Origin of the sequence: Clostridium sp. HBUAS56017, assembly GCF_007115085.1 — a bacterium.
Lineage (GTDB): Bacteria > Bacillota > Clostridia > Clostridiales > Clostridiaceae > Clostridium > Clostridium cibarium.
The window spans coordinates 103,004-152,126 of sequence record NZ_SULK01000010.1; the positions used below are offsets into that span (position 1 = coordinate 103,004).

Below are 49,123 nucleotides of genomic sequence, written 5' to 3' on the forward strand. Positions count from 1 at the left end.
ATGCCGAAAGACTTAGAATAAAGGAATGCGATAGATTAAAGGCTGTTAAGTTAGAATTAAATAAGTTAGGTGCAAAGATTTGTGAAAAAGAGGATGGGTTAGTTATAGATGGTATAGATGAACTTAGTGGTGGCATAGAGGTATGGAGCCATAAGGATCATAGAATAGCAATGACACTAGCAATTGCATCAACTATATGTAAAGATCCAATAATTATAAAGGATTATGAATGCGTATCTAAATCGTATCCACATTTTTTTGATGATTTTAAGATGTTAGGAGGATGTTTTGATGAGTGGAATGTGGGGAAATAATTTAAAGATATCCATATTTGGAGAGTCTCATGGAAATGCTATTGGAGTTACTATAGATGGACTTCCTTCAGGAATAGATTTAGATTTATGCAAAATTGATAAAGAAATGAAGAGGAGAGCGCCAGGTAGAAATAATTTATCCACAGCTAGGAAAGAAAGTGATGTTCCAGAGATTTTAAGTGGATATTTTGAGGGTAAAACAACAGGCACTCCGCTATGCGCTGTTATTAGAAATGTTGATACTCGTTCAAAAGATTATGGAAAACTTAAAGATTTAATGAGACCAGGGCATGCAGATTATACTGGAGCTATAAGATATGGTGGATTTAATGATTATAGAGGTGGAGGACATTTTTCGGGAAGGATAACAGCTCCATTAGTATTTGCTGGTGCAGTATGTAAGCAAGTATTAGCATTAAAGGGAATAGAAATAGGTGCACATATAAATAGTATAAAAAATATAAAAGATAAAAGTTTTAATTACACAAGTATATCCAAGGAAGATTTTCAAAGTTTTAGTACAGAAGAATTGCCATTAGTTGATAGATCTAAAGAAGAGGAAATTAGAAAAACTATATTAGATGCAAAGAAAAAAGGTGATTCTGTAGGAGGAACAATAGAATGTGCTGTAGTTGGTATAGAGCCAGGTATAGGAAATCCATTCTTTGATTCTGTAGAATCTATATTATCACATCTTCTATTTTCAGTACCGGCAGTAAAGGGTGTTGAGTTTGGTTTAGGTTTCGGAATAACTGAAGTTTATGGATCTGAGAGTAATGATGACTTTTACTATGAAGGAGATAGCGTAAGAACTAGAAGCAATAATAATGGGGGAATATTGGGGGGAATAACAAGTGGTATGCCAATAATATTTAAGGTAGCCATAAAACCAACGCCATCAATATCAAAACAGCAAGATACAGTAAATATTAAAGAGGAAAAAGATGGTACATTAATTATTGAAGGAAGACATGATCCATGCATAGTCCAAAGAGCAATTCCAGTTGTAGAAGCCGTAACAGCTATCGGAATACTTGATTTAATAAAGGAGAGATATGGATGGCAGATTTAGAAGACTATAGGAAAGAAATAGATAATATTGATAAAGAATTAGCTATTTTATTTGAAAAAAGAATGAATATGGTTCTTAAGGTTGCAGAGTACAAAAAAGAAAATAATATTGAAATATTTCATAGGAATAGAGAAGATATGGTACTAGAAAAGGCTATAAAAAATCTACAAAACAAAAATTATTCAGATGAAATAGTTAAGTTTTTCAATGTTATTATGGAAATTGGAAAAGGGCTACAAAGAAGGATGATAGAAGATGTTAAAAAGTTATCAGAAATAGCAGTAAAAAAATCTGAGATAGATAAGAATAAGAAGATTGGATTTCCTGGTGTGAATGGCTCTTTTACAGAGGAAGCTGCTATAAAGTTTTTTGGCGACAATAGCAATAGAATTTCTTATGAAGGGTTTGATGATGTATTTAAGGCAATAGAGCTAGGCCAAGTTGAATATGGTATAGTTCCAATTGAAAATTCATCAACAGGGGCTATTTCTGAGAATTATGATCTTTTAAGAAACTACGGTTTTTATATTGTAGGAGAAGAGTGCATAAGGATAGATCAAAATTTAGTTGGTATTAAAGGAACTAAAGTTGAAGAAATAACCGAAATATATTCACATCCTCAAGGAATTGAACAAAGTAGTGATTTTTTAAAGAAACATCAACATTGGAAAATGATTCCGTTTCATAATACGGCAACAAGTGCAAAACTTATAAAAGATCTTTCAGATACGACAAAAGCTGCAATTGCAAGTAAAAGAGCAGCAAAGATTTATGGACTAGAAATAATAAAGGAGTGTATAAATAATCAAAAGGATAATTACACAAGATTTATTATTATATCTAAAAAACTAAATATAGTTCAAAATTCAAATAAAGTAAGTGTAATGTTTTCACTTGAAAATGAAGCTGGAACATTATATAGATTACTTAGACATTTTGCAGAAAATAATATAAATATGATTAAGATTGAATCAAGACCTATGAAGGATAGTTCATGGAAATACTTTTTATATGTAGATTTTGAAGGGGATATAGAGAGCGAAGAAGTAATTAGTGCTTTAAAACTCATAGAAAGAAACTCTGCATATTTTAAATTATTAGGGGCTTATGAGAAAAGAATAAATTAAGGGGGAGAATCATGGAGTTTTATGGTTTGGTTGGGGCAAGATTATCCCATAGTCTTTCTCCAGAAATAAATAATAGAATATATGAGCTGTTAAATGTAGAAGGAGCTTATAAACTTTTTGAGATTTCTAATGAAGATATAGGAAAACTTGGTGAAGCTATTAAGTTATTAAAGATAAAAGGGGTTAATGTAACTATACCATATAAAGAAGTAGTAATGGATCAACTTGATGAAATATCTAAAGAAGCTCAGGCAATTGGAGCTATAAATACTATATTGTTTAAGAATGGAAAGTTATATGGATATAATACTGATTATTTTGGATTTGGTAGTATGCTTTCAATAAATAATATAGAAGTAAAGGGTAAAAGTTGTGTGATTTTAGGCACTGGTGGAGCTTCAAAAGCTGTAGCTACATATCTTATGGATGAAGAAGCTAAGAATATTTATTTAGTAAGTAGGGATAAAAATAAAGATATTAAGATAAATCCTAAGATGAAATTGATAGATTATGCTGAATTAAAGGATATTCATGGAGATATTATAATAAATACTACGCCTGTAGGAATGTATCCTAATGTAGGGGTATCACCGGTAACTAAGGATATATTGAAAAAATATGATACTTTAGTAGATATAGTATACAATCCTGAAACAACTGAATTTATGAGACTTGGACAAGAACTTGGAAAGAAAACTTGTGGTGGTTTATATATGCTAGTTGGGCAAGCTGTTAAAGCTGAGGAATTGTGGCTTGATAGAAATATTGACATGAAAGTATTAAATAAAATTTATGAGGAAATAGAAAATAAGTTTAAATAGGGGGAATAACTTATATGATGTCAATAAAAGATAAGGTGATTTTAATTGGTATGCCAGGCTGTGGTAAAAGTACTTTAGGGAAATATCTTTCAGAGAAACTTAATTATAATTTTTATGATATGGATGAACATATCCAAAAAATTTCCAATAAGACTATAGCACAGTTATTTAAAGAAGGAGAAGATGTCTTTAGAAAGTGGGAGACAGAATCCTGCCTAGAGTTAGCTAAAACAAAAAAAGCGGTTATAGCTTCAGGTGGTGGGGTTGTAAAAACTGGTAAAAACATAGACATATTAAAAAAAGATTGTATAATTTTATTTATTGATAGACCTGTAGAAGAAATAGTTCAAGATGTTAATGTTAGCACTAGACCATTATTAAAGGATGGTACATTTAAACTATATGAATTATACGATGAGAGATATAAACTTTATAATGGAGCAGCTGATATTATAGTAAAAAATGTTGGATCTATAAATGATGTTGTTAATAGGTGTAAAGAAGAACTTATGGATAGATTAATGATTTAGGAGTAAAACTCTAGAAGAGTTTTTACTATATATTATTTTAGGACAGTAGGATAGAAGAAAAAAATTTATTAGTACAGGAGGATATGTAATGATTATTATTATGAAACCAAAAACTGAGGAAGAACAAATTAAAAAGGTAATTAGTATAGTTGAAGGAAAGGGATTGAAAATAAACCTTTCAAAGGGTATGACCAATTTTATAATTGGTTGTATTGGAGATACATCTGTATTAGATCCTAGCAAACTTTCAAGAATAGATGGAGTTGATAAGGTGTTAAAGGTGCAAGAACCTTTCAAAAAGGCTAATAAGTTATTTAAGCAAGAACCAACAATAGTTGATGTAAATGGGGTTAAAATTGGTGGTAAAAATTTAGGAATCATGGCTGGACCTTGCTCAGTTGAATCAGAAGAACAGATTATAGAAGTAGCAAAGAGTGTTAAAGCATCAGGTGGTAATTTCTTAAGAGGTGGAGCATTTAAACCTAGAACCTCGCCATATAGTTTCCAAGGGTTAGAACTTGAAGGATTAAAATTATTAAAATTAGCTAAAAAGGAAACAGGGCTTCAAATAGTAACTGAACTTATGTCAACAGATTATATAGATGATTTTGTAGAAAATGTTGATGTGATCCAGATAGGTGCAAGAAATATGCAAAACTTTGATCTATTAAAACAAATAGGTAAGACAGACAAACCAATTCTTCTAAAACGTGGATTATCTGCAACTATTGAAGAATGGTTGATGTCAGCTGAATATATAATGGCAGGTGGAAATGAAAATGTTATTCTTTGTGAAAGAGGAATAAGAACCTTTGAACCTTATACAAGAAATACATTGGATTTAAGCGCAATTCCAGTTGTTAAGAGATTATCCCATTTACCAATAATAATAGATCCAAGTCACGCTGGAGGATACTGGTACTTGGTAGAACCAATGGCAAAAGCTGCGATAGTGGCTGGAGCTGATGGGCTTATGATAGAAGTTCATAATGACCCGGAAAATGCATTAAGTGATGGACAACAATCAATAAAACCAGAAAACTTTAGAAGTTTGATGGAAAAGATTAAAGTTCTTGCAAAGCTTGAATCTAAAGAAATTTAGGGGGAACGGCATGAATATTGTAATTGTAGGACTTGGAGTAATTGGTGGCTCGTTTGCTATGGCACTTAATAAAGTTGGCTACAAAGATGTTTATGGGGTTGATGTTGATGAAAAAACTTTGAAAAAGGCTGAAACTCTTGGGATAATTAGAGCTGGATGTACTTCAGGAGAAAAATTTTTCGAAAAAGCAGATTTGATAATTTTATCTATTTATCCAAAGCTTGTAGCAAGGTTTGTTGAGAAAAATAGAGACAATTTTAAAAAAGGCTCTATAATAACTGATGCAACTGGGATAAAAGGAATGTTTATTAAAGATATAATGAATATTTTGCCAGAGGAGGTTGACTTTGTTTTTGGACATCCTATGGCTGGTAGAGAAAAAAAAGGTATCGATTTTGCTACAGATAAAGTATTTCAAAATGCAAATTATATAATAACTCCTATTGAAAGAAATAAAGAGAAAAACATTAAAGTTGTAGAGAATTTAGCCAGGGAAATAGGGTTTAAAAGAGTACGTAGAATAACGCCAGAATTTCATGACGAAATGATAGGGTTTACCTCACAACTGCCACATGCTATGGCTGTTGCTCTTATTAATAGTGATGAAGAAAACAGAGATACTGGTAGTTTTATTGGGGATAGTTATAGAGATTTAACTCGTATAGCTAATATAAATGAAGAACTTTGGAGTGAACTTTTCCTGGGAAATAAGAACAATTTGTTGAAAGCAATAAATAATTTTGAGTTAGAGTTAGATTTGATAAAGAAAGCCATATACGATGATGATAAAGAGAAACTTATGGAGTTTTTTAGAAAATCAACTATACGAAGAGAACAATTATAAATCTCCATTAAAAACTTAAAAAGTGGCATTGCCACTTTTTTGTTTTAACACAAATGTTAAATAAAATAATTTTTGTATGTGGCATTTTTAGAATTTGCAGCTTTATATAAAGTTGATTTTGTTTTAATATTTATTTAAATTATGTATTTAATTGCAAAAAATAACTATTTTTTAAGATAACTTAAAAAAACAGGAATTTGGGAAGTATAGATCATTGAAATATATAATTCATCTTAAGGTATAAAATGGTTAAGGATAAATATAGAACCTATATTGACTAATTTATTTATAATAATATATAATTTAACATGAATGTTAGATAGGGGGATAAATATGTCAAAAAATAAGAAAAGTATAAAAATATTTTTAAGTTTTATGCTATCAATTTTAATGGTAGTAACAACTATACTAGGGAGTTCTATTGTGGCGAATGCAGCTCCAGTTAGTGGACAAGCTATTGTAAATGAAGCAATAAATCATTTAGGAAAACCATATGTATATGGAGAAACAGGGCCTGATAGGTTTGACTGTTCAGGGCTTGCATTATATGTATATAAAAAAGTAGCTAATATTGATATTGGCCGAGATACATATGCACAGGTCAAGCAAGGTAGAGAGGTATCGCAAAGTGAACTACAACCTGGAGATTTAGTGTTTCCACATGCTGGACATGTAGGCATTTACGTTGGTAATGGACAAATGATACATGCACCTGAAACAGGAGATGTAGTAAAAATATCGCCAATTTGGAAGTTCTGGAGAGCTAGGAGAATAATAGAAACTCCTATTAGATCTAGTCTTGAAAATTTATTATTCAATGCAAATCTATATCACGATAAGTATAAAGATTTAAGAGATACTTTTGGGCATGATGTTAATCAATTTAGTAATCATTTTTATAGTAATGGAATAAAAGAAGGACGTGGAGCATCAGAAGTATTTGATGTAAGATACTATTTGAGTCATAACAAAGATCTTATAAATGCGTTTGGAGCTAATAATTATCAAGCTGCATATAACCATTTCATAACTTCTGGTTATAAGGAATCAAGAGATCTTTCACCAGTATTTAATATGGAAACATATATAAAAAATAATCCAGATGTAGCTAATACATATGGAGCAGATCATGAAGGAATAATGAAACATTTCTTAACTAATGGAATGAAAGAAGGAAGAAATGCAAGTGCAAACTTCAATTTGGAGATGTATAAATTCAATTATGAGGATTTGAGAAATGCATTTGGTAATGATAATCAAGCATATTATGACCATTATTTAACAGGTGGTATTAATGAAGGTCGTATTGCTAATGACATAGTATTTAAAACGAATACTGCAAATTTAATATTCGATGCAAAATTCTATGCAGATAAGTATCCAGATTTGAAAAAGACTTTTGGATATAATAAAGTACAATTAGCTAAGCATTTTATAAGTGATGGAATAAAGGAAGGTCGTTCTGCATCAGAAGTATTTGATGTAAGATACTATTTGAGCAAGAGCCCTGATCTTATAGCTGCTTTTGGAAAAGATAATTACCAAGCTGCATATGATCATTTCTTAAGTGATGGTTATAAGGAAAATAGAAAACTTTCACCTGTATTTGATATGGCATATTATATTAAGAATAATCCAGATGTAGCAAATGTTTACGGAAATGATCATAATGGAGTTATAAATCACTTCTTAGTATCTGGAATGAAAGAAGGCAGAATTGGAAGTGAAGATTTCAATATAAAGGTATATAAGAAAAATTATAAGGATTTGGAAAAGGCATTTGGAGGAGATAACAAAGCATATTTTGATCATTATCTTCAATGTGGGATAGCAGAAGGAAGAATAGCAAAATAAATAAAAAAGGTGGATTAGCCACCTTTTTTTATTTGTTTTCTTCTATCAATTCATAGATTGTCTTAGAAGTTGTATCTTCCATATTATATCCAAGCAATTTAACAATTCTTTCAAGCTTTTCTTCAGAATCTGTTTCTATTTCAATGTATGGAAATGGGCAAAAGGTAGTATCGTTTATATCTATTTCTACTAAGCCATCTTCTAACTCATAGCTTTCTCTATATTTTTTTATAGATTGCTTAAGTACTAAGCCAAGAGATGTATAAATACCTTCAGCAGCAATTTTATTGTCTACTATAACTTCATTTTCTTCCATTTCCTTAAAACGACCTTGAGATAAGAGCTTTTTTGTGGTCATAAAATATATTTCTCTTTTATTTAGTAGGTCATCTATAGTTCTTATTCTAGCGTAGCCTTTATTATTTAACAGGCGCCCATCTTCAAAATCATAGATATCATTAGTTTGATTTTCTTCTTTAACTTTTTTTGCACCACTTTCTAGAAGTATGTGTCTAATATGTGCAACATCAATTTTAATTATTCTTGTTTCTAGTTCATTCATATTATTTTATCTCCTAAAGTTTAAAATATGATTAGTTTATTATACCACAAATAGATATATAAAATTATTTTACCCTTTTATTTGATAAATACAATTAGTATAATGGAGTTATATAAAGTTTTGTTATATTAAGTAAAAAACAATAGGAGGAAATAATTATGGCTAAACATTTACACATAATGGCAGAGGAAGGATCTATAGCAGAAACAGTACTTTTACCAGGAGATCCTATGAGAGCAAAATATATAGCGGAGAATTATTTAGAAGATGCTAAATGTTATAATACAGTAAGAGGAATGTACGGATATACAGGAACATACAAAGGAAAGAGAATATCAGTACAGGGGACAGGTATGGGACTTCCATCTCATTCAATTTATGTTAATGAATTAATAAGATTTTACGGGGCAAAGAGATTAATTAGAATAGGGTCAGCAGGTTCGTTAAATGATAATGTTAATGTTAGAGATATTGTATTAGCACAAAGTGCTTCAACAAATTCAGGAATTAATAAGAGAAGATTTAATGGTATGGATTATGCACCTACTGCAAATTTCGAATTACTATTAAAAGCTTACAATAAAGGAATAGAAAAAGGAGCTAATGTCAAAGTAGGAAATGTGTTATCTTCAGATTTATTTTATGATGATACAAATGGATCTATTAAGTTATGGGCAGATTATGGATGTCTAGCTGTGGAAATGGAAACTGCTGAATTATATACTGTGGCAGCTAAATATGGAGTCGAAGCTTTATCAATACTTACAATATCAGATCATGTGTTTAAGGGCGAAGAAACTACTCCAGAAGAGAGAGAAACTACTTTTACTCAAATGATGGAAATAGCATTAGAGTTAGGTTAAGGTATAGATTACTATGGGGGAAAAGTTATCGGTAAAAGAAATAATTAGGAAAGTTATATTTTCTATTTCGCTAATTGTTTTTATAGTGTGTGCTTATAAGTTGTACAATATATGGAGTGGATATCATAATAACTCTAAGGCATATGATGAGATCAGGGAATATTCTCCAGAAAAGATTGATGAAAATGGTGGAGAGAAGTTTAAATTCAAGGCAGAAGATTATCAAAAGTTGTATGAAATGAATAATGATTTTAAAGGATGGATTTATATACCTGGTACAAATATCAGTTATCCTTTAACTCAAACTAATAATAATGATTACTATCTGAATCATAACTTCAAGAAAGAAGAGAATAGTGGTGGTTCAATATTTATTTCATCAAATAATACTCAGCCTTTTATTGATAAGAATACGATAATTCATGGACATCATATGAAAGATGGAAGCATGTTTGCAGATTTGATGAAGTTCAAAGAAGAATCATTTTCAAAAGATACCTCTATTTATATAAATACAAAAGATAAATTGCTACAGTATGAAGTTTTTTCAGTATTTTTTGAGAAAGCTAATAATGAGTCATATCAAGATAGGTTTTCGTCTTATGATGAATATGTAGCTTATACTAATAAATTAAAAGAAAAATCAATGTTTGATTTAGGAAGAGTTAAATTTACACAGGAAGACAAAATAATAACTTTATCAACTTGTGATTATGATGTTGATGATGGGAGATTACTTGTATGTGCAAAGTTAGTTTCCAGCTCAGATTATTAAAATCAGCCTTAGGGCTGATTTTTTATTTTAGTAAAAGATGATTATGATTTAACGCTAGTTTATTTTTTAGTCAGTTTAATGATAAAATAAGTTATGTAATAAAATATGAGGTGAAGAAAAGTGGATTATATTAGTGATATAAATATAAGTGAAGCAGTTATACATATATTAGACTCTAATGGAGAAGAACCTATATTAAATGAATATAATTTACAATTAGATGAAGATACATATAAGTTTCTATTTAAGCATATGGAAAAATGCTTAAAAGATGAAGAATTAAAATATGCTGTATTTAATTCTGAAAGAAATATAGCAAAGGAGATAGTTCAAGATTATTTGAATGGGATAGATAATGATTTGATAAAATTATCTAAGGAATTAGCTAGACAATTATTTTTAATTATGAAGGGCAACGTAAATATACCTTCTTGTGATTTAATTGTAGCATCAATTATAACTGATCAAGGGCCTATGATAGCTATTCTTAAGATGGATTATGTAAGAAATTTTACTCATCAAGTAGATTTCGTTGGAGATAAAATAGGAATAGGGATAGTGCCTCAGTCAGCTGGACTTCCAGGAAGCAGCCAAAAGATACAAAAAGCAGCTTTCATTAGGCCAATAAAAGAAGAAGATACATATAATTTGATGGTATTAGATAAACAAAAAAAGAGTAAAGATGAAGAAGATTATGGAGCTAATTACTTTGTAAGTAGTTTCTTAGGTTGTTCTATAATAACCAATGAACGGGATATGACTAAAACTTTTTTAAAGGCAACGGAAAATTGGACTAGAAAGAATTATGCTAATGATGCGGTTAAAGCAGAATTAATTAGAACAGCTGTGAAGAGTAAACTTAAGGAGGAAGACACAGTTAATATAGATGAACTTTCAACTGAATTGTTTGGAGATAAATTATTTGAGGGAGAACTTCAAGTTAAAGAAGATTTCTCAATTTTTGTTAAAGGACAAGGGCTAAATGAAAATGTGAATGTGGATAAAACATGGGTAGAGAAAAAGTTAAAAAGAGTAAGATTAAAGATTGATAGGGAAATAGATTTGTATATAAATCAGGAAACATATCATGATAATAGTAAGTTTGAAATTCAGCGCAATGGTGATGGAAGTATTAATATGATAATCAAGCATGTTATAAATTATATAGAAAAATAGATTATGTTTAACAAAGGAAGAATTAATAATAGAAATAGGTGAAGTTTTTGAGAGAGATTGATGAATTAGTTATTAAGGCTCAGGAAGATGAACGAATACATGAAAGATTAATTACTGATAATGAATTTTTTATAATTAAAATGGCTTCAAAGGTTACAAGTAAGTATATAACTAAAAATGATGATGAATGGTCTATTGCGTTAAATGCTTTTAACGAAGCGATAAGAAATTATAAAATTGAAAAAGGTAGTTTTTATAGTTTAGCTGAATTAGTTATTAAGAGGCGAATAATTGATTATATAAGAAAAGAATCTAGATCTAAGAATGAAATTTCAGTAGATTCATATGTTTTTCAAGGTAACTCACAATTTGATGAAGAGGATGAAAAGATTAATTATGAAATTGTAAAAAAACTTTCAGAAACTTCAATTGAAAGTTCTGCCAAACTGGAAATTGAAGAAGTCACAGAAAAATTAAATTTATATGGATTTTCTTTTCATGACTTAATTAAAGTTTCGCCAAAATCAGAAAAAACTAAGTATGCTTGTGCCAAAGCAGTAGCATATATAATAAAAAATGAAATTGTATATAATGAACTTATTGAATGTGGAAAACTTCCTATAAAAAATATTGAAAAAAATATAAAAGTACCCCGAAAAGTTCTGGAGAGGCATCGAAAGTATATAATAGCAGCAGTTGTGATAATGTCCGGAGATTATCCACACCTTGCTAGTTATATGCGTTTTATCAGAAAGGAGTTAACATAAATGAAATGTATAGTTGTGGAAATTAAGAATAAAAATGCAGTTGTACTTTCTGATAATGGTAGCATAATCAAAGTGAAAAATGATAATTACCAAATCGGGGAGGAAATTCAAATGAAGAGAAGCATTGTGAAAAAGTCAAAGATAAAAATAGTTGCAGTTGCAGCAGGATTAATTGTTTTCTTAACTGGAGCGAGCGGAGCTTATGCATATAATAAACCATATGCTTACGTAAGTCTTGATGTAAATCCATCAATAGAATACACAGTTAATTCCTTAGACAGGGTTATTGATGTCAATGCTGTTAATGATGATGGACAAGAAATAATTAATAATATTGATGTTGAGAATAAAACTATTGATGAAGCTATAAAAAATACTGTTTCTGAAATTGCGGAGCAAGGATATATTACAGAAGAAGCTGGAGGAATTGTAATTTCTACATCTAGCGAAGATGAGAAAAATGCATCTGATGCTGAGAAGTTAGCAGATGAATTAAAAACAGATGCTGAAAAAACCCTTGAAGAGAATAATTTAAATGCTGAAGTAGAAGCTCTTAGTGTTGGAAGAGAAAGAGTTTTAGAAGCTAGAGAATTAGGTGTTACACCTGGAAAATTAAATTTAGTTGAAAAACTACAAAAGAGTGCAGCAAATCCAGACGATATATCAATTGAAGAATGGCTTAATAAACCGGTAAAAGATATAATGAAAGCAACTAAAGCCAATAAGGAAGAGCAAAGGGTTAAGACTGAAGGAAATGCTACTAATACAGAAGATCAAGAGCAACAAGGAGAAAGTGAAGCTACTCAAAGTGAATTAACGAACTCAACAAATTCAATGAATTCAGTTAAAGAAAAAAATGAAAATAAAGAGGTTAAAGAAAAAGTTAATAAAAATAAAGAAACAAGCACTACTCCAGCAAAAGAAAATGTAAATAAGGCAGAGGAAAAGAAGTCAGAAAACAAGTCTCAAGGTTCTCAAGGAAATACAGATAAAGGAAATAATAAGGAGAATAAGAAAGATAAGTAAGTAAATTAAAGAAACACAGCATACATATTATAATGAATGCTGTGTTTTTATTGTAAAAAATAATTTGTTTAGTTAACAGAAATTAAGCTTTGTTAACTGAACCGAAAAGTTCCATCTTTTCTTTTACAGTAGCCTTTATAGCTTCAAATCCTGGAGCAAGAAGTTTTCTAGGGTCAAATCCCTTACCTTCTAAGTCCTTACCAGCTTCAACATACTTTCTTGTAGCTGCAGCAAATGATAATTGACATTCAGTGTTAACGTTGATTTTAGCAACTCCAAGAGAGATAGCTTTCTTAATCATATCTTCTGGAATTCCAGTACCACCGTGAAGTACTAATGGCATTTCTCCAACAGTATTCTTAATGTTTTCTAAAGCATCAAATGCTAAACCAGCCCAGTTTGAAGGATATTGTCCGTGGATATTACCGATACCAGCAGCTAACATTGTAACTCCTAAATCAGCGATTTGCTTACATTCATTTGCATCAGCAATTTCACCAGCACCAACAACTCCATCTTCTTCTCCACCTATTGAACCAACTTCACATTCAACTGAGATTCCCTTAGCTGAAGCGTCAGCAATAAGCTTCTTACTTTTTTCGATATTTTCTTCTATTGAATAGTGAGATCCATCAAACATTACTGATGAGAATCCAGCTTCAATACAAGCATAAGCTCCATCAAAGCTACCGTGATCTAAGTGTAATGCTACAGGAACTGTTATTTTTAAATCTTGAAGTAATCCGTTAACCATACCTACGATTGCATGGTAACCACCCATATACTTTCCAGCACCTTCTGAAACTCCAAGGATAACTGGTGAATTGTTTTCTTGTGCAGTTAATAGAACGGCTTTAGTCCATTCTAAGTTATTAATGTTAAATTGACCTACAGCATATTTCCCATCTCTAGCCTTGTTTAACATTTCTTTAGCTGAAACTAACATAACTAAACCTCCAATTATTGTGAATATATTTGGGAAAAATATATAATGTATTTCTCCCACCACTCTTTATTATAACTTCAAATTGTTAAAAAAGAAACAACTTCTCAGAATTTTAGTAATTGTTTTTCATTAGTTTTAGCAAAACAGCTTTTTGAGCATGTAGTCTGTTTTCAGATTCATCGAAGATTTCATTTGAGTGTTCATCAATTATGTCACCAGTTATTTCTTCTCCACGATGAGCTGGCAGACAATGGAGTACAAGTGCATTGGATTTTGCTAGTTCCATTAATTTTTTATTTATTTGGAAGCCTACAAAAGCTTCTTTTCGTATTTTGGCCTCATCTTCCTGCCCCATACTAGCCCAAACATCAGTTATTACGACATCAGCATCTATAACAGCTTCCTCAGGGGAAGTTGTTATAATAAATTTAGTACCTTCTAATTCTGATAATTCTTTACCACGAGCTATATATTCTTCTTTAGGCATATAGCCTTTAGGACAAGCGATTGAAATATTCATTCCAATTTTTAAAGTGCCTATTATAAGGGAGTGAGCCATATTGTTACCATCTCCAATATAAGCAACTTTCAAACCTTCTAGTATATTTTTATATTCTCTAATAGTCATTAAGTCAGCAAGTACTTGACATGGATGCTCTAAGTCTGTTAACCCATTAATTATAGGAATAGAAGAATATTTGGCTAAGGTTTCTACTTCTTCTTGGGAGTATGTTCTTATCATTATCCCTTGAATGAACCTTGATAATACTCTAGCTGTATCTTCTATAGGTTCACCTCTACCAATTTGTAGATCTCTACTGCTTAAAAATAGTGCATTGCCACCAAGCTGATACATTCCAACTTCGAAGGATACTCTAGTCCTTGTTGAACTTTTTTCAAAAATCATTCCAAGACTTTTCCCTTTTAAGTGCTCATGTGGGATGTTATGTTTGTGCTCATACTTTAATTGGTCTGCAGTATTTAGAATATCTAAAATATCATCTTTTGATAAGTCATCCATTTTTAATAAATCTTTTTTCATAAAAAAGCCCCCTCTTGTTGTTAATTTTTAGTCAATGTATAAATTTTACTTTAGTAACTCAACTAAAATATTTGCCCCTTTTAAAATCTCTTCTTCGTTTATAATTATAGGTGGAAGAAGTCTAATGACATTTGTTCCAGCTGTTAAAACCAAAAGCCCTTTTTCTATCGCTTTTTGTTGAATTTCAGAAGAGTTTCCTTTTAGCTCTATACCTATCATTAAGCCTATACCTCTAACTTCAACTATCTTGTTTAAATTTGCAGCTGTTAATTTATCTTTTAATAATTTACTGTTTTTAGTAACTGAATTATAAGTCTTATCATTACATATTTCATCTAATACAACTAATGCTCCAGCACATACTGCAGGATTACCTCCAAAAGTTGTTCCGTGATCACCTGGATTAAACACATTAGATAAATTTTCATTACAAAGCACTGCTCCAATAGGAAGTCCAGCCCCAAGTCCTTTTGCAAGTGTTATAATGTCTGCTTTAACGTCGAAGTTATTAAATCCAAAAAGTTTGCCAGTTCTAGCAATTCCACTTTGAACTTCATCAAAGATTACAACTATATCTTTACTATTACAAATAGAAACAACTTCTGTAACAAAGTCTTTATGAAGGGGATGAATTCCCCCCTCTCCTTGAACAGCTTCCATAATTATTGCACATACATCATCTGTTAATTTAGAATTAAAGTCATTAATATTGTTTGCTTCAACGTAATCAAATCCCTCTGGGAAAGGGAAGAAGTAATTATGAAATTTTTCTTGACCATTTGCAGTTAAAGTTGCTAGAGTTCTTCCATGAAAAGATTGTTTTAATGATAAAATTTTATTTCTATTTTTTCCGTATTTATCAAAACTATATTTTCTAGCAAGTTTAAGTGCTCCTTCATTGGCTTCGGCACCAGAGTTGGCGAAGAAAACCTTATCCATTTTTGCAAGTGAAGTTAATTTATTACTAAGTTCAACGGTAACTGGATTTAAAAATATATTAGAACAGTGTTGTAAAGTATTAATTTGATCATTTACAGCCTTTGTCCATTTAGGATGTGAATATCCTAAGGAATTAACCCCAATTCCACTTGTAAAATCTAAATATTTATTTCCTTTTGTATCATATAAATAAACCCCATCTCCTTTAGAAAGAATAGGAGAGAGGGGAGCATATGTGCTCATAAGTGAATTTTTCATTTAATCATCTCCTAATAAATCATGGTTCCAATACCTTCATGAGAGAATAATTCCAAGAGTATAGAATGAGGGATTCTGCCGTCAATAATATGTGCTCTTTCAACACCCATGCGAACAGCTTCCACGCAACAATCTATTTTAGGAATCATACCACCCTTAATTATTCCTTCAAAAGATAACTTTGGTACTTGATGAAGTCTTAATACAGATATTAGAGAAGCAGGATCACTAGGATCTCTTAATACCCCGGGAACATCTGTTAATAAAACTAATTTTTCAGCTTTTAAAGCAGCTGCAATTTTGGCTGCGCAAAGGTCAGCATTTATGTTATAAAGTGAATTATCATTTTCACCTAAAGCAACACTTCCTACAACAGGAATGTAGTCTGAAGACAATGCCATATTCAATATATCAGGATTAACAGAAGTTATTTCGCCAACATATCCTAAATCAACAGTTCCTTCTAATTTTTTTGCTTTAAGAAGTGAGCCATCCATACCGCAAATACCAATAGCTTTTCCACCGGCTTTTTCAATTAAAGAAACGAGATCTTTATTAACCTTTCCTCCAAGGACCATTTGAACTACTTCAATAGCTTTTTCATCTGTATATCTTAGCCCGTTTACAAACTTGCTTTTTTCTCCAAGACGTTCAAGAAAACTTGTTATATCTGGACCACCACCATGAACTACAATTGGCTTAAATCCAACACATTTCATTAATACAATATCATTTATTACAGTTTCTCTTAGTTCCTCACTTACCATGGCGTTACCGCCATATTTAACAACTATTATCTTTCCATTATATTGTTGTATATATGGTAAAGATTGAACTAATATATCAGCACGATCACTATGGTTCATCTTATTATTCCTCCTAAATTAACTTCTATAATCACCATTGATTTTTACGTAGTCATAACTTAAGTCACAACCCCAAGTGGAGACTTCGTAATCACCTATAGAAAGTTCAACTTTAATTAAAATCTCTTTTTCTTTAAGGATTTTAAGAGCTTCATCTTCATCAAAATTTACAGATGAACCATTTTTACATACTATAATTGAACCAGCCAAACTTTCAAAATAAACATTTACTTTATCTGGGTCAAAATCTACTCCTGAATATCCTAATGCACAGAGGATTCGTCCCCAATTAGCATCACAACCAAACATAGCTGTTTTAACTAAACTAGAATTAATTACACTTTTTGATAGTAGAAGAGCATCTTCTTCACTATTTGCACCAATTATTTTGCACTCTAATAATTTAGTTGCACCTTCTCCATCTTGAGCCATTTTTTTTGCTAAATTTATGCTTATATATTTTAATGCTTCTAAAAAAGCATAGTAGTTTTCGTTTTTTTCTGTAATTTCATCATTTTCTGCTAGACCATTAGCTAATATGAATAAACTATCATTAGTACTTTGATCTCCATCTACACTTATTCTGTTAAAACTAACATCGGCAGAATCTTTTAGAGCTTCCTTTAAAAGAGTAGGAGAGATGTTTATATCAGTAGTAATGAAAGCAAGCATTGTACACATATTAGGTTCTATCATTCCAGAACCCTTTGCCATAGAACCGAGTGTTATAACTTTATTCCCAATTTCTATATTTATAGCAAGTTCCTTTTTTACTGTATCAGTAGTCATAATTGCTTCAGAAGCATCTTTATAACCTTCTTTAGAAAGAGATTCTGTTAATTTGCCAACATTTTGTTCAATAGCTTTTATATTAAGAGGTACCCCAATAACCCCAGTTGAAGCTACTAATACATCTTCTGTATTAATATTTAATTCTTTAGCTTCAGAAGATGCCATACGTTTAGCCTTTCCAAGGGCATCATCACCATTGCAGGTATTTGCATTTCCACTGTTTATTATTACTGCTTGAGCAAACCCGTTAGATAGATGTTCTTTTGAAACATATATAGGAGCCCCCTTTACTTTATTGCTCGTAAATACTCCAGCAGCTGAAGCAGGTTTTTCTGAATAGATTAAGGCTAAATCCTTACTTTCTTCATTTTTCTTCAAACCACAATGAATGCCTGAAGCTAGAAATCCTTTTGGAGCAGTAACTCCACCTTCAATTACATTTATATTCAAATTAATTGCCCCCTTTTTATTAAAAGGATGGTGAAATAAAGTTTAATCCTTCTTTTTCATCAAGTCCTAATAGAATGTTCATATTTTGCACTGCTTGCCCTGCAGCACCTTTAACCATATTGTCTATTGCGCTAACCACTATTATTTGATCTTTTCTATGATTTAAGTGAAGTGATATGTGGCAGTAGTTAGAGTACCTAACATTTTTAGTACAGGCTACTTCGCCTAAAGGTAGTACGCTAACAAATGGTTCATCTCTGTAAGCTTCAATATATAGATCATGAATTTTCTCTAAATAAACTTGGTTTTTAGGTGTACAGTAAATAGTTGAAATTATTCCTCTACTTATTGGAAGTAAATGAGGAGTAAAGGTTACTGTAACATTATCACTTGCCATAAAACCAAGGGTTTCTTCAATTTCAGGGGTATGTCTATGACCTCCAACTTTATAAGGTGCAAAGTTTTCGTTTAATTCTGCAAAGTGGCTAGAAAGCGTTAACCCTCTACCAGCGCCAGTAGCACCTGATTTAGAGTCACAAATTATTCCCTTAGTTTCAATTAAAGAATTCTTAAGTAGAGGCATTAATCCAAGTTCTATAGAAGTTGGATAGCAGCCAGGATTAGCTATAAGCTTAGCTTTCTTAATTTTTGTTCTATTAAATTCAGGCAATCCATAAACACTTTCTTTATGGATTGCAGGATGAGAAAAATCTTTTTCATACCAAAGTTTGTAATTTTCTTCCTTTGATAATCTAAAGTCAGCACCCATATCAATACAAATTTTTCCGTGCTCTATACATTTTGATGCTATATCTTCACTTAATCCATGTGGAAGAGCAGTGAAAATTATTTCGGATTTTTCTAGTACATCCTCAATAGTTTCACATTTTAAATTAGTTTTATCTATGAATGTTTTATATATTGATGATATTTCTTCTCCTTCAAAAGATACTGAACTTATTGCTGATACAGTTACATCCTTATGATTTAAAAGTATTCTGAGTAATTCAGCTCCAACATAGCCAGTAGCCCCAATAATACCGACTTTTATCATTTTATAGGCCCCCTTTAGTTTCTTCTATAAATTTTTTTAAAGCATCTAGTTGTATATTTACAGATTGAGAAGATGGACCACCAATAACCTTTCTTTCCTCAACACATGTAAATAAGTCTATTGCTTTATATACATCCTCTTCAAAAATAGGAGAGAATTCTTTGAGCTTTTCTATAGAAAGATCTTCGATAGCTTTATTTTCTTTTATGCAGTGAAGTACTATTTCTCCAACTATTCCATGTGCAGTTCTAAAAGCTTCACCCTTTTTAACTAGGTAATCTGCAAGATCTGTAGCGTTAGTAAATCCACCAGCAGCCCCTTTTCTCATATTGTCTTTATTAACTTTCATTGTTTTTAACATTCCGGTAAAAGTTTTAAGAGAAAGTGTAATAGTATCTAATGCATCAAAAAGACATTCTTTATCTTCTTGCATATCTTTGTTGTAAGCTAGAGGTATGCCTTTCATCACAGTAAGAAGAGTCATTAAATCTCCATATACTCTACCAGTTTTACCTCTTATAAGTTCAGCTACATCAGGATTTTTTTTCTGAGGCATTATAGAACTTCCAGTACTATAGGCATCATCAAGTTCTATAAAACTAAATTCATTAGTACACCAAAGAATAATTTCTTCAGAAAATCTTGATAGGTGCATCATAATCATAGAAAGAGCTGAAAGTGTTTCTATTACATAATCTCTATCAGAAACTGAATCCAAACTATTTAAAGTGATTTTTGAAAATCCAAGGTCTTTTGCTACGGCAATTCTATCGATTGGATAAGTTGATGTTGCTAATGCACCTGAACCTAAAGGCATTTCATCAGTTCTCTTGTAGCAATCTTGTAAACGACCAATATCTCTTTTAAGCATTTCACCATATGCAAGCAGATGATGAGCTAGAGTTATAGGTTGAGCTTTTTGCATATGAGTATATCCTGGCATTATAGTAGATATATTTTCCTTAGATTTATTAAATATAACTTCTTGAAGTGAAAGAATATCAGATATAATATCTTTCTGAGCTTTCTTTAAATACATTCTTAAATCTAAAGTTACTTGATCATTTCTGCTTCTACCTGTATGAAGTTTTTTTCCACAAGGTCCTATATAATATGTTAGTGTTCCTTCTACAAAACTGTGAATGTCTTCTGAAGATGAATCTATTTCAATAACCCCATTTTCCATGCGAGTTAAGATTTCATTTAATCCACTTTCAATTTTATCGCTAGATGCTTTTGGAATTATACCTTGTTTCCCTAGCATCTTTACATGAGCTAAACTTCCTTCTATGTCTTCTTTATACATTCTTGAATCAACTCTGATAGAAGAGTTGAAATCATTAACTAAATCACTTGTTCCTTTTTTGAATCGTCCGCCCCAAAGTTTCATTTATTTTTCCTCACTTTTTATTTTTGCATTCATTTTGGCATGAACGACTATTGGAAGACCAAAAAGATTAACAAATCCAGCAGAATCCTTTTGATCATATACAGCGTCTTCACCAAATGTTGCATATTCTTCGCTATATAATGAATAAGGAGATGTCATGCCTGCATTAACTACATTTCCTTTATATAATTTAAGTTTTACTTCTCCAGTTACTGTTTCTTGAGTTTTTAGTACAAAAGAGTGTAGAGCTTCTCTAAGTGAAGTAAACCATAATCCGTTATATACAATATCTGCAAATTTTAAAGCAACTTGCTCTTTATAGTGGGCAGTTTCTTTATCTAAGCATAACTCTTCTAAATCTTTATGTGCTTTATAAAGGATTGTTCCACCTGGAGTTTCATAAACACCTCTAGATTTCATACCAACTAGTCTATTTTCAACCATGTCGGTAATTCCTATTGCATTTTCTCCACCTAATTTATTAAGTTCTTCAAGAAGTTTAACTCCATCCATTTTAACTCCATTTAAAGCTACAGGAATTCCTTTTTCAAAAGAAAGAGTGATGTATGTTGCTTTGTCTGGTGCCTTTTCAAGGGTAGTAGAAAGTTCTAAAATCTTTTCATAGTTTGGTTCATTATTTGGATCTTCTAAATCTAGCCCTTCATGACTTAGATGCCAAAGATTCATATCTTTACTATAGTTTGTTTCATAGCTTATTTTTATAGGAACCTTTTTTTCTAAAGCATAAGCTATTTCTTCTTCCCTTGATTTTATGTCCCATATTCTCCAAGGAGCTATAATTGGCATTTCTGGTGCAAATGCTTTTATAGCTAATTCAAATCTTACTTGGTCATTACCTTTACCAGTGCATCCGTGACAAATAGCATCAGCACCTTCTTTTTTTGCTATTTCAACCATTCTTTTACCTATAAGAGGTCTTGCAAAAGAAGTACCTAAAAGATATTTTCCTTCATATATAGCTCCAGCTTGAATTGTTGGGAAAATATAATCATTTACGAATTCTTCTGTTAAGTCCTCTATGTAAATTTTTGATGCTCCTGTTTTTAAGGCTTTTTCTTCTAAACCTTCTAGTTCGGATTTTTGTCCAACATTTCCAACGACTGCGATAACTTCGCAACCATAGTTCTCTTTAAGCCATGGAATTATTACTGATGTATCAAGTCCTCCTGAGTATGCTAGAACAACTTTATTATATTTTTTCATTACAATAGCCCCCTTAAATAAAACGATAAATTTTTCTAACTATTTATAATTATACATACATTTAAATAAATATGCAATAATTATTCATGAAAAATGAATAAAATTTCATAGGCATATAGAAAAAATGCTTAATAACTAAAGTTATGTAGCGGATTGTATGCATAAAAATAAAAAAAGAATATTTCTATAGTATAGTTATTCATAGTATGACTTGTGTTATAACTTTTATACTAAGAAATCATTGGTGATTTAGATGAATGTTTATTGTATAATTAGGAAATAGTTATTTCTAAGCATGTGGTATTAAATGTAAGTTTAAGATTGTTTTAAGAAAAAAGACATGTTAGATTTAATAAAAAAGGATAGTATATTAATATTCAAGATAATTTAAAGGAGAGTCAGAATGATTGAGGTAAAAGAAGTTTCAAAAGTATATAAAATGGGAAAAGAAAAAGTAGTAGCGTTAAAAAATGTTTCATTAAAAATTGAAAAAGGTGAGTTTGTTGCAATAATTGGTCCTTCAGGATCTGGAAAGTCAACACTAATGCATATTGTTGGGGGGTTAGATTCTCCTACAGTTGGAAATGTATATATAGAGGGAAATGATATTAGTAGATTAAAAGATAAGCAACTTTCTAAATATAGAAATGACAAGATAGGTTTCGTGTTTCAAGCATTTAACCTAGAGAATAGTCAAACAGCTCTTGAAAATGTAATGATGCCATTAATCTTTGCAGGAATATCAAAAAAAGAGAGAAAGGAAAGGGCATTAAAAGCGTTAGAACAAGTAGGCTTAAAAGAATATGTAAAACATAAACCAAATGAAATGTCAGGAGGACAAAGACAAAGGGTATCTATAGCAAGAGCATTAGTTAACAATCCAGAGATAATATTTGCAGATGAACCAACAGGAAACTTAGATTCTAAAAGTGGTGAAAACATAATGCAACTATTTAATGAAATTAATGCAAAAGGATATACAGTAATTATGGTTACTCATAATCCACTTGAAGCTAACAAGGCAAAGCGTGTTGTTAAGATCAAGGATGGTGAAATTATATCTGATATTATAAAAGAAGAGGAAATAGCCTTAGGAGGAGAAAAAGATGAAGCTTAAAGAGTATGTACTTATGTCCCTAAGGGATTTATGGAGAAGAAAAGGCAGAACTATTCTTACTTCCTTAGGTATTACCATTGGTACCTTACTTATAGTAACTATGATGGGAATAGTGCTAGGTCTTCAAAATTTTATGGTGAACACTGTTAATAATGAAGATACTGCAAAAAATATTAAAATTCAACCTTATAAATATATGACAGATGAAGAGGCTTCGGATGCAGATCTAAGTACATTACAAGATGAATATGGGAAAAAACTTGACAATAAGTTAATAGAAGAACTTAAGAATACTGAAAAAACAGAAAGCATAGTAGCTTCAATATCATATGATCCAAGTGCGTTAAGGGTTAATGGGAAAGAATATACAGGAGAAATATCTTGCATTGGTTATAATGATGGCGTAAATATTTATCCAAGTTCAGTAGTGGACAAAGTAAGATTCGAAAAAGGTAATGATGAATTAAAGCCAATTAAGGTAGGTAAAGAAATAGATAATAATTCAGGCCAAGCTCTTATTGGTAAAGAACTTTTAAATAACTTAGGGTTATCAGAAGATGAAATACTTAACAAAGAGATGGAAATAGTTACAAGTTCATCAAGTATAATAAAAACTAATAAAACAACTAAAAAGGTTACTGTGGTTGGAATTATTGATGAAAATTTTGAAAATGGAAGGAAGGTAGTTATATCTGCAAGGGATGCAGCTGAACTAAAAGGATATAGCACTTTGCAGAAAGATTATATGGAAAACAAGGGGTATGACAAGGTTGAGGTTACAGCAAAGGAAATAAGTGATGTAGAAGCTTTAAGTGAAAAAATTAAAGATTTAGATTATTACTCTGTATCTTCGATTGATATGGCAGAAGAAGTAGAAGAAAGTCTTAGTGGTATAAATACAGCTTTCTTAATACTTGGAATAATAGTATTAGTAGTAGCTGCGATAGGAATTGTTAATACCATGACTATGGCTGTTATTGAAAGAACAAAGAGTATTGGTGTTATGAAATCAGTAGGTGCAGATAGTGGCGCTATAAGAACTATATTCTTAGTTCAATCTTCTTTGATAGGATTAATTGGTGGAGCATTTGGAATTTTAATTGGGTCAGGAGTTAATGGATTAATTCAGATGTTTGCAACATCTAAGATATCTGATGCAGGAATGAAGATGTCAATTACAATAGGTTTGCCTTGGTATTGGCTTTTAGTAATATTAGCTTTTGCAATGATTATAGCATTAGTTTCAGGAATATATCCAGCAAATAAGGCATCTAAGTTAGATCCAATAGAAGCATTAAGAAGATAGGAGGGAGCAGTAAAAATGAAATTAGTAGATAAAATAAGCATGGCTTTCAGAGATTTAATGAATAGAAAAGTTAGATCAATACTTACTATTATTGCTGTATCAATAGGATCCCTTTTATTAGTAGTAATGATGGGAATTGGTGATGGAATAGTAAATAAGATGAAAAGTATGATTAGTAGTTTTGGGGATACAAATGTAGTGCAAGTAATGCCTATAGACTCAAACAAGATGAAGGATGCATCAAATAATAAATCTAGTATGTCAATTAGAATTAATGAAGAAGGGACATCAGCTAGCTCAAAGGATTTTAATAACAAAAAATCGGAGTATACAAAGAAAATATCAGAGGAAGATATAGAAAATATAAAGAATATAGATGGTGTGGACAAAATAGAAGCATCTATTAGTGGGAAAGCTACTAGTTTGAAACTTGATGGAGGATCAAGTTTGGATAAAAATATATCTGTCACAGGGGTAAATCTAAAATATAATAGTGATTTTAGTAAAAAGTTGGTGGCAGGTAATTCTCTAGTAAATGCAGATACAGATGTTTTAGTAGGAGAAAATCTTGTTAGTAAGTTAGGGATTAATGACAATGAAGAACTGCTAGGAAAGAAAATAAAAATTAAAGTAGAATATCCTAAGATGGATGGAATTCAAATAAAAGAACCAAAAGAAATAGAAGGAACTGTAGTTGGAGTGCTAAATAAAAAGGATTATAGAGATACTATTGTTATGGCAGATAAGAAGGCAGAAACCCTAATATCATATTTTACAGATAAAGAAAACTACATAAGTGAAAACGGCTATAATAGTGTTAGTGTATACGCTAAAGAGGGAACAAGCTTAGGTACATTAAGTAGTAAAATAACTCAAGAATATGGATATGAAACTTTTAGTTTAGATATGATTAATAGCATGCTTGATGTTCTAGGAACAGTAGTAAAAAGTGTATTATCTATAGCTGGAATAATAGTTCTTATAGTTGCAGCTTTAGGATTAGTTAATACTATGACTATGACTTTGCAAGAAAAGAGAAAAATGATAGGTGTAATGAGATCTGTAGGCGGATCAAGATCAAATATTAGAATGATATTTATATTCCAATCCGTAATGCTTGGTTTGGCCGGAGGGGCACTGGGAGGATTATTGTCTTCTGGTGGAATTATTTTTACTAACGAATATATTACAAAGAGTAGTAATTTCATAATATCATTAACTGCAAATAATGTATTTATATCTATAATAATTACATTACTAATTTCAATTGTAGCTGGATTAATTCCTGCAAGTAAAGCGGCAAAATTAAATGTAGTAGAAGCGGTGGCTGAGGAATAAAAATAGTAATTATGGGAAATACTAAACCTACAATATGATGTTGTAGGAGGGATAGTATGACACAATTGAGTTGTTGTGCGGATAGTTGTGGACATAACAAAAATGGCTATTGTTGTTTAAATTGTGTAGAAGTTGGAGGGGATCTTGCTAATAGTTCTGAATCAACTTGTTGCAATAGTTTTGTAGAGAAGTCAGGATCATTTACAAATGATACACAGTTGCCAAGTCCATACTCAGATATTAAATGTAAAGCAGAAAATTGTATTTACAACAGTGGCTATCACTGTGAAGCATATAATATAGATATTTCAGGTCATGCTGCTTCATATGTAGATGATACTTTATGTTCAACATTTACTTCTAAATAAAAATGAGCTGTCTAAAATATAAATTTTAGACAGCTCATTTTTATAATGGGAGTAATTAAGTTATTAAAAAATATTTTCAATATTTGGATTATGAAGATGTTTTATATTTTTAGCAAAATTTTTTAATGAATTTACTGCTATGATAGATTCAGTATAATCTCTGCAAGAAGTATATAAAGATAATTCAACAGCTTCATCCATCAAGTTATCAAAGTCATTATGATTTATATAAATTGAAGAGACCATTTGATTTTTATCAATTAGGTCTATTATCTCATTAGTAGAAGAATAGGCTTTTTCCCATTCTTTATTACTAATTAATAATTCTATTTCTTCAGTACGATCACTTATAGTATCGCATAATTCAATTAAGGAGTTATTAGCAAAGTAAACAAAGCAAAGTAGTGAGAAAAATATAATTACAGACATTATTGTACTTCTCATTTATTACACTCCTTTTCATAATCACCATATAGCTGATATTTAAAATTTCCTTGAGTATCGTACATAGCTATTAAAATATCATCCATAGAAGATAAATTATGTTTCTTTAACAATTTATTTATCCATTCTTTATCCTTACCTATAGTAGTTAATGAATTAGTATTTATTTTGCCATCGGTAATTATTATTTTAGGTAGTAAAGGTGGCTTATTATTTGATTTACTTTTAGAAGAATTATTATCCTTTGGAAGAATGGATAATTGACCATTATTTTCAAGTATTGCATATTGAATTTCTTCCAAGTCAAAGTATCCTGCAAGACGGATTTCTTCCATTAATTCATCAATATTAATTTGTTGTTTCTTTAAAACTTTATAGTTGAGCTTACTTTTATAAACTAATATGCAAGGTTCCCCATCTACAACTTTCCTTATGAATTGACTTTTTAATTCAAGTAGTGAAAGAAGAGTCTTCATAAAAAGCAAAGTAATTATAGGGATTATACCTAAAAGTAATGGAAATCTTGTATCCTGCATGGGAAGCGATGCTAAATCTGAGATCATAATGGTTATTACAAATTCATAAGGTTGAAGTTCACCAATTTGACGTTTTCCCATTATTCTCATAACTACGACTACCAATGTATATAAAATAGCTGTTCTGATAAAAACTATGAACATAATTAAACACCTCTTTAAATTATTATTTCTCAGTCCTAGAAACTATATTCTATATCTTATATCTTTGTAGGAGTAACACTTGGGTATATAATGGAATAGAGTGAGAATTTATGCTACAAATCTAAGGAGAGGAAAATTTATATGGAAGAAATAAAATTACAATTAGGAAATACAAACATAATTAATGCTAACAAGGAGACTACTTTTAAGGAATTAGCAGATAGATACTATAAAGATAAAAGCATAGTCCTATGTGAATTAGAAGGAGAGTATTATGAACTAAGTAAAAAAGTCCCTGAGGCAGGTAAGATAAACATGATTTCTGCCAATAGTGAGATTGGTTGGAAAGTTTACTCAAGAACACTTCAATTCATTTTTATAAAGGCAGCTTTAGATATATTTCCAAATGCGAAGATTACGATAGAACATTCAATATCAAAAGGGATATTTGGAGAGATACATAAAGAAACTCCATTGACTGAAGATGAAATAATATTAATTAAAGAGGCTATGAAAAGATTAATCCATAGAGATATACAAATAAAGAGGGTAAAGATTGATAAAAAGAAGGCTATGGATATATTTCAAAAGTACGGTATGCAAGATAAGGTTATGCTTTTAAAGCAGATGGATTTTAATGAAGTGAATTTATATGAGTTAGATGGAAGATATGATTATTTTTATGGACAAATGGCATATTCTACAGGAATAATAGAAGCTTTCGATTTAATTAGATATGCTCATGGGTTTATTTTAAGAAATCCTAAAGAAGGGGATATTAGTTCGCTGCCTGAATTTAAGGAACAGAAAAGTCTTGCAAATATTTTTTATGAAACAGAGGAATGGCTTAGGATACTTGGTATAGGTGAAGTTGGAAGTTTAAATGAAAAAGTCATTAATGGAGATTTGAAAGATGTAATATTAGTTTCTGAAGCCTTACATGAAAAGAAGATTGCTCATATAGCAGACCAAATAAGTAAGAAAGAAGATATAAAGATAGTACTTATAGCAGGGCCTTCTTCATCTGGAAAGACTACCTTTGCGAATAGGCTTGGAATTCAATTAAGGGTTAATGGGCTTATTCCAATTTCAATATCTCTTGATGATTATTTTCTAGATAGGGAAAGGACGCCTAAGGATGAGGAAGGAAATTATAATTTTGAATCTATTTATGCTATAGATTTAGATTTATTTAATGAAAATTTAAAAGGTCTTTTAAAAGGTGAAGAAGTAGAAATTCCTAGTTATAATTTTAGGACAGGAACTCGTGAATGGAGTGGAAACAAGATAAAGTTGCCACAAAATGGAGTCATAATTATAGAAGGGATACATGGATTAAATCCAATACTTACAAGTGAGATAGAGGATAAAAATAAGTTTAAAATCTATATTTCAGCCTTAACTCAGCTAAATATAGATAATCATAATAGAATTGCAACTACTGATGTCAGAAAGATTAGAAGAATAGTTAGAGATTACTTGTCACGAGGATATGGTGCAGAAGATACATTAAATATGTGGTCATCAATCAAAAAAGGGGAAAAAGAGTATATATTTATATATCAAGAAGAGGCAGATGTAATGTTTAATTCAACATTAGTGTATGAATTAAGTGTACTTAAATCTTATGCAATTAAAGAGTTAGATAAAATTAAGCATGGAAGTCCATCATATAATGAAGCTGTAAGGTTAAAATCATTTTTGAATTTTTTTAAGGAAATTAAATTTGAAGATGTACCTGAGAATTCTATTTTAAGAGAATTTATAGGTGGAAGTTGTTTTTATAAGTATTAAATAAAATGAACTATATCCTGACACTTGAGTAAAAAGAGTGTTTGGAGATAGTTCATTTTTTAAGTTTCGCTTGGATTTTTAAGTTTTTTTATGATAATTCTTAATTTATGAACAATAATGTAAATTTATATTGATTTAATTATAAGTTTTGCTTAAACTAAAATGAGGAATTTACAAGGAACGAAGGAGAAAATATATGACAAATCTAGGCGTTTTTGATATTTTAGGACCTATTATGATTGGTCCTTCAAGTTCGCATACAGCAGGAGCAGCAAGACTTGGAAAGGTCGCTAGAGCTGTTTTAGATGGAGAACTTGAAAGTGTTAAGTTTTATTTACATGGTTCTTTTGCTAAGACGTACAAAGGACATGGAACTGATAGGGCATTAGTTGCAGGAATAATAGGAATGGAACCTAGTGATATAAGACTTAGGGATTCATTAGAAATAGCAAAGAAATATGGATTAAAGATAGAATTTATTGAAGCAGATTTAGGAGATGTTCACCCTAATACAGTAAAGTTTATAATGAAAAGTGTAAAGGGTAGAGAATGCGAAGTTATGGGATCTTCAATAGGTGGAGGTAGTATTAAAATTACCGAAGTCAACGGAAATAATGTGGAGTTTACAGGAGAGTATCCTACATTAATTATTTCCAATAAAGATGTACCAGGATCTGTTTCGAAGGTTACTTCTATACTTTATGAAGAGGGGATAAACATAGCGTTTATGAAAGTGTTTAGAAATCAAAAAGGAAAAGATGCTACTATGGTTTTCGAAGTGGACTATAGAGTTGAGAAAAATGTTATAGAGAAAATCGAGAGTATAGATTCAATAAGTAGAGTTATAAGTATTCATCCTGTTAAGGAGGGAGAGTAGTATGAAAATAGCTAGAAGTGGTGACGAATTATTAAAGATTTGTTTTGAAGAAAATATCTCCCTAAGTGAATATGCTATAAGATATGAAATTGAGAATAGGGAGATAACAAGGGAAGAATTATATATAAAGATGAAAAAAAATCTCAATGTTATGATAGAATCTGCTAATAGTGGAATGAATAAAGAAATATATTCAGTTAGTGGGCTTATAGGTGGAGATGCATATAAGATAAAAAAATACTTAGATAAGGGAAATACTCTTATTGGTGAAACAATGGTATTAGCAATGGCAATGGCATTATCCTCATCAGAAGTAAATGCCGCTATGGGGAAAATAGTAGCTTGTCCTACAGCTGGATCTTGTGGGATATTACCAGCAGTTATCCTTACAGCAGGTAAAAAACTTAATAAAAGTGAAGATGAATTAATTACTGCACTTTTTGCAGCATCTTCAGTAGGAATGATAATTGGAATGAATGCTACATTATCTGGAGCAGAAGGTGGATGTCAAGCAGAGTGTGGATCAGCATCGGCAATGGGGGCAGCAGCGGTTGTTGAAATGATGGGTGGTACTCCAAAAATGAGTTTAGATGCAGCAGCTATAATTTTGAAAAATGTTTTAGGATTAGTTTGTGATCCGGTTGCAGGACTAGTAGAAATACCTTGTGCAAAGAGAAATATATCGGGAGCTATAAGTGCATTAAGCATAGCAGATTTAGTAATGGCTGGTGTAGACTCAAAGATACCATTTGATGATGCGGTTTCAGCTATGTATAAAGTAGGAAAGTGTTTGCCAACATCATTAAGGGAAACAGCTGAAGGTGGAGTAGCTATAACTAAGGCAGGACTTGAACTTAGAAAGAAAGTTTACGGAGAAGAAGAATAGTGATAAAATAAAATACGAAAATTAAATAAAATTACTAGGGGAGCTGAATTAAAGCTGAGATTGAAGAAAGTAATCTTCTAAACTCTTGAACCTGATGTGGTTAGAACCACCGGAGGGAAGTAATAAAACTAAAGTGTTTATTAGTATAGCCTTCAAAAGCTATACTTTTTTTATTACAGATTTAATTTATGCTCAGCTTTTTAGGAGGCTTTTATGAAAAGAAGAAACGTAGCTTATAAGTTAGCTATGAGCGGTATATTTATTGCTATTTCAACTGTTTTTGGAACTTTTTCAATACCAATCTTCGGAGCTAAAATGTCACCAGTCCAACATTTTATAAATGTTGTTTCAGCTGTTATTTTAGGGCCAGTTTATGCTTTGGGAAATGCATTTGTAACATCTCTATTAAGGAATATGTTGGGAACAGGTAGTTTGCTGGCTTTTCCAGGGAGTATGATAGGAGCGTTACTTGCTGGACTAGCTTATAAGAAGTTTAAAAGAGTAGGTTTAGCATTACTTGGTGAAGTTATTGGAACAGGAATTATAGGGGCATTAGCTGCATATCCAATTGCAACCTTATTGTTAGGTAAAGAAGTTGTATTGTTCGTGTATATTGTACCTTTCAGTGTAAGTTGTATTGGTGGAGCAGCAATAGCATATAGTTTTTTTAAAATACCAGCTATTAGAAAATTGTTAATAGAAGAAAGGGGAGAACAATAATATGAAGACAGCACTTACAATTGCAGGTTCAGATTCTTCAGGAGGAGCAGGGATACAAGCAGATATTAAATCAATATCTGCAAATGGAGTTTTTGCTATGAGTGTAATAACTGCTGTAACTGTACAAAACACTATGGGGGTTTTTGGGGTCCAAGATATCGAAGCTGAAATTATCGAAGCTCAAATAAAGGCTATTTTTGATGATATTGATGTTAATGCTATAAAAATAGGAATGGTATCTAAGATTGAATCAATCAAAGCAATTAGTAAAGGATTGAGAAGACAAAAAAACTTACCGCCTATAGTTGTGGATCCAGTGATGATTTCTAAAAGTGGATTTAAGCTTTTATTAGAAGATGCTAAAGAAACTTTAATAAAAGAATTATTTCCTCTAGCAACACTTATAACTCCTAATTTACCTGAAGCAGAAGAAATTTTAGACGATAAAATAAGTAATGTTGAGGAAATGAAAAAGGCTTGTATTAAATTAAAAGAACTTGGACCTAAATATGTATTAATTAAAGGTGGACATCTTGAAGAAGATGCTACTGATGTGTTATATGATGGGGAAAAGTTTATATATTTAAATCAAGAAAGAATAGATACTAAAAATACTCATGGAACAGGATGTACTCTTTCCTCAGCAATAGCAGCTAGCTTGGCAAAAGGTATGAATATTGAAGAAGCTGTGAAAGAAGGAAAGAGATACATAACAGTTGCTATTGAACATGGATTTAAATTAGGCAAAGGTGTTGGACCTACAAATCATTTTTATGAATTATATAAAAATGCTAATTTAGAAATAAAATAAAGAATTATAAGGAAAGTGAAGGTTGATTTTATCTCCATTTGAAAAGATCATTTCTTTTTTTGAAAGAGTTAAATGAATACTTTTACTTTCTTTTTTGTCTTTATTTTTTACATATAAAGTATAATCGAAAGGATTTTCAATTATATTTTCAATTGTAAAACTGAAAGAGTTTTCATGTGAATTAGTAAGTTTAATACTATGAGATCTTATTCCTATAAATTGAACATCTGATTTAATTGTATCTTTAAATGATAATTCATATCCCCAATTCTCAGCATAAATAGTATTAGAGCCAGTTTTTTTACAAGTAGAAATATTCTTACAACCAGTAAGTTTTGCTTCTTCCAAAGACTGTGGTTTTTCAAATAAATCTTTTTTATCTCTTTTACACAAGGTTGATCCTTTATCATAAATTATTATATTATCACACACCCTAAAAGCTTCTTTAATATTATGGGTTACAAAAATTACATCGGCTCTAAAATCTTTTAAAATATACATTAATTCTTTTTCCATCTCACTTCTAAGGTGATGATCTAAAGCTGAAAAAGGTTCATCTAAAAGAAGAATATCTGGAGAAGTAATTAATGCTCTAGCTAGAGCAACTCTTTGTTGTTGCCCTCCTGATAATTGAGAAGGGTATCTATTTTCTAATCCATTTAGGTCTAACCTTTTTATGTAGTTTTTAATTAAATTATTCTTTTCATTTCTATTTGTTTCATTTAAAACAATTTCAATATTTTCTGTTATTGTCATATTAGGAAATAGAGCATAGTTTTGAAATAAGAATCCAACATTTCTCTTTTGAGGAGGTAAGTTAATGCCTTTTTCGGAATCAAAAAGAGTTTTATTATTCAATACTATTTTCCCAAAGGTGGGAGTTTCTAGCCCAGCAATACAACGTAAAGTCATACTTTTTCCAGATCCTGAAGCTCCCAAAAAGCCTAAAATTTTATTTTCTTCTGTAAATTTTGCTTCAAGCTTAAAGGTAGGTAATTGTTTTTCAATATCAATATGTAAAGACATGTTATCTACCTCTCTTTTCCATAATTTTAATTTGTATTTGTGACCAATAATTTAATAGCAATATCATAAATAGGGATATTGTTATTATTATTATGACCCATAGAATTGCCTCATCCATGTTTCCACTTTCTACAGCAAAAAATATGGCAAGTGGCATTGTTTGGGTTTTACCTGGAATATTTCCAGCTAACATCAATGTTGCACCAAATTCCCCCATAGCTCTAGCAAAGGATAAAACAATTCCTCCTATTATGCCAGGTTCAGCAAGGGGAATAGCAATTTTATAAAAGATTTTCTTTTCACTTAACCCTAAAGTTCTAGCAGCAGAAATTATGTTTTCATCAATTTGTTCAAAGGCAGATCTTGTTGTTCTATACATCATTGGGAATGATACCACAGTAGCAGAAATAACAGTGGCAAACCATGTAAATATTATAGATGTATTAAAAAAGCCCAGGAGCTTTCCAACAGCTCCATTTTTACCACATATGACAAGTAATACAAATCCAACTACAGTAGGAGGAAGGAGAAGAGGAAGGGTTAAAATGCCATCAATAAATCCCTTAAAGTGCCCTTTATAATTTGCTACTATATATGCTGTTAATATGCCAAGTATAAATGTTATAAAAGTTGATATTAATGAGGTTGATATAGAAATCAATAAAGGTGATAAATCCAAGATGCTCCCTCCTTATAAAAATTAGTTTACAGATTTATAACCATACTTTTTAAAAATTTTTTGCGCTTTATCTGTAAATAGAAAGTTTTCAAACTCTTTTGCTATATACTGATTCTTAGTTGTATTAATTATACCTACAGGATAGTTAATTGGAGAATGATATTCAGAAGGAATTTGTTCAATGATCTTTACTGAATCATTACTTAATGCGTCGCTTAGATAGACAAATCCTACTTCTGCATTACTAGAAATTACCCAAGAAAGTACTTCTTTAACGTCTTTTGCAAATACCAGTTTAGGTTGCAATGAAGTTTTAATATTAAGTTTTGTAAAAACTTCATCAGCATATTTGCCAGCAGGTACACTGCTTGCTTCGCCAACAGCTATTTTCTTAACAATGTCACTAGTTAAGTCATTAATCCCTGTTATTTTAGAATCTTTTGGACCTACTAATACCAGTTCATTTTTAATTAAATCTTTATCTGATGAATCTATTAATAAGCCTTTATCCTTTAATTGTTTCATCTGACTTTTACCAGCAGATATAAAGACATCACAAGGGGCGCCTTGTTCGATTTGTTGCTCTAGAGAGCCAGAAGCACCAAAATTAGTTACTAAAGTAACGTTAGGGTTTACCTCTTTAAAAGACTTTTCTAAATCAGCCATGGCTTCTTTTAAGCTAGCAGCAGCAGATATATTTAATTCAATTGAAGCACTGGCTGTAATTTTTTTATTACTACAGCTAATAGAGGAAAAAGGTAGTATAAGAATTATCAGTAAAGATAGAAATTTAATTAATTTTTTCATATTATCCCTCCTAAATTATATTTTTTTTAAAATCACTTCAAAATCCTGATCTGTAACTCTTTTTACATCAAAAGATAAGTTGTTTTTATCACTATGACTTCTAAGCCAAGGTGGTACATGGCAACATCTAAGTTTAAGTGCATCAAAGGCTGTAGTTTCAATAAAAGGCAATAAGGCTTTTTTTGAAGAAAGTTCTGGGTTTTCAAGTTGGGCTTTAATTAAGTCTAAATAATATTCACCTTCTTTAATTTTTATAATTTTATTCTTATTCTCATTGAACTTTAGTTCTTCTTCAGCTTCGTGTTTCATTTCCTGATTTAAAACCTCATCTAAAATTCCTTCAGCTTTACCAGGTAACTCCCAGATGCTAAAATCTTTTGAATAAAAAACGCTATAAGGAATACCATATCCTTTTTTGACAACAACAATTTTGCAGTCATCAAATTCATCAATTAATTTTAAATAACCATGACGTAATGCTCTTATCCCTTTAACATCTTTCATATCTACATCTAGTTTTTTGTATATGATCCACATCTTTTCTTTTTTATGAAAAATCTTAAGTTTAGTTGCTTCTAAGAATGTTGCTATTTCATCTTTTGCATCAAGAAATACTGCTATTTTTTCCATGAGATTCCTCCTTTTTAAAACAAAAAAGACCCAGTGTTAAACTGCGTCTTTGCATTTGAAATATTTAATTATTTCTAGTTTATCTCATATAATTGGTTTGTCAAGATATTTTTTCAAAATATTTCAAATTTTAATTTTTATAAAGTAAGATTGACGTTATTGTTATTAACATTTATTCTTAATATTAAAATAACAAAAAATGTTAATAGAGAGGTGTTGTTAAATGAGTACAATCAAGACAAAGTACGGCTATTTAAATGGGGCAAGCATTACTGGAAGATATAATTCAGGGGAATATGAATGTTGTACCGTAAAAGAAAAAAGTAAAGTAAATATATTAGGGTACACATTTATACCTTTGTATGAAGAGATGAAAGAAAGAAGAAAGGAGTTACCTGCAGTAAAGTTTTATAAAAGTGGAGATATAAAAACTATATCTTTAAATGAGCAGGTACGCATAAATACTAGTGCAGGTGATTTTCCAGTTGAAAAGATAGTATTTTACGAGAGTGGTGAAATAAAAAGATTATTTCCTCTGGATGGAAGATTGTCTGCTTACTGGTCTGAAGAAGATGAGTATAAGTTAGCTACAAGAGATAGAGTACACACAGATATTGGTGATTTTTATTCAAAATTCATATCATTGCTTTTTTATAGATCAGGAAAAATTAAAAGTGTTACTTTATGGCCAAAGGAAAGAATAAAATATAAAATACAAAATAAATTTATAAATATAAGGATAGGGTTATCTTTCTATGAAAATGGACAAATCGAATCTTGTGAACCAGGAGTACCAATAGCTATAAAAACTCCAGTAGGAATAGTTGAAGCTTTTGATAAGAACGCCTTAGGAATTCATGGAGAGGATAATTCTTTGAAACTTAATGAAGATGGAAGTATTAAGTCAGTAATTACTAGTACGAATAAGATAGAAGTCAAAAATAAGGAGGGTGATAAAATAATATATTCTCCTAAAACCATAAAAAAGTATGTTGGCGATATTAATACGATAATACCAGTAAAGTTGGAGTTTTATAATAATTCAATAAAAATAAATAATTATGAATATAAAATTAAAGAAAATTCCTTTGAAATTCTTTCATCATTAGGGAAGACATTAACCTTAAAGGGTGATTTGTAAAAAGAATCCGTTTTCAATTTGTAAATTATTTTTAGAAAATGGGGGTAAATATTTTTATGATAAATATGCAATAAATGATATATTTTAACATTATTGTGTGATATTATAAATACAATAAACTATAAGTAAATAAAACTTGAAGAAGACAATGGGGTCTAAATCTTATCGATTAGTTAAGATTTGGGCCTTAATTTTTTCTTCATATTAGACAAAGGCGTCTTTCAAAAATAGGGAAAGGCGCCTTTCTGCTTTACTAATAATCAATATACTGCTTATAACTTCTTAAATAAATGAGAAGGTATATAAATTTAAAAATAAAAGGAGGAAATGTAAATGAGACAAGTTGCAATTTACGGAAAAGGTGGTATAGGAAAATCAACTACCACACAAAATTTAACAGCAGGTTTAGCAGAGTTAGGAAAGAAAATCATGGTTGTAGGGTGTGATCCAAAGGCTGATTCTACAAGATTATTGCTTGGAGGGCTAGCACAAAAAACAGTTCTTGATACTTTAAGAGAGGAAGGAGAAGATATTGACTTAGATTACATCATGAAAGATGGATTTAAGGGTATTAAATGTGTTGAATCAGGTGGGCCAGAACCAGGAGTTGGATGTGCTGGTAGAGGCATTATAACCTCAATAGGTATGCTTGAAAGATTAGGTGCATATACACCAGATTTAGATTATGTTTTTTATGATGTATTGGGGGATGTTGTTTGTGGTGGCTTTGCAATGCCAATTAGAGAAGGTAAAGCACAAGAAATATATATAGTTGCAAGTGGTGAGATGATGGCATTATATGCAGCAAATAATATTTCAAAAGGTATAAGAAAGTATGCCAAAACAGGTGGAGTTAGACTTGGAGGAATTATTTGTAACTCAAGAAAAGTTGATAAAGAGTTAGATCTTTTAGAAGCATTTGCTAAGGAACTTGGAAGCCAACTTATTCACTTTGTACCAAGGGACAATATGGTTCAACGAGCTGAAATTCATAAACAAACAGTTATTGAATTTGATCCAAAAGCAGATCAAGCTGAAGAATATAGACAATTAGCAAAGAAAATTGATGAGAATAAGATGTTTGTTATTCCAAAACCAATGACACAAGAAAGATTAGAAGAAATATTAATGGAATATGGATTGATGGATATTTAATTAAAAATGTGAGGAGTGTGTGTTGAGATGTATATGATTCGTGCAATATTAAGACCTGAAAAAGTGAATATAGTACTTTCGGAATTATTAGATGCGGGTTTTCCAGAAGTAACAAAGATGAGTGTTTTTGGTAGAGGTAAGCAAAAGGGAATAAAGGTTGGAGATATTCATTATGATGAATTACCAAAAGAAATGTTGTTACTTGCAGTAAAAGATGAAGATAAGGATGATGTTATAAGAGTTATAATGAAAAATTCTAGAACTGGAGAAAAAGGTGCATTTGGAGATGGCAAGATTTTTGTCTCACCGATAGAAACTGCCTACACAGTAAGTAGTGGTAAAGAAGGATTATAAAAAATAGGAGGAAAAGCTCATGAAAGAAGTTATGTGTTTTATTCGTTTGAATAAAGTAAACAAAACTAAAGAATCTCTTGCAGAAGCTGGCTTTCCATCAATTACTTGTATGAAAGTTTTAGGAAGAGGCAAAAAATCTATTGATCAAGCTTATGTTCAAGGTTTTATAGATGCTGGTGAAGAAATACCTAGTCCTTATGCTGAAAATTTCACAGAAAGAGGAAGGTTAATTCCTAAGAGATTTATAACTCTTGTAGTAAATGATGATGAAGTTAAAACTGTAGTGGACACAATTATGGATGTTAATTCTACTGGAACTCCCGGTGATGGAAAGATATTTATACTACCAATAAATGAAGTATATAGAGTAAGAGATGGTGAAAGCAATGAGAGTGCAATTTAATTTTGGAGGTGATGCTAATGAGTAAGGTAGATAGTATTTTAGAAAACTATAGTGCTAAAGTTTATAAAAATAGAAAAAAACATATGTTAGAACTTGTTGAAGATAAACAAGAAATTGGAGCTAACAGTAGAACTATGCCAGGGATGCTTACCCATAGAGGTTGTTGCTATGCTGGATGTAAAGGTGTTGTACTTGGGCCTATAAAAGATGCGGCAATAATTACTCATGGACCTATAGGGTGTGGATATTATTCTTGGGGGACAAGAAGAAATAAGGCTATAGCTAAAGAAGATGGAAAGAATTTTCTAGAATATTGTTTTTCAACTGATTTACAAGAAAGTGATATCGTATTTGGAGGAGAAAAAAAGCTAAAGCAAGCAATTAAAGAAGTTGTAGAGATATTTAATCCTAAAACAATATTTATATGTGCTACATGTCCAGTTGGTTTAATAGGTGATGATTTGCCAGCGGTTGCAGCAGAAGCTAAGAAGATGTATGGAATTGAAGTTGTATCATTTGCCTGTGAAGGGTATAAAGGTGTTTCTCAATCAGCAGGACATCATATAGCAAATAATTCAATAATAAAAAATTTAATAGGAACAAGTGACTATGAACCTAAAAAACACTCTGTAAATATTCTTGGGGAATATAACATAGGTGGTGACGGTTTTGAAATCGGAAGAATTTTAAAAAGTATAGGCTATGAAGTTATATCAATCATGACTGGTGATGGTAGTGTAGATGATATAAGAAAAGCCCATACAGCTGATTTAAACCTAGTTCAATGTCACCGTTCGATTAATTATATCGCAGAAATGATGAACATTCAATATGGAACAAGTTGGATGAAAGTTAATTTTATAGGAGTTGATTCAACTATACAAACTCTAAGAGATATGGCAAAATTCTTTGACGATCCAGTACTAACAGCTAGAACTGAAGAGGTAATAGAAGAAGAACTTGAAAATATTAAAGATGATATTGCAGTATATAGAGAAAAGTTAACTGGTAAAAAAGCAGCTTTATTTGTGGGAGGCTCAAGGTCTCATCATTATCAAATGTTATTAAAGGATTTCGGAGTAGAAACAGTACTTGCAGCTTATGAATTTGCTCATAGAGATGACTATGAAGGTAGAGAAGTTATACCAACAATCATAGAAGATGCAGATTTAAAGAATATAGAAGTACTAGAAGTAGAAAAAATTGAAGACAAATTTAAGATAGTGAAGAGCCAAGAAGATATAGAAGAATTAAAGACACAACTTAAAGATTTAGAAGACTACCCTGGAATGATGAGAGATATGAATAAAGGTTCTGTTGTAGTGGATGACTTAAATCACTATGAAACAGAGGAATTTATAAAGAAACTCAAACCAGATGTATTCTTCTCAGGTATAAAGGATAAGTTTGTGATCCAAAAGGGCGGGGTTTTATCTAGACAATTACATTCCTACGATTATAGTGGACCATATGCTGGATTTAGAGGAGCTGTTAACTTTGGTAGAGATTTAACTATGGGCTTATATACTCCAGCTTGGGGATTTACATGTCCACCATGGAAGAAAGAGCCTATATTAGAAGGAACTTTTGGAGGTGAGGAATAATGTTAGATTTAACACCACAAGAAATAAAAGAAAGAAAAGCGCTTAAAGTTAATCCAAGTAAGACATGTCAACCAGTTGGAGCGATGTATGCAGCTCTTGGAGTTCATAATTGTATGCCACATAGTCATGGATCACAAGGATGTTGTTCATATCATAGAACTTTTTTAACAAGGCATTTTAAAGATCCAGCAATTGCTTCAACTTCAGCATTTAGTGAAGGTGCTTGTGTATTTGGTGGAGGAAGCAACTTAAAAACTGCTGCTAAAAATATATTTGATATATATGATCCAGATATTATTGCGGTACACACAACTTGTCTTTCAGAAACAATAGGTGATGATATTGGATCTATTATAGAAACAATAGATATACCAGAGGGGAAATATATGGTTCATACCAATACTCCAAGTTATGTTGGCTCTCATATTACTGGATTTGCCAATATGGTAACTGGTTTTATAAGAGATTTATCTAAATCTACTGGTGTTTCAAATGGAAAGATGTGTGTAATACCTGGTTTTGTTAACCCTGGTGATATGAGAGAAATGAAAAGATTATTAAAACTTATGGGAGTAGATTTTACAATGCTACCTGATACTAGTGGAGTAATAGATGCGCCAATGAATGGCAAATATGAACTATTCCCTAAGGGAGGAACAAAGATTGAAGATATCATAGCTCTTGGAGACTGTGAAAAAACTTTAGCTCTTGGAAGTTTTGCATCAGAAGCTGGAGCAACTGAGCTAGAGAATACTTATAAAATTCCTTATAAGAAGTTATATATGCCAATAGGGGTTGGATCTACAGATGATTTCATAATGGAATTAAGCAAATTTAGTAAAGAACAAGTTCCTTATGAAATAGAAGAGGAAAGAGGACAATTAGTTGATATAATGGTTGATTCTCATCCTTATTACAGTGGAAAAACAGTAGCTATATATGGTGATCCAGATACTGTTATAGGGTTAACTAAGTTTGTACTTGAACTTGGAATGATCCCTAAGTATGTAATAACGGGTACTCCAGGAAATGCATTTGAAGTAGAAGTAAATTCATTATTTGAGCAATTTGGGGTAGAAGGCTGTATTTGTAAACAAGCAAGTGATTTATTTGAACTACATCAGTGGATTAAGAACGATAAAGTTGATCTACTTATTGGAGGAACTCATGGAAAATATATAGCTAGAGCTGAGGACATTCCTCTAGTAAGAGCTGGTTTCCCAATATTAGATAGATATGTGCATTCATATATGCCACTAGTAGGGTATAAAGGAGCAATGAGATTACTTGAGCTTATCCTAAATGCTTTAATGGATAGACAAGATAGAGATTGTTCAGAAGAAAATATGGAGTTAGTAATGTAACAATCATGGATAGACTTAACGAAGTTTCTAAGGATTTAAAGAAACTTCGTTGAAGTTTTATCTAATAAATATATGAAAGGTGTGATTTATTTGGGAGACAAGGTATCAGGTGCTTTGCTCAAAGAGAGAGAAGACTTTATTTTTTGCAAGAATGATAGTTGTAGTGGAGAAATGAAATGTGATAGTGATAGTTTATCAGGTGCTGTAAGTCAAAGAGCTTGTGTATATTGTGGAGCAAGGGTTGTCCTAAATCCTATAACAGATGCTTATCACATCGTTCATGGGCCAATTGGATGTGCAAGTTATACATGGGATATAAGAGGAAGTCTTTCAAGTGGTGAAGAGCTTTATAGAAATAGTTTTTCAACTGATTTAAGTGAAGAGGACATAATATTTGGTGGGGAAAAGAAATTAACTTCTGCAATAGAAGGAATTATGGAAAACCATAGCCCTAAAATAATATTTATATATGTAACGTGCATAGTAGGGGTTATAGGAGATGATGTTGAAGCAATTTGTAGAAAAGCAGAAGAAAAATATTCTATTCCTGTTATACCTGTAAAGGCTCCAGGGTTTTCAGGTAATAAATCTAAGGGATATAAGGCAGCTGGTGATGCTTTGATGAACCTATTTAGAAGAAATATATTGCCAAAGGTTAAAGGAGTAAATATACTTGGAGACTTTAATTTAGCTGGAGAAATGTGGATAATACAAGACTATTTAAAGAAAATAGGTGTTAATGTGGTGTCTACGATAACAGGAGATGCCAGTTATGATAAGTTAAAAAGAGCAAGTAGCGCAAGTTTCAACATAGTTCAATGTGCAGGATCTATGATAGCTCTAGCTAAGAAGATGGAAGCTGAAATGAATATTCCATTTATTAAGATAAGTTTTGTTGGACTAGAGGATACTAAGAATTCTCTGCTTAAAATTGCAAGCCTTTTTGGAGATAGGAAAACTATAGAAAGAGCAAAAGATCTTATAAGCAAAGAAGAAGCGCGAATTATTCCTATACTGAACTCTTACAAAGAAAATCTTAAAGGAAAAAAAGCTGCTATTTATGTAGGTGGGGGATTTAAAGCTATTTCATTAATAAAGCAATTTAAAGAATTAGGAATGGATACAGTTCTAGTTGGAACACAAACAGGTAAAAAAGATGATTATGAAGTAATAAATAATCTAGTTGATAACGGAACAGTGGTTTTAGATGATGCAAATCCAGCAGAACTAGAAAAGTTTATAAAAGAGAAAGGTGCTGATATATTAGCAGCAGGGGTAAAAGAGAGACCTCTTGCTTATAAGCTAGGTTTAGCTTTTTGTGATCACAACCATGAGAGAAAACATCCTCTTGGAGGTTTTATAGGAGCAATAAATTTTGCAAAGGAAGTAAATGAATCAGTTAATAGTCCAGTTTGGAAGTATGTTAGAGAAGGAAGGTAGAACTATGAAAGAAGATTATAAAAACTTAACAGTTAATCCTTGCAAGATGTGTATGCCTATGGGAGCTGTGAATGCTTTATATGGAATTAAAGGAGCAATGACAATATTACATGGTTCTCAAGGGTGTAGTACATATATTAGAAGACATATGGCAACACATTATAATGAACCAATAGACATAGCTTCTTCTTCTTTAACAGAACAAGGAACTGTTTATGGTGGAGAGAAAAATTTAATAATTGGTTTAGAAAACTTAATTAAGTTATACAATCCAAAAGTTATTGGAATAGCAACGACTTGTTTGGCAGAAACAATAGGTGAAGACATAGTACGTATTTCTAAAACTTTCAAAGAAACTCATAGTGAAAGTAATGTAGAATTAATACCAATTTCATCGCCAGGGTATGGTGGCACACAGTATGATGGGTTCTGCAGAGCACTTAGGGCAGTTGTTGAGAATTTAGATCTAGATGATACAAAAAATCAGAAGATTAATATTGTAACAAGTTTAATAAGTCCTGCAGATACAAGGAAACTTAAAGAAATATTAAATAGTTTTAATATAGACTATATTCTATTACCTGATATAAGTGAAAATCTTGATGGAGTTCATAAAATAAACTATGAAAGACTCCCATCTCATGGTACTAGCATAGAAGAGATAAAGATGATGGCTGGGGCAAGAGCAACAATAGAAATTTTTAGCTTTGTAAATGATGAAAATTCCGTTGGAAAATATCTAGAAGATAATTTTGGCGTTGAAAATTATAAAGTAAATATACCAAGAGGACTTAGGGATACTGATAAGTTTTTAGAGGTGTTATCTAAGGTTTCGGGAAACCCTATACCTGAAAAATATAGAGATCAAAGAGGTAGATATTTAGATGCTATGATAGATTCTCATAAATACAATAGTGAAGGAAGAGCGGTTATATATGGAGAACCTGATTTTGTATATTCTACATCTAGAATGTGTTTAGAAAATGGTGTTATGCCAGTAGTGATAGCATCTGGAGAAAAATGTCCTAGCTTGAAAGAGAAACTTGAAGAAGAAGTTAGGGAACTTGGAAGTAGATTATTCGTTCATAAATATAAAATCATAGATGAAGCAGATTTTAAAGATATAGAGAAATATTCAGTAGATTTTGAAGCTAATGTTATGATTGGAAATTCAGACGGTAGAAGGATAGAAGAAAAGCACAATATACCACTAGTAAGAGCAGCATTCCCAATACATGATAGAGTAGGTGGACAAAGAATTATGTCTATAGGGTATGAAGGATCATTAAATTTAGGAGATGAAATAGCAAATGTAATTTTGGGAAGAAAAGAAAGAAGTTTTAGAAAAAATCTATATGATGAATTGTATAAAGGAGAGAAGGTGTCAAAATTGGATAATGAAAAAATTAGTATAGAAGAAAAAACAAAAACTCATCCATGCTTTAGTTGTAGTTCGGCTCATAAATATGCAAGAATGCATCTACCAATAGCACCAAAGTGCAATGTAAGTTGCAATTATTGTTTAAGAAAATATGATTGCCCAAATGAAAGTAGACCTGGAGTAACTACTGAAGTTTTATCCCCTAAGGAAGCCTTTGAAAAATATAAGTATGTTAAGAGCAAGATGGATAACCTTAAGGTTATAGGAATAGCGGGTCCCGGAGATTCCCTAGCAAATTTTGATGAGGTAAAAGAGACGTTAACATCAATAAGGGAATATGATAATGAAGTTACTTTTTGTTTATCAACTAATGGTTTAATGCTTCCTTTCTATGCACAGCAATTAATAGATCTTGGAGTTACTCATGTAACCATAACAATGAATGCCGTGGATCCAACTATAACAGCTAAAGTTTACAAATATATAAATTACCTAGGTGTTACTTATACTGGAATTGAAGGAACTCAAATATTACTTAATAACCAGCTTTCAGGACTTAAGTATTTAACTGATAGAGGAATTGTATGTAAAGTAAATATAGTTATGCTTAAAGGAATTAATGATTATCATATTGAAGAGGTTGTTAAAAAGGTTAAAGAATATGGGGCTAGTATTACAAATATTATGCAGATGATACCTGTTAAGGGCAGTGTATTTGAAAATATGCCATTAGTTAGCAACAAAGAAATAAAAGATTTAAGAGATAAGTGCAAAGAACATTTAAGCCAAATGTATCACTGCAAGCAATGTAGGGCAGATGCAATTGGACTACTTGGAGATGATCAGTCTTTGAAATTTAGAAAAGAAGAAAAAAATCATACTTTATTAAAATTCGCAGTAGTATCAAAGAGTGGAATGGTTGTTGACGAGCACTTTGGACATGCTACAGAATTTTATATTTATGAATATAAAGATAATATGCCTATGTTTTTAGAAAAGAGAAACGTAGAAAAATACTGTAATGGAAAAGAAGTATGTGAAGAAGAGGTAGATAAATTTGAAAAGATAGCTAATATGCTATACGATTGCGATGGTGTAATCTGTCTTAGAATTGGAGAAGAACCAACCAAGAAATTGCGAAATTTAGGCATAGACATATTTATGACTTATGAAAGAGTTGAGGTGGCTGTAGCCTTTGCAGCAGAAGATATTTTAAGTGGGAAAAAGAGTAAAAGTATTCTTAATGTAAAATAACATTTGGATTTTCCAATTAGAAAGGTAGGATATCATGAAAGAGAGACAAGTTGAGATTGTAGATAAAACATTAGTTGCACTTTGGGACTTATATAGAGAAAAAGTCAAAGGGAAAAAAGAAAAAGTTAAGGAACTAATTAAATTAATATATTTAATTGGCAGTGATTATATTGAAATTACTCCGGAAATATATGAACAATTATTTCCTCTTCCAATAGATGTGGAGTTTAGGGTAAATGTAGTTAAAGAAATTCACATACCAAGAGGAAAATATATAGAGTCAAGTATTAAGGTGAATAGAAATATAAATAATCTCAACAATGTAAGAATAGTAGGATTGGACGATTTGATGAACTATTCATATGAAGAAAAATTACTAAAACTTATGGATTCCTTTGGAAAGGGCATGGAACTATGTATTGGTAATGAATATGGATGCTCAACTGCATTGACTCTTGAATGGATAAAGTTAGGTGGACATAAAGTTGTTACTAGTTTTGCTGGTATTGGAGGATATGCTCCTTTGGAAGAACTTTTAGGAGCAATTGAATTTATACAAAAAATTAATTTAAGAGGAAATCATGTTCTTTTTCCCACTGTACTAAAAATTTTTGAAGAAATTACAGGTGAAGAATTACCTTCTAATATGCCTTTCATTGGGAAAAACATATTTAATGTTGAATCAGGGGTGCACGTTAATGGAATTTCAAAGGATGTTCATACTTATGAACCTTATGATCCCAAAAAGATAGGGAGGGAAAGAAAAATAGTAATAGGAAAACATTCAGGAATAAAATCCTTAAAAATTAAATTGGATGAGTTAAATATAGCTTATGAAGATGAAAAACTTGAAAGTTTATTGGAAGTTATACGAAAAGAAAGTACTAAAATGGGAAGAGGGCTTTTAGATGATGAAATAGAAGCTATATATAATAAGGTAGGTGCTAAGGTATGAACAGAGAAATATATATTGTTGATACAACATTAAGGGATGGGGAACAAGCTCCAGGAAAAGCATTTACAGTGAATCAAAAGGTTGAAATTGCAAAGTATCTAGATTCAAATGGAATTTATCAGATAGAGGCAGGAACTCCTGCTATGGGGAACATAGAAAAAGACTGCATAATTCAAATTGTAGATGCTATGGAAAATTCTTTTGTTTCAACTTGGAATAGAATTAATAAGAATGATATAAAACATTCTATTGACTGCAAGCCGGACATTATTCATTTAAGTGTTCCATCATCTGAAATACAAATATATTCAAATTTGAGAAAGGACAAAACTTGGGTAGAAAATAAACTAAAGGATTGTGTATATTTTACTAAAGAGCAGGGGTACGAAGTAACTATTGGATTTGAGGATGCATCAAGAGCAGATATTAAGTATCTTATACATTTGTGTGAAGTGCTTGAAAAATTGGATGTTCATAGGGTAAGGTATGCTGATACTGTAGGGATATTAAGTCCTTCAACAACTAAAAAAGCAATAACTACGTTAATTGAAAATACTAATATGGAAATAGAGATACATGCCCATAATGATTTTGGTATGGCAACAGCTATATCTATAGAAGGGGCTAAAAGTGGAGCTAAATATGTTAATTGTACTCTAGACGGAATAGGCGAGAGAGCTGGCAACTGCAACATACAAGAGTTTATTAAAGCTACTAAAGGATTTTTTCATAATATTCGTCAGTTAGATGAATGTTAAAATATTTAGTTTAATATATTGTATAAAAATGTGATAATTATTAAGGTAAGTCTAAAATGACTTTCTTTAATAATTATCACATTTTATTGTTCCGGTAAAAAATCATGATAATTAGATTAAAATATTGTAAAATAGAGAAGAGTTAAAGATGACATAAGGAGGAGGTAATTAAATGAATGATAGGGAAAAAGCGCAGTATGCTCTAAAGAAGTTTTTTGGATATGATAAGTTTAGATTTGGACAACTAAATATAATAATGAATATTTTATCTAAGAGAGATGTGTTTTGCATAATGCCTACTGGTGCCGGAAAATCTATTTGTTATCAGATACCAGCGTTAATTTTAGATGGTATTACTATAGTTATATCACCTCTTATATCATTAATGAAGGATCAAGTAGATGGACTGAAAGATAATGGAATAGAAGCAGCTTATATAAATAGTACTCAAAGTATGGATGAGATAAAAGAAATTCTTAAGGATGCTTCATTAGGATTATATAAGTTAATTTACATAGCGCCAGAAAGGTTGGAATCTAAAGTTTTTATTAAAATGATTAAATCCCTTAAAATATCTCAAGTAGCAGTAGATGAAGCTCATTGTGTGTCAGAGTGGGGACATGATTTTAGAGTTAGTTATAGATACATAAAACCATTTATAGAAAATTTAGATAACAGACCGGTTTTATCAGCTTTTACAGGTACTGCAACAGATGAGGTTAAGGAAGATTCAATGAAGCTTTTATCTTTGAACAATCCATATATTTTTACTGGAAATATAGACAGAGAAAACTTAGCCATTACTATATATAAAGAAGAAGATAAATTAGAAGGTATTAAAGATATATTAAGAGAACATGATTCAGAATCTGGAATAATATATTGTTTATCAAGAAAAGAAGTAGAAAGTTTATATCAATACCTAAAGGAGTTAGGTTATAGTGTAGGAATTTATCATGGAGGGCTTAATGACGAAGAGAAAAAAAGAAATCAAGAGGATTTTCTTTATGAGAGGTTCGACACTATGATAGCTACAAATGCCTTTGGGATGGGAATAGATAAATCTAATATAAGGTATGTAGTTCACTGTACTATTCCAAAGAATTTAGAGAGCTATTATCAAGAGATAGGCCGAGGGGGAAGGGATGGTACTCCTTGTGATTGTTATTTGTTTTATAATAGAGAAGACATAAGAAGAGTTGAATTTATTATTAATAATAGTAGTAATTTAAATAGGAGAGAAATTGCACTTAGAAAACTACAGGCATTAATAGAGTTTTGTGAAGAAAAAAGATGCTATAGAACTAATCTTTTAAGGTATTTTGATAGTAAATGGACTAGAGAGTATTGCACTAATTGTAGTAATTGTCTAGAAAATGATGAACTTAGAGATTATAAGAAAGAAGCTCAAATGATATTATCTACAGTATATAGAACAAGAGAAAACTATGGAATATCAGTACTTATAGATGTATTAAGGGGAATTAAGGGACCTAAGGTAATTCAAAATAGGTTAGATGAATTAACGACTTTTGGATTAATGAAGGATTATAGTACAACTTTTATTAGAGGACTAATAAAACAAATGTTAGTGCAAGATTTTGTAGCTCTTAAGGAAGGCACATATTCCATGCTTAAGCTTACAAAAAAGTCTATGGAAATTCTTAAGGGCGATAGAAGTGTACTATTATTAATAAAGGATGAAGAAACTGCAATAAATAAAGAATTATTTAATATTATTAAAAGTTGGAGAAAGGATAGAGCCAATAGAGATGGTATTAAGCCGTACATAATATTTTCAGATGCAACTCTAATTGAGATAGTTAATAAGCTTCCAAAGAATAATGAAGAATTATTTAAAATTAGAGGTGTCGGAGAAAAGAAAGTTCAAAGGTATGGGGAAGAATTATTAAAAATTATCAAGACTTCGTTATTTAAGTAAATAATGAAGTCTTTTTATGTGTGCCCAGCATGGGCACGTACTAGTCGGTGAAAGTCCGATATGGGGGTTGATAGTGCCAACCATTAGCTTAAGAC

46 protein-coding genes, 2 pseudogenes and 1 riboswitch are annotated in these 49,123 nt (G+C 31.0%); of the genes and pseudogenes, 33 read left to right on the forward strand and 15 right to left on the reverse strand.

All coding sequences use genetic code 11. The features are described 5' to 3' along the window. From FAY47_RS20945 to FAY47_RS20950, 8 genes and pseudogenes are all read left to right on the forward strand, one after another. Positions 1 to 314, forward strand: a pseudogene (locus FAY47_RS20945) (3-phosphoshikimate 1-carboxyvinyltransferase); the annotation flags it as partial. Then, the gene (aroC, locus tag FAY47_RS10325; protein ID WP_143316632.1) at positions 292 to 1,386 is read left to right on the forward strand and encodes a chorismate synthase; all 1,095 of its coding nucleotides are present in this window, start codon (positions 292 to 294) and stop codon (positions 1,384 to 1,386) included. The pseudogene FAY47_RS20945 and the gene aroC, both read left to right, overlap by 23 nt. Next, positions 1,374 to 2,513, forward strand: a complete 1,140-nt coding sequence (gene pheA / locus FAY47_RS10330; RefSeq protein ID WP_143316633.1) for a prephenate dehydratase — start codon at positions 1,374 to 1,376, stop codon at positions 2,511 to 2,513. Before aroC ends, pheA begins: the two co-directional genes overlap by 13 nt. 11 nt (positions 2,514 to 2,524) lie before the next feature. Next, positions 2,525 to 3,334 carry a shikimate dehydrogenase gene (gene aroE, locus FAY47_RS10335; protein ID WP_143316634.1) on the forward strand — a complete coding sequence of 270 codons (810 nt, stop codon included), beginning with the start codon at positions 2,525 to 2,527 and terminating at the stop codon, positions 3,332 to 3,334. 14 nt (positions 3,335 to 3,348) lie between these two features. Next, positions 3,349 to 3,864 carry a shikimate kinase gene (locus FAY47_RS10340; protein ID WP_347562796.1) on the forward strand — a complete coding sequence of 172 codons (516 nt, stop codon included), beginning with the start codon at positions 3,349 to 3,351 and terminating at the stop codon, positions 3,862 to 3,864. 88 nt (positions 3,865 to 3,952) lie between these two features. Beyond that, a complete protein-coding gene (aroF, locus tag FAY47_RS10345) occupies positions 3,953 to 4,966 on the forward strand; it encodes a 3-deoxy-7-phosphoheptulonate synthase (protein WP_143316635.1) in 1,014 nt (337 codons plus the stop codon). A 10-nt stretch (positions 4,967 to 4,976) separates the two neighbouring features. Then, the gene (locus FAY47_RS10350; RefSeq protein ID WP_143316636.1) at positions 4,977 to 5,810 is read left to right on the forward strand and encodes a prephenate dehydrogenase; all 834 of its coding nucleotides are present in this window, start codon (positions 4,977 to 4,979) and stop codon (positions 5,808 to 5,810) included. A gap of 438 nt (positions 5,811 to 6,248) precedes the next feature. Then, positions 6,249 to 6,587, forward strand: a pseudogene (locus FAY47_RS20950) (C40 family peptidase); the annotation flags it as partial. A gap of 1,105 nt (positions 6,588 to 7,692) precedes the next feature. Here FAY47_RS20950 and FAY47_RS10360 read toward each other — a convergent pair. Further along, a complete protein-coding gene (locus tag FAY47_RS10360) occupies positions 7,693 to 8,226 on the reverse strand; it encodes a CYTH domain-containing protein (protein ID WP_143316638.1) in 534 nt (177 codons plus the stop codon). A 158-nt stretch (positions 8,227 to 8,384) separates the two neighbouring features. On the opposite strand from FAY47_RS10360, the gene deoD reads away from it, so the two are divergent. The 5 genes from deoD (at position 8,385) to FAY47_RS10385 (ending at position 12,833) form a co-directional block, all read left to right on the forward strand. Beyond that, on the forward strand, positions 8,385 to 9,089 hold the full coding sequence (gene deoD, locus FAY47_RS10365; RefSeq protein WP_143316639.1) for a purine-nucleoside phosphorylase: 705 nt from the start codon (positions 8,385 to 8,387) through the stop codon (positions 9,087 to 9,089). 13 nt (positions 9,090 to 9,102) lie between these two features. Continuing rightward, positions 9,103 to 9,864, forward strand: coding sequence for a class B sortase (gene srtB / locus FAY47_RS10370; RefSeq protein ID WP_143316640.1), 762 nt, complete (start codon positions 9,103 to 9,105; stop codon positions 9,862 to 9,864). A gap of 120 nt (positions 9,865 to 9,984) precedes the next feature. Next, on the forward strand, positions 9,985 to 11,040 hold the full coding sequence (locus tag FAY47_RS10375; protein ID WP_143316641.1) for a nucleoid-associated protein: 1,056 nt from the start codon (positions 9,985 to 9,987) through the stop codon (positions 11,038 to 11,040). 38 nt (positions 11,041 to 11,078) lie between these two features. Continuing rightward, positions 11,079 to 11,807: an RNA polymerase sigma-I factor gene (sigI, locus tag FAY47_RS10380; RefSeq protein WP_143316642.1), complete on the forward strand. Its 729-nt coding sequence runs from the start codon at positions 11,079 to 11,081 to the stop codon at positions 11,805 to 11,807. Continuing rightward, the gene (locus tag FAY47_RS10385) at positions 11,808 to 12,833 is read left to right on the forward strand and encodes an anti-sigma factor domain-containing protein (protein ID WP_143316643.1); all 1,026 of its coding nucleotides are present in this window, start codon (positions 11,808 to 11,810) and stop codon (positions 12,831 to 12,833) included. A gap of 82 nt (positions 12,834 to 12,915) precedes the next feature. On the opposite strand, the gene fba is transcribed toward FAY47_RS10385, so the two are convergent. The 8 genes from fba to FAY47_RS10425 all read right to left on the reverse strand — a co-directional run bounded on the left by fba (position 12,916) and on the right by FAY47_RS10425 (position 21,794). Then, positions 12,916 to 13,779, reverse strand: coding sequence for a class II fructose-1,6-bisphosphate aldolase (fba, locus tag FAY47_RS10390; RefSeq protein ID WP_143316644.1), 864 nt, complete (start codon positions 13,777 to 13,779; stop codon positions 12,916 to 12,918). A 112-nt stretch (positions 13,780 to 13,891) separates the two neighbouring features. Next, positions 13,892 to 14,821 carry an ornithine carbamoyltransferase gene (gene argF / locus FAY47_RS10395; protein WP_143316645.1) on the reverse strand — a complete coding sequence of 310 codons (930 nt, stop codon included), beginning with the start codon at positions 14,819 to 14,821 and terminating at the stop codon, positions 13,892 to 13,894. 45 nt (positions 14,822 to 14,866) lie between these two features. Further along, on the reverse strand, positions 14,867 to 16,018 hold the full coding sequence (locus tag FAY47_RS10400) for an aspartate aminotransferase family protein (protein WP_143316646.1): 1,152 nt from the start codon (positions 16,016 to 16,018) through the stop codon (positions 14,867 to 14,869). 11 nt (positions 16,019 to 16,029) lie between these two features. Beyond that, positions 16,030 to 16,884 carry an acetylglutamate kinase gene (gene argB / locus FAY47_RS10405; RefSeq protein ID WP_143316647.1) on the reverse strand — a complete coding sequence of 285 codons (855 nt, stop codon included), beginning with the start codon at positions 16,882 to 16,884 and terminating at the stop codon, positions 16,030 to 16,032. An 18-nt stretch (positions 16,885 to 16,902) separates the two neighbouring features. Then, positions 16,903 to 18,126, reverse strand: a complete 1,224-nt coding sequence (gene argJ, locus FAY47_RS10410; RefSeq protein WP_143316648.1) for a bifunctional glutamate N-acetyltransferase/amino-acid acetyltransferase ArgJ — start codon at positions 18,124 to 18,126, stop codon at positions 16,903 to 16,905. A gap of 19 nt (positions 18,127 to 18,145) precedes the next feature. Further along, positions 18,146 to 19,180, reverse strand: coding sequence for an N-acetyl-gamma-glutamyl-phosphate reductase (argC, locus tag FAY47_RS10415; protein ID WP_143316649.1), 1,035 nt, complete (start codon positions 19,178 to 19,180; stop codon positions 18,146 to 18,148). 1 nt (position 19,181) lies between these two features. Beyond that, positions 19,182 to 20,570: an argininosuccinate lyase gene (gene argH / locus FAY47_RS10420; RefSeq protein WP_143316650.1), complete on the reverse strand. Its 1,389-nt coding sequence runs from the start codon at positions 20,568 to 20,570 to the stop codon at positions 19,182 to 19,184. Then, positions 20,571 to 21,794 carry an argininosuccinate synthase gene (locus tag FAY47_RS10425; protein ID WP_143316651.1) on the reverse strand — a complete coding sequence of 408 codons (1,224 nt, stop codon included), beginning with the start codon at positions 21,792 to 21,794 and terminating at the stop codon, positions 20,571 to 20,573. 403 nt (positions 21,795 to 22,197) lie between these two features. On the opposite strand from FAY47_RS10425, the gene FAY47_RS10430 reads away from it, so the two are divergent. Genes FAY47_RS10430 through FAY47_RS10445 form a run of 4 tightly spaced genes read left to right on the forward strand, consistent with a single transcriptional unit; the run spans position 22,198 to position 25,923 of the window. Then, positions 22,198 to 22,911 (forward strand): ABC transporter ATP-binding protein, encoded by a 714-nt coding sequence (locus FAY47_RS10430; protein WP_143316652.1) that lies wholly within the window; start codon positions 22,198 to 22,200, stop codon positions 22,909 to 22,911. Beyond that, entirely contained in the window at positions 22,901 to 24,217 is a 1,317-nt protein-coding gene (locus tag FAY47_RS10435; RefSeq protein ID WP_143316653.1) for an ABC transporter permease, read from the forward strand. Before FAY47_RS10430 ends, FAY47_RS10435 begins: the two co-directional genes overlap by 11 nt. Positions 24,218 to 24,232: 15 nt before the next feature. Next, positions 24,233 to 25,555 (forward strand): ABC transporter permease, encoded by a 1,323-nt coding sequence (locus tag FAY47_RS10440; RefSeq protein ID WP_143316654.1) that lies wholly within the window; start codon positions 24,233 to 24,235, stop codon positions 25,553 to 25,555. 56 nt (positions 25,556 to 25,611) lie between these two features. Then, complete coding sequence (locus tag FAY47_RS10445) at positions 25,612 to 25,923, forward strand: DUF1540 domain-containing protein (protein ID WP_143316655.1); 312 nt, start codon at positions 25,612 to 25,614, stop codon at positions 25,921 to 25,923. A gap of 63 nt (positions 25,924 to 25,986) precedes the next feature. Here the strand turns inward: FAY47_RS10445 and FAY47_RS10450 are convergent, their stop codons facing one another. Both FAY47_RS10450 and FAY47_RS10455 read right to left on the reverse strand, forming a co-directional pair. Then, positions 25,987 to 26,367 (reverse strand): DUF4363 family protein, encoded by a 381-nt coding sequence (locus FAY47_RS10450; RefSeq protein WP_143316656.1) that lies wholly within the window; start codon positions 26,365 to 26,367, stop codon positions 25,987 to 25,989. Beyond that, positions 26,364 to 27,047: a DUF421 domain-containing protein gene (locus FAY47_RS10455; RefSeq protein ID WP_143316657.1), complete on the reverse strand. Its 684-nt coding sequence runs from the start codon at positions 27,045 to 27,047 to the stop codon at positions 26,364 to 26,366. The genes FAY47_RS10450 and FAY47_RS10455 overlap by 4 nt, the downstream gene beginning before the upstream one ends. A gap of 141 nt (positions 27,048 to 27,188) precedes the next feature. Between FAY47_RS10455 and FAY47_RS10460 the strand changes: the two genes are divergently transcribed. The 5 genes from FAY47_RS10460 (at position 27,189) to thiD (ending at position 32,135) form a co-directional block, all read left to right on the forward strand. Next, positions 27,189 to 28,841 carry a nucleoside kinase gene (locus FAY47_RS10460; RefSeq protein WP_143316658.1) on the forward strand — a complete coding sequence of 551 codons (1,653 nt, stop codon included), beginning with the start codon at positions 27,189 to 27,191 and terminating at the stop codon, positions 28,839 to 28,841. A gap of 196 nt (positions 28,842 to 29,037) precedes the next feature. Beyond that, positions 29,038 to 29,718 (forward strand): L-serine ammonia-lyase, iron-sulfur-dependent subunit beta, encoded by a 681-nt coding sequence (sdaAB, locus tag FAY47_RS10465; RefSeq protein ID WP_143316659.1) that lies wholly within the window; start codon positions 29,038 to 29,040, stop codon positions 29,716 to 29,718. A 1-nt stretch (position 29,719) separates the two neighbouring features. Continuing rightward, positions 29,720 to 30,604, forward strand: coding sequence for an L-serine ammonia-lyase, iron-sulfur-dependent, subunit alpha (sdaAA, locus tag FAY47_RS10470; protein ID WP_143316660.1), 885 nt, complete (start codon positions 29,720 to 29,722; stop codon positions 30,602 to 30,604). Positions 30,605 to 30,630: 26 nt separating this feature from the next. Continuing rightward, positions 30,631 to 30,739: riboswitch (TPP riboswitch) on the forward strand. Between the two features lie 78 nt (positions 30,740 to 30,817). Further along, positions 30,818 to 31,324: an energy coupling factor transporter S component ThiW gene (gene thiW, locus FAY47_RS10475; RefSeq protein ID WP_143316661.1), complete on the forward strand. Its 507-nt coding sequence runs from the start codon at positions 30,818 to 30,820 to the stop codon at positions 31,322 to 31,324. 1 nt (position 31,325) lies between these two features. After that, a complete protein-coding gene (thiD, locus tag FAY47_RS10480) occupies positions 31,326 to 32,135 on the forward strand; it encodes a bifunctional hydroxymethylpyrimidine kinase/phosphomethylpyrimidine kinase (RefSeq protein ID WP_143316662.1) in 810 nt (269 codons plus the stop codon). Here the strand turns inward: thiD and FAY47_RS10485 are convergent. The 4 genes from FAY47_RS10485 to FAY47_RS10500 are packed head-to-tail and all read right to left on the reverse strand — an operon-like array spanning position 32,121 to position 35,277. Next, the gene (locus FAY47_RS10485; RefSeq protein ID WP_143316663.1) at positions 32,121 to 33,161 is read right to left on the reverse strand and encodes an ATP-binding cassette domain-containing protein; all 1,041 of its coding nucleotides are present in this window, start codon (positions 33,159 to 33,161) and stop codon (positions 32,121 to 32,123) included. The genes thiD and FAY47_RS10485 overlap by 15 nt on opposite strands. Position 33,162: 1 nt before the next feature. Continuing rightward, the gene (gene modB / locus FAY47_RS10490) at positions 33,163 to 33,840 is read right to left on the reverse strand and encodes a molybdate ABC transporter permease subunit (RefSeq protein ID WP_143316664.1); all 678 of its coding nucleotides are present in this window, start codon (positions 33,838 to 33,840) and stop codon (positions 33,163 to 33,165) included. Between the two features lie 21 nt (positions 33,841 to 33,861). After that, on the reverse strand, positions 33,862 to 34,647 hold the full coding sequence (gene modA / locus FAY47_RS10495) for a molybdate ABC transporter substrate-binding protein (protein ID WP_143316665.1): 786 nt from the start codon (positions 34,645 to 34,647) through the stop codon (positions 33,862 to 33,864). A gap of 15 nt (positions 34,648 to 34,662) precedes the next feature. Beyond that, entirely contained in the window at positions 34,663 to 35,277 is a 615-nt protein-coding gene (locus tag FAY47_RS10500) for a Fe-only nitrogenase accessory AnfO family protein (protein WP_143316666.1), read from the reverse strand. Positions 35,278 to 35,500: 223 nt separating this feature from the next. On the opposite strand from FAY47_RS10500, the gene FAY47_RS10505 reads away from it, so the two are divergent. The 11 genes from FAY47_RS10505 (at position 35,501) to recQ (ending at position 49,028) form a co-directional block, all read left to right on the forward strand. Next, positions 35,501 to 36,418, forward strand: a complete 918-nt coding sequence (locus tag FAY47_RS10505; RefSeq protein ID WP_143316667.1) for a hypothetical protein — start codon at positions 35,501 to 35,503, stop codon at positions 36,416 to 36,418. 333 nt (positions 36,419 to 36,751) lie between these two features. Next, the gene (gene nifH / locus FAY47_RS10510; RefSeq protein WP_143316668.1) at positions 36,752 to 37,573 is read left to right on the forward strand and encodes a nitrogenase iron protein; all 822 of its coding nucleotides are present in this window, start codon (positions 36,752 to 36,754) and stop codon (positions 37,571 to 37,573) included. Between the two features lie 27 nt (positions 37,574 to 37,600). Next, on the forward strand, positions 37,601 to 37,927 hold the full coding sequence (locus FAY47_RS10515) for a P-II family nitrogen regulator (RefSeq protein WP_143316669.1): 327 nt from the start codon (positions 37,601 to 37,603) through the stop codon (positions 37,925 to 37,927). Positions 37,928 to 37,946: 19 nt separating this feature from the next. After that, complete coding sequence (locus FAY47_RS10520; RefSeq protein WP_143316670.1) at positions 37,947 to 38,330, forward strand: P-II family nitrogen regulator; 384 nt, start codon at positions 37,947 to 37,949, stop codon at positions 38,328 to 38,330. 17 nt (positions 38,331 to 38,347) lie between these two features. Next, complete coding sequence (locus FAY47_RS10525) at positions 38,348 to 39,934, forward strand: nitrogenase component I subunit alpha (protein WP_143316671.1); 1,587 nt, start codon at positions 38,348 to 38,350, stop codon at positions 39,932 to 39,934. Further along, entirely contained in the window at positions 39,934 to 41,298 is a 1,365-nt protein-coding gene (nifK, locus tag FAY47_RS10530) for a nitrogenase molybdenum-iron protein subunit beta (protein WP_143316672.1), read from the forward strand. The genes FAY47_RS10525 and nifK overlap by 1 nt, the downstream gene beginning before the upstream one ends. A 90-nt stretch (positions 41,299 to 41,388) precedes the next feature. Beyond that, positions 41,389 to 42,738, forward strand: coding sequence for a nitrogenase iron-molybdenum cofactor biosynthesis protein NifE (gene nifE / locus FAY47_RS10535; protein WP_143316673.1), 1,350 nt, complete (start codon positions 41,389 to 41,391; stop codon positions 42,736 to 42,738). Between the two features lie 4 nt (positions 42,739 to 42,742). Continuing rightward, positions 42,743 to 45,373 (forward strand): nitrogenase cofactor biosynthesis protein NifB, encoded by a 2,631-nt coding sequence (gene nifB / locus FAY47_RS10540; RefSeq protein ID WP_143316681.1) that lies wholly within the window; start codon positions 42,743 to 42,745, stop codon positions 45,371 to 45,373. Positions 45,374 to 45,407: 34 nt separating this feature from the next. Continuing rightward, the gene (locus tag FAY47_RS10545) at positions 45,408 to 46,328 is read left to right on the forward strand and encodes an isopropylmalate synthase (RefSeq protein WP_143316674.1); all 921 of its coding nucleotides are present in this window, start codon (positions 45,408 to 45,410) and stop codon (positions 46,326 to 46,328) included. Next, entirely contained in the window at positions 46,325 to 47,086 is a 762-nt protein-coding gene (locus tag FAY47_RS10550; protein ID WP_143316675.1) for a homocitrate synthase, read from the forward strand. The genes FAY47_RS10545 and FAY47_RS10550 overlap by 4 nt, the downstream gene beginning before the upstream one ends. Positions 47,087 to 47,258: 172 nt before the next feature. Beyond that, positions 47,259 to 49,028 (forward strand): DNA helicase RecQ, encoded by a 1,770-nt coding sequence (gene recQ, locus FAY47_RS10555; protein WP_143316676.1) that lies wholly within the window; start codon positions 47,259 to 47,261, stop codon positions 49,026 to 49,028. Positions 49,029 to 49,123: the final 95 nt, after the last annotated feature.

What these genes read in the sequence shown, in the direction of transcription:
- aroC (WP_143316632.1), top strand. Translation starts at nt 292, where the DNA reads ATGAGTGGAATGTGGGGAAATAATTTAAAGATATCCATATTTGGAGAG.
- pheA (WP_143316633.1), top strand. Translation starts at nt 1,374, where the DNA reads ATGGCAGATTTAGAAGACTATAGGAAAGAAATAGATAATATTGATAAA.
- aroE (WP_143316634.1), top strand. Translation starts at nt 2,525, where the DNA reads ATGGAGTTTTATGGTTTGGTTGGGGCAAGATTATCCCATAGTCTTTCT.
- FAY47_RS10340 (WP_347562796.1), top strand. Translation starts at nt 3,349, where the DNA reads ATGATGTCAATAAAAGATAAGGTGATTTTAATTGGTATGCCAGGCTGT.
- aroF (WP_143316635.1), top strand. Translation starts at nt 3,953, where the DNA reads ATGATTATTATTATGAAACCAAAAACTGAGGAAGAACAAATTAAAAAG.
- FAY47_RS10350 (WP_143316636.1), top strand. Translation starts at nt 4,977, where the DNA reads ATGAATATTGTAATTGTAGGACTTGGAGTAATTGGTGGCTCGTTTGCT.
- FAY47_RS10360 (WP_143316638.1), bottom strand. Translation starts at nt 8,226, where the DNA reads ATGAATGAACTAGAAACAAGAATAATTAAAATTGATGTTGCACATATT.
- deoD (WP_143316639.1), top strand. Translation starts at nt 8,385, where the DNA reads ATGGCTAAACATTTACACATAATGGCAGAGGAAGGATCTATAGCAGAA.
- srtB (WP_143316640.1), top strand. Translation starts at nt 9,103, where the DNA reads ATGGGGGAAAAGTTATCGGTAAAAGAAATAATTAGGAAAGTTATATTT.
- FAY47_RS10385 (WP_143316643.1), top strand. Translation starts at nt 11,808, where the DNA reads ATGAAATGTATAGTTGTGGAAATTAAGAATAAAAATGCAGTTGTACTT.
- fba (WP_143316644.1), bottom strand. Translation starts at nt 13,779, where the DNA reads ATGTTAGTTTCAGCTAAAGAAATGTTAAACAAGGCTAGAGATGGGAAA.
- argF (WP_143316645.1), bottom strand. Translation starts at nt 14,821, where the DNA reads ATGAAAAAAGATTTATTAAAAATGGATGACTTATCAAAAGATGATATT.
- FAY47_RS10400 (WP_143316646.1), bottom strand. Translation starts at nt 16,018, where the DNA reads ATGAAAAATTCACTTATGAGCACATATGCTCCCCTCTCTCCTATTCTT.
- argB (WP_143316647.1), bottom strand. Translation starts at nt 16,884, where the DNA reads ATGAACCATAGTGATCGTGCTGATATATTAGTTCAATCTTTACCATAT.
- argC (WP_143316649.1), bottom strand. Translation starts at nt 19,180, where the DNA reads ATGATAAAAGTCGGTATTATTGGGGCTACTGGCTATGTTGGAGCTGAA.
- argH (WP_143316650.1), bottom strand. Translation starts at nt 20,570, where the DNA reads ATGAAACTTTGGGGCGGACGATTCAAAAAAGGAACAAGTGATTTAGTT.
- FAY47_RS10425 (WP_143316651.1), bottom strand. Translation starts at nt 21,794, where the DNA reads ATGAAAAAATATAATAAAGTTGTTCTAGCATACTCAGGAGGACTTGAT.
- FAY47_RS10430 (WP_143316652.1), top strand. Translation starts at nt 22,198, where the DNA reads ATGATTGAGGTAAAAGAAGTTTCAAAAGTATATAAAATGGGAAAAGAA.
- FAY47_RS10435 (WP_143316653.1), top strand. Translation starts at nt 22,901, where the DNA reads ATGAAGCTTAAAGAGTATGTACTTATGTCCCTAAGGGATTTATGGAGA.
- FAY47_RS10440 (WP_143316654.1), top strand. Translation starts at nt 24,233, where the DNA reads ATGAAATTAGTAGATAAAATAAGCATGGCTTTCAGAGATTTAATGAAT.
- FAY47_RS10445 (WP_143316655.1), top strand. Translation starts at nt 25,612, where the DNA reads ATGACACAATTGAGTTGTTGTGCGGATAGTTGTGGACATAACAAAAAT.
- FAY47_RS10450 (WP_143316656.1), bottom strand. Translation starts at nt 26,367, where the DNA reads ATGAGAAGTACAATAATGTCTGTAATTATATTTTTCTCACTACTTTGC.
- FAY47_RS10455 (WP_143316657.1), bottom strand. Translation starts at nt 27,047, where the DNA reads ATGTTCATAGTTTTTATCAGAACAGCTATTTTATATACATTGGTAGTC.
- FAY47_RS10460 (WP_143316658.1), top strand. Translation starts at nt 27,189, where the DNA reads ATGGAAGAAATAAAATTACAATTAGGAAATACAAACATAATTAATGCT.
- sdaAB (WP_143316659.1), top strand. Translation starts at nt 29,038, where the DNA reads ATGACAAATCTAGGCGTTTTTGATATTTTAGGACCTATTATGATTGGT.
- sdaAA (WP_143316660.1), top strand. Translation starts at nt 29,720, where the DNA reads ATGAAAATAGCTAGAAGTGGTGACGAATTATTAAAGATTTGTTTTGAA.
- thiW (WP_143316661.1), top strand. Translation starts at nt 30,818, where the DNA reads ATGAAAAGAAGAAACGTAGCTTATAAGTTAGCTATGAGCGGTATATTT.
- thiD (WP_143316662.1), top strand. Translation starts at nt 31,326, where the DNA reads ATGAAGACAGCACTTACAATTGCAGGTTCAGATTCTTCAGGAGGAGCA.
- FAY47_RS10485 (WP_143316663.1), bottom strand. Translation starts at nt 33,161, where the DNA reads ATGTCTTTACATATTGATATTGAAAAACAATTACCTACCTTTAAGCTT.
- modA (WP_143316665.1), bottom strand. Translation starts at nt 34,647, where the DNA reads ATGAAAAAATTAATTAAATTTCTATCTTTACTGATAATTCTTATACTA.
- FAY47_RS10500 (WP_143316666.1), bottom strand. Translation starts at nt 35,277, where the DNA reads ATGGAAAAAATAGCAGTATTTCTTGATGCAAAAGATGAAATAGCAACA.
- FAY47_RS10505 (WP_143316667.1), top strand. Translation starts at nt 35,501, where the DNA reads ATGAGTACAATCAAGACAAAGTACGGCTATTTAAATGGGGCAAGCATT.
- nifH (WP_143316668.1), top strand. Translation starts at nt 36,752, where the DNA reads ATGAGACAAGTTGCAATTTACGGAAAAGGTGGTATAGGAAAATCAACT.
- FAY47_RS10515 (WP_143316669.1), top strand. Translation starts at nt 37,601, where the DNA reads ATGTATATGATTCGTGCAATATTAAGACCTGAAAAAGTGAATATAGTA.
- FAY47_RS10520 (WP_143316670.1), top strand. Translation starts at nt 37,947, where the DNA reads ATGAAAGAAGTTATGTGTTTTATTCGTTTGAATAAAGTAAACAAAACT.
- FAY47_RS10525 (WP_143316671.1), top strand. Translation starts at nt 38,348, where the DNA reads ATGAGTAAGGTAGATAGTATTTTAGAAAACTATAGTGCTAAAGTTTAT.
- nifK (WP_143316672.1), top strand. Translation starts at nt 39,934, where the DNA reads ATGTTAGATTTAACACCACAAGAAATAAAAGAAAGAAAAGCGCTTAAA.
- nifB (WP_143316681.1), top strand. Translation starts at nt 42,743, where the DNA reads ATGAAAGAAGATTATAAAAACTTAACAGTTAATCCTTGCAAGATGTGT.
- FAY47_RS10545 (WP_143316674.1), top strand. Translation starts at nt 45,408, where the DNA reads ATGAAAGAGAGACAAGTTGAGATTGTAGATAAAACATTAGTTGCACTT.
- FAY47_RS10550 (WP_143316675.1), top strand. Translation starts at nt 46,325, where the DNA reads ATGAACAGAGAAATATATATTGTTGATACAACATTAAGGGATGGGGAA.
- recQ (WP_143316676.1), top strand. Translation starts at nt 47,259, where the DNA reads ATGAATGATAGGGAAAAAGCGCAGTATGCTCTAAAGAAGTTTTTTGGA.